Genomic DNA, 57,671 nt, shown 5'->3' with positions numbered 1-57,671 from the left:
TCCGTTGAAATACTCTGCACACCGCCAATCGTCATGAATGCGACCGGAAACCAAACCGCAAATGCAATCAAAAAGATTTCGGCTAAATAGCTGGTTGGAAAGATCACCATGGTTAACGGCATCCAGGCAGCCGCCGGAATAATACCAATTACCTTTAAAAATGGAAACGACCAGTAATTAAACTGACGGTATCGTCCCATAAAGAGTCCTAAGATAACACCGATCAATGTTCCAATGACAAAACTAATCAACCAAAGTCCTAATGACGACCATGTTGATGCAATTAATAGTTTCTGATCAGTTTTAATCTGGTCTAGGATTTGTGCAAAGCTGACGAAAAACGGCAGCTTAATAATCGCAAACTTTTCGGTTATCAAATCCTGAACAACCAGCAAAAGTCCCAAAATGGTATTTAACTGAGCAAAATGACCGCTGTAAACCCGAATTCTTCCATGAATCACCGAGCCAACCGCGTAAACAACAACCAGGTAAATAAAGTACGCAATCAGAAACCATTTATAGGCCCCGTTATTTACTAATTCCTGAGCCGGAACAAATTGATTTTCAGCATACGCAGCCATAAGTGCTACCAAGCTCAAAATATTCCAAGTGGTCCGCCATGGTTTCCAGTATTTAGTTTCTGCTTTATCCTGCTTAACAGCTTTAATACGTTGCTTTTTCGATAACGTCACTGTTTCCAACATTAGTTATCCTCCCGTTTAGTTATCCAACTTTGGATTCCAATAAGCCTGCTTCAGTAACTCGGCATTCTTAGTATCCTTCTTGAGGTATCCTGCTTGTTTCAATTGGCTGATATAGTAGCTCAAATCCGACTTACCTTTTGACAGGTTCAAATTGAAGTGCTCGTCTTTGATAATTTGTGATACGTTTGCGACATTAATAAATTTCGTTTTTGAAACATATCCCTTGGCCAGCTCAATCTTGGCTGTTTCTTCAGGGTGTTTGTTAATCCACGAAGCAGCTTCCTGATAGGATTTCACAATTGCCTTTGCTTTCTTACTGTTTGATTGAATCAATTTATTGGAAATATACAGGTAACAGCAGGAACCCTTTTTCTTCATGCCCATCTTGGCCATTTCTTTATTTCCAGAATAGTTATTGTTATCAATAATTGTCTTAAAACCATTTTGTTTTTGTGCTTGATAAGCATATGGGTCAACGGTTCCAATTGCGTCAACTTCACCTTTTTGAGCAGCTTTAGCCAACAAGTCCGTGCTGAAGACCTTCCATGAAACATCCTTTTTAGGATCAAGACCGGCATGCTGTAAGGCGATTGACGTCACATACTGAGGGGTAGATCCTTGAGCAGGAATCCCGATTGTCTTACCCTTTAAGTCTTTGACGTTTTTAATACTTGAATTCTTTGGAACCAGTAGCTTAATGCAGCCCTGGTGGATGCCACCGGCAGCTTTAATCTGGGCACCATTTTGAATTGCCGGCAGATATTGAAAATCACCGTTCTGCGCGTCATACTTGCCACTGGCAAAGCCGGCTTCCAAGTCACTAATATCACGTGGATTGGCAACTAAATTAGCTTTCAAGCCATTCTTCTTAAAGAACCCCTTTTCATAAGCGATGTAGTTGGGCGCGTTGCAGACCGACCCATCCTTGGCCGGAATCGTAATAGACCCATACTTATAATCCTTACTTACCTGCTGTTTGGCAGAATTACTCCCGCACCCCGCCAAAGTTAATGTAACTGCCAATACCCCAACAATACTTCCCAATACTTTCTTACAGTTCATGTTTAACAATCTCCCTAGTCAAAAATTCAAATAAAAAAACGCCCAGCTGCCATATCGGCAAAAGGACGTTTTTTACGTGTTACCACCTTTATTCGGATTACTTTTCACAAAATAATCCCTTAACGAGAAGAATACTTCTCGAACCGGATAACGGCGGCAGCCGACCATACCTGATTATTTAATATGGTTTGCGTAATCACGAACCATCTTCAACCATTTTCGGATACCGTTTTCCACCATCGCGGCTCTCTTTAATCTTCCAATCAGCTTACTCATTCGCTCAAAGCATAAAAATATGACACTCGTTTAATTACTTATTAACCGACTCAACCTCTGTGGGTTCGGTTTCTGATAGTTGGTCAAGACTCTGTGCCAAATCAGCAATCAAGTCTTTTGGATCCTCAATACCAACCGACAGCCGAACCAACTGATGCGTAATGCCAGCTGCCAACTGCTCTTCTGGCGAAAGTTCCGCGTGAGTCATCTTATAAGGCAGCTCAATCAGACTTTCGACCGCCCCAAGACTGACAGCTAGTTGAATTAACTTCAGATTTTCCACAAATTCGGTCGTCTTGAATCCCTTCTTCAGTTCAAACGAGACGATACCACCATAGCCGTTCGTTTCCGCAGTGGCAATTTCATAGTCCTTGGTGCCTTTAATTCCTGGATAGTAAATTTTGGCAACCTCGGGTCGATGCTGAAGAAAATCAACGATTTTGGCAGCATTACTTAAATGACGATCCAGACGAACAGCCAAGGTTTGAATGCCTCGACGAATCAAGTTGGAATCTTCCGGAGAAAGCACGGAGCCAACCCCATTTTGATTAAAGTACAGCCGATCAGCAATCGCCTTATCTTTAACAACCGCAACCCCGGCGACTACGTCCGAATGCCCGCCCAAATATTTGGTAGCTGAATGAACCACAATGTCAGCTCCCAAATCCAATGGTCGTTGTAAATACGGCGTTAAAAACGTGTTATCCACAATTGTTAATAATTTATGTGCCTTGGCAATTTTTGAAATTGCCTTAACACTGGTAACTTTTAACAGTGGATTTGTAAACGTCTCAAAGTAAATCGCCTTGGTGTTTGGCTGAATGGCATTTTCAACCGCTTTTAAATCCTGAGTATCAACTTCTGTAAATTCCAAATGCCAACGTTTGAAAAACTGATTAATCAGTCTGAACGTGCCACCGTAAATTGTATCGCCAATTACGATATGATCACCCGGCGAAAAGATTGATAAAACAGCATGAATAGCAGCCAAACCGGATGAAAACGCAAACCCGCGATTACCGTTTTCAAGTGCCGCCAGCTGATCTTCCAAATAATTTCTGGTCGGATTTCCCGAGCGTGAATAGTCCCAAGTAACTTTTGAATCAACTTTTGGAAAAATGTAAGTTGATGAATTATAAATTGGGACATTAACTGCACCCGTTTGATTATCGTGCTGAGACTTTCCATGAACCAACTTTGTATCAAATTCAGACATATGCATTTCCTCGCTTTCCATAAAAAAAGTCGTCCCCGCGCAGACTGATCTGCACAGGGACGACTTTTAATCGTGTTACCACCCGTTAGTTTATACCGGCGTTACCACCGATACCTCTAAGGCACAAACATGCCCGGAATTTTATCGTGTTTCCCACGTATCGCAAGCTTTCACTTTTGATAATTGCTCAGAGCTCATCTTCAGGAAACGTTCCTGCCCACCCTTTCACCACCGATGGTCGCTGTTTTACGCTACTGATTTCCCTACTCTTCTCTTCACCGCAAAAATATTAGAATTCAATTAAATTTCTTGCCATGAATATTACCGCGCTTGGAAACCTGTGTCAAGTTAATCTCGAAAAAAACTTTAAATCCAGTCAACTATTGTTCTCCGAGGAGCCGTTTTAATCTGGCAATCCGCTCATCCAACGGTGGATGTGTATCAAACATTTTAACCAGAAACGGCGTATGACCGTGTTGATTAACCGGTTCATTGATATATAGTGCTGCCCCTTTGGCCTCCGGATTACTCATCGGCGTTTCATCTTCCTTCAACGCTTCTAAAGCATTAATTAATCCTTGAGGGTCCCGAGTCAGGTTGACGCCCGAAACGTCAGCCAGTGATTCTCGTTGTCGAGAAACCGCAAATTGCATAATTTGGGCAATGGGAACCCCAATAATTTTAATAATCCAGCCACCCAGCCACACAATAAAGCCAAATGCCAAGATTGCCAGCCAAAAGTAATTGGAATCTTTTGAATCCCGGTCACGATCACCAAAAAAGCCCAACCAGTTACCGCCCCGCATCATACTGACACCGGCAATAATCATCACGGCACCGGCACCAGCGATAAAAGTAGTCAAGGCAACCGTAATCGACGACACCCGGATATCATAATTTTTAATATGCGAAATTTCGTGGGCCAAAACACCTTCAAGTTCCTCACGATTCATCATTTCTCGCAGGCCGCTGGTTACCGCGACAGCCGCGTGCTGCGGATCACGTCCGGTCGCAAACGCATTCGGTGCTGCTTCATCCATCATGTAAATATCGGGCATCGGAATATGGGCAGCCATCGATAAATCACTGACAATGTTAAACAATGTTGGGTCATCAGCCTCTTGAAGCTGATGGGCTTTGCTCGATTTCATCAAAATATTCGTCACACTCAAATATACAAAGAAAGTATAAATAGCAGCACCAGCCAAAAAGCCCAGTGTCGTGTACAGCGGAATCATCATATCCGGCTGATCATTTTGATAAGCAAACACCAGCCCCAATAAAAAACCAATGACCGCAATCAGAAAAACAAAACCGACCAATACCAGCCAGGTCCGCCTTCTATTTTGGGTTATCTGCTGATTAATTGTTTCCATGTCTCGTGAAACTCCCTTTATTTAGAATTTCATCTTTGGAACTTCTTTAGCGCCTTCCGGAGCTTCCAAATACTCACGAACCGGAAAGTTACCGAATTTGGCAATTAAATTGCTGGGAAAGGTTTGCAGCTTATTATTATACGCCATCACATTACTGTTATAGTTTTGCCGAGAAAAAGCGACTTTATTCTCGGTATTCGTCAATTCTTCCTGTAACGATAGAAAGTTTTGGTTAGCTTTTAAGTCCGGATAGTTTTCAGAAACGGCAAATAGATGGCTCAAAGCGCCACTTAATTGATTATCCGCTTTCACCTTATCCGCCAAACTTGCATTGGGATCAGAAATTGCCGCCCGCATTTGAGTAACCGTTGCTAACGTTTCTCTTTCGTGTTTGGCATATCCCTTAACCGTTTCAAGCAGGTTGGGCAATAAGTCCGCCCGTCGTTGTAATTGAACATCAATTTGGCTGGCTGCTTCGTCCACCAAGTTTCGCTGGGAAACAATGCCGTTATATAAAACAACGGCCAATATGATAACAACCAAAATAATGCCCAGTATGATCCATATCATTAGAATTCCTCCTCGTATTCTTTTGGTATTAAACATACCATACCCGACTAAGAATGCAACTTTCCGTAAATAATCTTTCCAATTGACATTTTGGTGATTACTTGGGACAATATGCTGAAGTTGTTTTCTAATCTAATTTTAAGAATTAATCATTTTACCTCAACTATCACATACTTTCCCACAATAAATATTGGAGTCGATGCCTCGTGAAAGAAACCGATAAAATTAAGCTTGTTTGCGACTTGATTAATATTCGAACAGTTAATAGTAACGAAAAAGAAGCGGCCGATTACCTGGTAAAGCTGTTTCAAAAACACGGAATTCAAGCAACGGCTATTGCTCAATTCCCTGGTCGCAGCAATGTGATTGCCGAAATTGGCGATGGTCAACATCCCAAACTTGGGCTTAGCGGTCATTTAGATACAGTCCACGAAGGTGAAGCAGCAAATTGGAAAACCCCACCGTTTTCCGCTACAGTCAGCAACAACCGCATTTACGGCCGCGGCGCGTCAGACATGAAAGCCGGCTTAGCCCAGTTCGTCATTACAATGATCGAGCTTCACGAGCAGCACCTGCCAAAACATGGCACCCTGCGACTGCTGGCTACTATCTCCGAAGAATTAACCGAGCAGGGGGCGGCCTTTTTATCTGATAAAGGCTATGGTGATGACTTAGACGGAATGCTTTTTTCGGAGCCGACTGGTGTGCCGCTCGACCAATTGGATACTTATTTTGCCAGTGGTGCCGCCACCATTTCACCTGAGAAGCTAACCGCTCTTTATGATGCGTTAAACACTTCAAAAGCGCCCGAACAACACTTTATCATTAATTCCCACAAAGGCTGGATGAGCTATACTGTCACGTCACACGGCAAGGCCGCTCATAGTGCCATGCCTAAATTGGGAATCAACGCAATCGATCACTTGGTTCAATATTATGTTGCGGAAAAAGCCCTTTACCAATCCTTAAAGGAGCAAAATCCAACCTTGGGCAAAACCGTTTACGCGCCCGATGTTTTTGTTGGTGGTAAACAGGTTAACAGCATTCCGGACTTGGCGTATGAAAAAGTAAAAGTCCGAACAATTCCAGAGCTGCCCAATCAAAAACTGGTTCGTAAACTTCGAGAACTGGTTTACGAACTTAACAAGCGTCCCGGATTTGATTTGAAGCTAGTAGTGGATCAAAGTGAAAAACCTGTTGCAAACGAGAGTACAAACCGGTTAGCGACTCTATTACAAGACAGTGCCGCCAATTATCTAAAAGAAGCATTGCCGCTGCCAACCATTGGATCATCTATGGGAACCGACGCCTCCGAGTTTCGCCGCCATAACCCATCGGGCGAGTTTTTAATTGTCGGACCCGGCAATACAACCGCTCACCAAGCCAATGAATATGTTGAAATCTCAGCCTTTCTGAACATGCAACAGCTATTTGAGCACATCGCCATTTCCTATTTAAATTAACGTGCTAAAAAAACAGTGGTGACTGGTACACATGCCAGCTGCCACTGTCTTTTTCAAATCTGATAATTATCCGTTGAACCGAATCGGGTTAAACAAGTCCTTGGGCCATCATTGCTTCTGCCACTTTTTCAAAGCCCGCAATATTAGCACCTGCTTGATAATCCTGCTTTAAATCGTATTTCTTATCCGCTGCCTCGGACATTTCAAAGATACTGTCCATAATATCGTGAAGCCGGTTATCAACCGTTTCAAAGCTCCAAGAAAGTCGTTCACTGTTTTGACTCATTTCCAAAGCCGAAACAGCAACGCCACCAGCATTGGCTGCTTTTGCCGGACCATAATAAATATGGTTGTCACGGTATGTAGCAATTGCATCGGGAACACTCGGCATATTAGCACCTTCACAGACGTACTTAACACCATCTTTGGCAATTAATTCCGCCTGATCCTTACTGATTTCATTTTGGGTCGCGCACGGTAATGCAATATCATAATTTGTATCAAAATCCCAAACAGAGCCTTCATGATATTCCGCCGTCTCAACCGTTGGGCGTATTCTTTGATTCGGCCTCTTTCAACTTCTTTGATCTGCTTAACAACTTGATAGTCAATACCGTTTGGATCATAAACGTAGCCATCAAAATCCGAACAGGTAATGACGGTCGCGCCATATTCCGTTGCCTTTTGAATGGCATAAGTTGCAACGTTACCGGCACCAGAAATCTTAATTTTCTTATTGGTCAATGTGTCGCCCAAAGCTTTTAGCATGGCATGTGTGTAATAGAGAAGCCCGAATCCGGTTGCTTCAGTCCGGGCAAGACTGCCGCCAAAAGTTAATCCCTTACCGGTCAGGACGCCGTTTTGATAACCATTCAACCGCTTATAAGCACCAAACAGAAAACCGATTTCACGGCCACCAACACCAATATCGCCAGCCGGAACATCCAGGTCCGGACCAATATGTCGCTGCAATTCCGTCATAAAGCTTTGACAGAAACGCATTACTTCTGAGTCCGACTTACCTTTGGGATCAAAGTCACTGCCACCTTTGGCGCCACCAATGGGTAAACCGGTCAGACTATTTTTCAAAATTTGTTCAAACCCCAAAAATTTTACAACATCCAAGTTAACACTGGGATGTAATCTTAGACCGCCCTTATAAGGACCGATTGCAGAGTTGAACTGAACCCGAAAGCCACGGTTAACATGAAACTGACCGTCATCCGACTGCCATGGAACCCGGAATTGAATTGCACGCTCCGGCTCAACCAGCCTTGCCAATAAATTAGCTTTAACGTATTCCGGATGGGCATCCAAAACCGGTTCCAAGGTATCTAAAACTGTAAATACAGCTTCTTGGAATTCTGTTTGATTTGGATCACGACGTTGAATAGTATCTTTTACCGATTCAATATAAGACTTCGCATTACTCAAGAGAACAACCTACTTTCTGTCGACATATTTTGGATGTAATTTCAAAGGGGGTGAATGATACTTGTTTCGAATTACATCACTATGATATATTCTAACAGAATTTTAATTAAAAATCGTCACATTTTATGAAATTATTATAAAAAATATTATTACATTTGTGTATATCCCTGATCAAGACTGATTTCCTGCTTGCTTTTTTAATGAGAATTATTCCGAACTTACTTGAAAATATCAATATTTATAAACTCAGTGCTCTTTTTTCTGGGCAAGAATAATTACGACTTTTTTAAAAATAAAACTTACGAGAATTTTTTATTTATGCTAATATGATCAAATGCCTGAAAAGGTAACCAAATCAATTATAGAGAATTAGAATTAGGAGCGTCATTTAATTATGGAAAAATCTTTAGAAAATCAACGGACTTTACCGCAAGAACATCAGCGTCAAGCGGCCAAGCCCGTTACCCATCCCTTTATTGCCATGCTCGGCATGTTAATCGGTGGCTTTGTTGGCATGCTAAGTGAAACTTCACTAAACATTGCCCTACCGAGCTTAATGTCAGCTTTGCACGTCAATATCGGCACCATTCAGTGGCTGGTAACCGGCTATATGCTTGTCATCGGAATTGTTCTGCCATTATCAAGTCTGCTATCACGATTATTCTCAACTCGTCAAATTATTATTTTTGCTATTACAGCCTTTATTGTCGGCGCCGCTATTTCTGCCCTGGCAAGTAGTTTTCCGGTATTGTTAATCGGCCGGATGATCCAAGGAATCGGTACCGGCTTGATTTTACCTCTAATGTTCACGGTCGCCACCCTAATCTTTCCACCGTATAAGCTGGGGGCCGCAATGGGCCTGATTGGATTGGTCATCATGTTCGCCCCGGCCATTGGGCCAACTTTATCCGGCTTAATCCTGGGGGTCTTATCCTGGCAATGGATCTTTTGGATGTTTGTGCCATTTCTGCTGATTGCGTTGCTGCTCGCAATAAAATACCTGCCAAATGTCGGCAATATCACCAAACCTAAAATCGATAGTTTCTCAATTCTTCTTTCAACTCTCGGGTTTGGCGGTTTAGTTACCGGCGTTAGCCTGGCCAGCGATCAAGGCTGGGGATCGCCTTTTGTCATCATTACACTGATTGTTGCGTTGCTGCTGCTTGCTTGGTATATCAAGCGCCAGCTCAGCGTGTCCGAGCCAATTTTGAATTTTCATATTTTTGCTAATCGCCAATATCGTACTGGTGCCATTTTAGTGATGATGGATTTTGGGATTATTTTATCATCCATGTACCTTTTGCCGATGTTTTGGCAAAATGGATTGGCAATCCCCGTCGCTTTAACCGGTATTGTGATGCTGCCGGGCGGCATCGTTAACGCGGCTGTTTCTGCTATTGCCGGCCGCTATTCCGACCTCATCAGTAAACGGCTGTTAAGTACGACCGGATTTGCTATAACCATTATTGGTATCATCCTGTTTCTGTTCGCAAAATCGACATCGCCCGTCTGGTACGTGATTTTGGCTCATATCATTATGATGATTGGCGTCCCGCTTTCTATGTCACCAGCACAAACATTCGGCTTAAGCGCCCTTGACCAGCAAACTTCCAGCGACGGTAGTACCATCATGAATACTTTCCAGCAGATTATCGGCGCGATCGCCACGGCAATTGCAACGGCACTACTCGGTTTTGGCCAACAGCTTTCGGCACCAACCAGGCAGGTCGCATTCACAAACGGTGTTCATTTGGCTTTATTTTTACGTTAATAATCGCCATTGCCGCGTTACTTTTGTCGTTTACCATGAAAGAAAAGAAACCGCTGCATTAATCTAAAAAGCCGATTCTTCCTCAACCGAAGAATCAGCTTTTTTACTTACGCTTATTGAATGTGCGGCTTCTTTACGGGGCCCTGGTCTTTCACATAATCCGCCTCTTCAGCCTGCCATTTTGCTTTATCCCGATTAGAAATCGGCCTGATAACATGGCAGGGATTTCCCGCTGCAACGACGTTTTCCGGAATATCCTTTGTAACAACGGCGCCAGAACCGATAACAACGTTACTGCCAATTGTAATACCGGGATTTACGGTAACGTTTCCGCCGAGCCAAACATCATTACCAATCGTAATCGGTTTGGCAAATCCCAGCCACTCATCACGAACACCGGCATCAATTGGGTGACCGGCCGCAAATAAGTTTACCCGCGGGCCGATCAAAACCCGATCACCAATTGTTATTTTCCCCGAATCCAGAAAAATACAGTTGGTATTACAATAAACATCGTCGCCAAACGTAATATTATCGCCAAAATCGCAGAAAAACGGCGGCTCAACGTAGCAATTATGACCCATTTTTCCGATTAACGCCGTCAATTTTGCTTGTGGATCAACGCCCGGACAAGGAAAATTAATTTGTTGAAGCAATTCGGCCTTCCGTTTATATTTTTCAGCAAAGCCCGGATCATAGATGTTATATAGTTTCCCTGAGGCCAACCGTTCCTGTTCTGATGCCATCTGACACGCCACCTTTCTCAATCACGATAAAACACCGTTAAAGTTATTGCAAGTGAGCCTAACTTTAACGGTGTCTTTTTTTCGAATCTAAAAAACCCGGCTTGGATGACTTAATCTCTTATTTATCACTGACAATGCTTTTATCAGCAACCAGTTGCTTAACAGCATCCATGGCAGCCTTCAAAGCTTCATCGCTGGCAGCGTAACTGATTCGAATCGAAGCATCGTCGCCAAACGAAGCCCCCGGGAATAACCCGATGTGATAGTCTTTAGCCAGCGTCCGAACGCAGGTCCAGCTGTCCATATGCAGACTCTTTGGAATCTTGGCATAAACATAGAAGGCGCCGCCGGGATGAACAACGTCAAAGCCGGCTTCACTTAAGTTTTTAACAACAAAATCCCGCCGTTTTTCATACTGCTTACGCATAACTTCCGCGTCATTTTGACCATGCTTCATAGCCTCGATTGCCGCATACTGAACAATCGAGGTTGGCGTCGTAACGGTAAATTGATGAACTTTGGCAATTTCATCAATGAAGCCCTTGGGCCCGAAAACATACCCCAATCGCCAGCCGGTCATCGCATGAGACTTGGACAGCCCGTTGACAATCACCGTCTGATCAGGCAGCCAGGTAGACAACGTATAATGCTTTTGGCCGTAAGTTAATTCACCATAAATTTCATCACTGATAACCCAAATTTGATTTTCTTTCAAAACCGGTACCAACGCCTTTAACTGATCTTCTGTGTACGCCACACCGGTTGGATTATTCGGATCAGTAATAATCAACCCCCGAATATTCAAACCAGGGTTGGCATCAATTGCCTGTTGAACCGCCTCCGGTGTCAAAATGTAGTCAGTCTTGCTGGTATCAATCCGAACCTGCTTTAATCCATGCATGGCAATTGAAGCGTCATATAACGGGTAAGCCGGTGACGGTAGAATAATAGCATCACCGGGCTTAAACAGAGTAGCTACCGCATCAGCTACTGCTTCAGTCGCACCGACAGTCACAACAATTTGGTCTGCCGTGTAGTGATAACCAAACTTCTCCTGATAATATTTCGCCGCGGCTTCTCGGAGTTCCGCATAGCCCCAAAAGTATGGGTAGTGCGAATAATTATCATCGATCGCATTGATAGCGGCCTGCTTAATGTGAGCAGGAACATCAAAGTTTGGCTCACCCAACGTCAACTTGACAATTTGCGGGTCAGCACTAATTTCATGGTCAAACTCTCGCATTGAAGAGGGCTTGACGTTTAACACGTTTGGATTAATATCGTTTAATTCCATGATGGTACACCTCCGAGAAGTTTAAAAGCATGTGTGTTTATCAAATACGGACACACGTTGCAAATCAACATTCACTCAAGCAAATGTTATTGTTAATAGTATAACAAATTTATGAGAAGTCAATTAATAATATTTGGCAGCCTGAATAAATATTGTTTAATTTTAACAAAATCATGATTAAATCAACCACAACGGCACTCTATAATTAATATATTATTAGAAAATTTTAACTTTTTACTTGCATTTTATTTAATTATGGCATGACTTATAACAAAGTATAGTTGTAAAATTTCAGTTTTTAAATAAACGTTATCGTTAAATTTTGACACTGGTTTGTCAATTTGACGAAAAATAGCCATCAAGCTGTCACTAACCTGTTTCCTCTCGGCTTGAGGCTTTAAAGTTTCAGGGAATTCATTTTAAAAAAAGGAGAATCTTATGAAAGAAACAACTACCGGCCGAACAAATGCTGATGGCACCAAACGGCAATTATCCAACCGACACGTTCAAATGATCGCACTGGGCGGCACTATTGGAACCGGTCTGTTCCTCGGAGCTGGTACATCTATTACCAAAACCGGTCCGTCCATCATTTTTATTTATGCCGTTATCGGCTTCTTTTTCTTCTTAATGATGCGGGCAATTGGTGAAATGCTCTACAAAACCCCCTCAGAACATACTTTTATCGCTTTTATCAGCCGTTATCTGGGACCAAAAATGGGCTATTTTGCCGGTTGGTCATATTGGCTGGAACTTATTTTTATTGGAATGGCGGAATTAACCGCGATTTCAACCTATGTTCGCTTTTGGTTTCCAAATATTGATGCCTGGATCATTCAAATTGCCATCTTGGCTATCTTGGCATCTGTTAATCTAATCGCCGTTAAATTGTTCGGTGAAGCCGAGTTCTGGTTTGCGATGATAAAAATTGTCGCGATTATTGCCATGATCGTTACCGGTATCATAATGGCAACCACGAGTTTTAAAACACCGGTTGGTCATGCCGGCTTCAGTAATATTTTTGATGGTTTCAAGTTCTTCCCAAATGGCTTAACAAATTTTATCGGCGCCCTACCGATGGTCTTTTTTGCCTTTCAAGGAATGGAATTTGTCGGAATTACCACTGCTGAAACTAAGAACCCACATAAAGTTCTCCCCAAAGCAATCAACGAAACCATTTATCGAATCCTACTATTCTATATTGGTGCAATTATCGTTATCATGGCAATCTACCCCTGGCGAAGTCTAAATGCCGATCAAAGCCCCTTCGTCCAAGTATTTGCACTGGCTGGTCTAAAAGCGGCCGCCGGCGTGATTAACTTCGTGGTTCTAACGTCTGCTTCATCTTCATTGAATAGTTTTCTCTATTCAGCCGGTCGACACTTCTACCAACTGGCGTCAGAATCCAACGGTACGATAATGCCGAAATTCAAATCCGTTTCAAAAACCGGCGTTCCGGCAAGGGCCATTGCCTTCTCAGCCTTTTAATCATGCTGGCACCACTAATCAGTAGTATTCCAGGAATCGACAACGCTTTTACACTGATTTGTTCTACAACCAGTGACTTGGCATTGGTAGTTTATCTGTTAACTATCGTTGCCCATTATAAATACCGGCAATCCGCCGACTTTGATCCCGACGGCTTCGTTCTAAAGGGCTACAAATGGATTGATCCGGCATTAATCGGCTTTTTCGTTGTTATTTATTTCAGTCTGTTCTTTAACGGCGATGGTACCATTCCGGCAATCGGCGGGCTGATCTGGTGCATCGGTTTTGGCCTTTGGTCAGCAAGGGAAAAATCGACGATTACCATCCCTGCTTCTGATAATGAAAACAATCAACTTTAGCTAACCAATTTTTAAAACCAACCGGTTCTCAACGGATACTCGCTATCCGCTGGGAACCGGTTTTTAGTTTACAAACCAGTTTGCGTTTTTTAAAACGCAATCAAAAATCCAAAATTACATACTAACTATTTAAAGCTTATGCTCCCTTGGCGTTACTGTCATGTAAAGTCGGTGTCAACAAATCCAGACTCCTCAAATACACCAAAGTCTGCTAGATTAAAACCGACATTACCATGCTATTCCAAATAGTGCATCTGGTGTTGCATTAACCAACTATCATTAATAAAAAAAGGAACGGTAAAATACCATGATCGAAGTAAATCAATTATCACTAGTCACAAGGGTTCCTATCCTTAATGACTTCAGCTACCAATTTAAGACGGGCAATATCTGTTTAATCTCTGCCGTCAACGGTTCGGGAAAAACAACATTTTTCCGGGCACTTACAAATCTTATTAAACATAAACATGGCACCATTCGTTTTGATGGCCAACCATTTAAAAAAGAAAAACAGGCAGTTTTCTTCTACGAAACTCCGGATTGGCTGGACGGTAACTTGTCCGGGTTGGACTATCTTAAATTTGTTCAAAGGCAGTGGCGATCACCTCGTAACCTAAATGAAGAGATCAATTTTTGGAAAATGGCCGATTACATTAGACTACCCATTAAAAAATACTCGCTCGGCATGAAACAGCATCTGGTCATTGCGATGTACTTTTGCAGTAACGCCACTTACCTAATCATGGACGAAATTAGCAACGGGTTGGATGAAGAAAGCCGAAAACGACTATATGATCGCATTAAAGATGCCGCTGTCAATGAACAAAAATGCGTTATTATATCGTCCCACTACAAGTCAGATGTCGCGGTTATTGCAACCCGTATTCTTCATTTGGAAAACCAAAAAATAATAGCGGAGTCTTAAACGACTGTTTAGACAATGCTTTAAAGGAGGCGATTATTTTGAATTATCCAACTTTCCTATTGAAAAAAGGATTAAAGTCAATATTAGTCTTATTATCCGTTGCTTTAACAATCATCGTTGTTCTAACATGCCTGTTTTTTAATTTGCATAATCAACACAAACAAACTTTTGAAAGTCATGCGCAGGCACAAATATCTTATGATATTAACCAAAAGAGCCACTACACAGCTGGAGATATTAAAAGAAATGCCCACCATGAAATCTCAACAATTAATGACGATATGCAAATGAACAAAGGAATCAAAGAATTGTTACACCAACGGAACTGGCGAAAAGCTTACAAAAAACAAATTGCTTATAATAATTGGGTGCTTAGTATGTCGCCAAACAATGGCGCTGAAGTTACCAAATATTTTAGGGAATCACTTATTAGTCAGATTTTTCTCTGTAAAGCATTGATCAAGCTCAACATCGCTGATCAATCAACAGATTCCCCTACTACAGGAACCAGTTTCTTTTTGTATATTGATGATCTGGTTTCGTCAGTATTAATTATCCTGCTAGTCATCTTTATTTGCTCACAACTCTACACCAAGCGGTTTGTCCACTTTTTGGATAAAGACACTTTACTACCGATCAGCCTGGGTAAACGTACCTTGGCAAATCTTTTTAGCGGTTACACGCTAGCTGTCACGCTGGCGCTATTAGTAATCGGCTTTAGCTTTTTAAGTGCGACCAGTATTTCTGGTGTTGGCAACTGGCATTATCCATTTCCTTACTACACACCCCAGTTTCCCTTCAACATCTATCAACCTCAAAGTGAATTCGTAATTCCAACAATTATTTTACGAATATTAAGTTCGTGCTTTGCTGTAACCTGTGTTTATTTCTTTGCAATTTTGACAAAGAAGGCGCTCATAACGCTTCTACTGAATCTGCTAATCCTAATCGGCACCAATCAATTAACCGATTCTATTAAATTGCTTTCAAAAATTGGTCAATATTTACCTACCAGTTACTTTAACGGCGTCAGTGTTTCTTCCGGTAGACTGGCCTTTCTTGCCAAGAACCCGCAAATAAATATGATCCATGGTATTGCAGCCTTAATTAGTTGGACGATCCTGCTTGGCTTGGCCGCTTTTGGCATTCAATATGTCCGTCAGCGTCAACGAACCTAACCATAAGTTCCAATAAACAGACTAAGGAAAGAAGCGCTATTATGATTTACTTTCTATCCAAAAAAGTTTACAAAGCAAAACTGTCTTGGATCGCTATTTGTATTTCTCTGTTAATTGTCTTTATCTGTTTGGGTTTTAATATTAAAAACCAACATTCTGACACACTTAAGGGCATGGCGGAGAGCCAAATTTCAACGGATATGAAACAAGCTAGAACATTTCGAAAACGCAATCACAAAGTGGTCCCCGAGATAAAGCATGACCTTACTGTAAATAGGAAAATTTTAAAAGCTATTCACAATAAGCAGTGGCGAAAAGCATATCAAACCCAGATCACCATTAATAATCAAATTATGAAAAGCGAAAAGAAGATGGGTGGCAATGATCCTGAAATGGCCAATGCCTTTAATTCAGAGACCAATCTTTACAAAGCTTTATCTCGCTTAAATATCCCCCAGCAATCTGAAGAATCTCCCGCAACAGGTATTTCATTTCTGCTCTACGTTGAGCAATGGATTGCACCCGTTTTGATTGTTCTCATTTGTTCACAAATATATACAAGAAGATTTATCGGGCAACTTGATAAGGATTCTCTACTTCCTGTAACATCAGCTGCAAATGTCAGTTGCAACATTATGACCGGTTGGTTCATTTCGTTAGCCTTACTCTTGATAATATTGGGGCTGGGTTTTCTCACAGCTTCGATAATTTCTGGAATTGGAGACACTCGATACCCAGTTGCGCTATTTTCAAAAAAACTCTCTTACAAAATTTACATCCCTCAAAGCCAAATTATTTTACCAACAATTGTTCTTCGAATTTTAAGTTCCTTTTTCGTCGCAACATCTGTCTTCTTTTTCGCGATTTTAACCAAAAAAACCTTAACAACGTTATTTCTCAATATGCTATTGCTGATTGGTACAAATCTTTTAACGCCATTCGTGGAACCAATCTCAAAAATTGCCCAGTATCTGCCAACCAGTTATTTCAATGGCGTAAGCGTCCTATCAAACAGGCTGGCACACGACGCCGCAAACTACCAAATCAATTACGTCAATGGTATCAAAGCCTTAATTATTGGGACGGTTTTATTTGGTGCAGCCAGCTATGTTCTTCAATATCTGCGTCAATCCCGAGCCGCTTAAACAATCAGCCATTCCCAAATCATTCATGAACGCCGCCTGCCGGATTAAGAATCACGACAGACGGCGTTTATTTTAGGAAAAAATAAAAATAATTGACGACAAAGCCGTATATATATTATGTACCAGTCAAAACAACACAATGAGGAGATGCTTTTTTGGATAAACTACCGACGCAACTCAAAAAAGCCCGTTTAAAAAAGGGCCTTTCCCAGCAGGAAGCTGCCGATAAGCTGCAAGTTACCCGCCAGTCAATTTCCAGTTGGGAGAATGGGCATTCACGACCCGATCTCTATAACTTAAAACTTTTAAGTCATACTTATGAGGTACCTCTGGATAAATTGGTAAAAGACAACCACTACCTGGACCTCCAAATCGAATCAGATCGCGAAGAATTTTTGCGAATATTTGACCTACTTCAACAACGGGAATTGGAACGAGTCCAAAAAATCGAAACCTATTTGCTGATTCTGATAGTGGTAATCGGTTTAATCCCTATTTTGGGACTTATAACGTCTACTTACGCTGTCTGCCAGCAATCCTATAAATTAACCCACCACAAGTACCACTGGCTGCCAGCCGCTGTTTTAACCGGCTCCCTTTTGATTAATGGTTTACTCGCCTATTCAGCAGTTGTCCATCATTGGCTCAATCTTACCTGGTACTGAGTTAGTAAAATGGATTCCAAGAACCTTTGGGGCCAAATTTCTTATACGCGTAGGGCATATATTGATCCGGCCAACCAATAATCGATCGAATCAGTTTGGGAATGTCCGATCGAGCGATTAGCCTGGCCCGCTTAACATATGATCCTTTATGCAAAACGAGCGCGTAATTCATCCCTTTCTTAGGAATTTGGCCTACTTGAAATTTTAACCACTCACCACTACCAAAAGGATCCGAAACTACGAAAGCTTCAACCGACTGTGGTTGCTTTAATAGCTTCAATTCAAAAAGGGAACAATCCGTTTCATTCCTTAAACAGACGATTCCCCTAAATACAACTTTTTATTTAAATGTTTCATGTGAAACGATTTTTCAAAAACAACTCACCGTTACACTTTACTCATCCTTTTGATCATAAGTAACAACTTCCAATTTGCTGTTTCGGAAAGTCGCCATATACACATCCCTGATATTTTTTATCCCGTGCTGTTTCAATTCTTCATCCAGCCAAGTCTGATCCTTGCTCATGATATCGAGGACATCCGGATCAACTTGACCGTCAACAATGACCGGGTAGCGAATACTGCCGGCGCCGAATTTTAAAACCGTTACCGACCCGTTTTGTTCAACAATTGCCCGCTTGACTTCCGAAATATCGTAAACCCCGGCCGTTCTTAATTTGAAGTCGACTTCTTTGGCAGACAGGTTTGCCCGCAAACAATTTTCAACCAATAGTTTCCCGTTGCGAACAATTGTAATTGGGTCGCCCTCAATAAACTTACCAAACCAGTGAATGTGGGTTTTCAAATAACGAGTAACCATAATTAACAACGACCAGAGCAGTAAAATAACAACAAACTGCGCCATCGTGATCGCTGGATTGTAAATCACACCACCGACAATACCACCTAATACATAGTTTTGCAGTTGATCAATCGCTGAAGTTGGTGCTAAATTCCCCTTACCGGTTAAATTAATCAACAATGTAATAAAAACAAAACCCACGATTAATTTCAACATTACATCAGAGTATGTAAACATTATTTTTCCCCCTCAACTTTTACATTACTTGAATCGTAAAGATCGACTCGTTCCAAAACAAATTGTGAACCATCCGTGTTATAGTCCACTCTAAAAAAACCTTTAGAAGACTTTATCAGCACATTATCGTTGGGCGTAGTTGCATTAACACTGATTGATTCCTTGGAAACGTCCAACTGCTTGGCTGCCTCCCGGACAACCGTTGTCATTTGGCCGGATTGTTTAATCGAATTCTGAATATTACTGAAATCATTATACTGCATCCCCAAAATCAGCAATAACAACGTCCCAAAAATAATACTCAAATCCTTATACTTCATATCAAAGCGATGCCGCAGATAATGTATTGAAAATAAAATGAAGCCCAAAACCACCACGCAAATAATAATAATTCGCGCGTACTGCCATGTATTTTGCGATGCGTGTAAATAGTTATAAGTATAAAAAGTCATCTTGGAATTCCCCCTAAACCACATTGTTTAATTAACAAAAGTTGCGATCTTTCTGCCCATAAACTGAGGGGACTCGGTTGCCCCCTGCTTAAGCCAACTGATCGACAAATTAATAACCGCTCCGGAAAAGTAGTCTCCCCAATAAGGATCAGTTGTCCGCTCAGACAAGGGAATCAACTTATTTCTAAGTAAATAAACTAAAACTGTGTGAAATGTCTTGATTAAAATCTGTTCTTTTCCGGTTGAAATTAAAACCAGCTGATCATCACGATCTACCAAAACCAGTTGAAAATAGTGGGTCATTAGTGTCTCTAATGTAAAGCCGGCAGCATCTGGTAATTGGCGGAGGTAAGTAATGATCCGCAGCATCTCGTACTTGTTGACAATATCTTCAAACGTTGAGAAATTTTTGTAATAGTACGCTCTTGAGACGCCTGCCCGTTTTGCCAACATTGTCACTGAAATTTCCTCGAATGAACGCTCTTTTAATAAACCCATCAAAGCCTTAAAAATATCAGTCAACTTTTGGTCCTTTAGTTCTTTTGGTGACATTGTTTACAAATTCCCTCCCTTTGTCAACAGAATATTCTTAATTAAGATACCGCATGATAATCTACAAAGCAAGCGAATCAAAACCGCGGGAAATAATTGATCATCGCTTAATTTAAAAATCATTAAGGGAGTTTTATCATGCATATCAAACAAAAACTAATTATCTTTTCCATGATGATCGGCATCTTTCTCTGTATGCTGGACACGACTGTCATGAACATTGCCTTGCCGGCTATTCAAAGTGGCTTAAATGTCAGTTTGGGTAATTTATCCTGGGCGCTTAATATCTACACGATTACCTTTGCCGTATTTACCATTCCATTCGGTAGAATCGCTGATATTATCGGCCGAAATAAACTGTATCTGGTCGGCCTAATTCTCTTTGCACTTGGGTCGTTTCTATCCGGATCCGCCGGCAATATCTCCCTACTCATTATTGGCCGGGGTATCCAAAGTTTAGGCGCAGCCATTATCTTTCCGGCAAGCATGACCATCGGCATTTCCATGACAAACGTTCAACATCGAACCGGTGTTTTAGCCGCCTTAGGGGTCACTCAAGGATTTGCTTCCGCATTTGGGCCTACCATTGGTGGAATTGTTACCCAGTACCTTGGATGGCGATATGTATTCTTTATTAACCTGCCTTTAATCCTAATTGTATTAACATTGTGCTTCTTCCTATTACCACTAAAAAACGAATCCCGTTTTCAAGCCAAAATTGATCTTTGGGGCATGCTGTTCTCAATGCTCTTACTGTTCAGTCTGACCCTGGCGCTTGTTAAGGGAAACGAATGGGGGTGGTCAAGTCACGTTATTGTCGGGCTGTTAAGCACTACGACTATCTCACTAATTGGATTTATTGTTGTTGAAAAACACAGCTCAGATCCAATGGTCCCACTAACGCTGTTTAAAAATCGCCAATTCACCGGCGCTTCGTTGGTTACCATACTGACAGAAATCTTTTTAGTCGCGATCTTGGTCATCATGCCGACTTTTTTCACCAACGTTCTTAACAAAACCGAACTAGTAGCCGCATTTATGATTACGCCAGCCTCTTTAATGATCTTCATTTTCTCACCAATTGGTGGGCTGTTAAACGATAAAATCGGGCCAAGGTTGTTAATTACAATTGGCTTTCTCCAAATAATTACGGGTTACGTTGTTTTAGCCGTTATCAATCCGGCACACTATGGTCAAACTATTATCAGCCTTCTTTTAATCGGCGGTGGTTTTGGGATTATCGCTGGCCCCCTGGTTGTTCTGGGGGCTTCAAGATTTACCGGTAAGTTGCTTTCCGCCTCGCAAAGTGTTCTTGGCGTCTTTCGCCAAATTGGTGTTTTATTAGCAGTCGCCATCTTTGTTTCTGCACTAACTACCAACTTGACCACTGCCCGGCATCAATCAATTATCCAGGCAAATACCAGAATTGAAGTCACCAAGCTATCAACCAGAGCCAAGACGGATATCGCCACTAACGTCAAAAAAGCTATTTCAGGTAATGGCAAAACGGCTCATACCAGTAAAACCGGCATTGACGCTGCTAAAACCAAGCAGCTTATTCAAACCAGTTATCAAAAAACACTTGCGAAAATTCCGGCTACAACAAAGTTGTCAAAAAGGCAACAACACCTGATTCACAATCAAGTAGCCGTCCTGGTAAAAAGAAAGGTCGCCAGTCAAAATAAGCAGATTAAAACTGTTGTCAGCGCCATAAAAACAAATACTAAACGAAATATGACAGCTGCTTTTATGAAACTTTACAAGGCCGCTTTACCTTTCACCATCATCGCGGCTGCCTCTCTCTTCCTGTTTGAACGGCGACGGGACTATTTAAAATGAACTTTGACAGCAGCAAAAATAAGGCTCTTTTAACGTGGTCAAATGAGGTACACCTCACACCTCAAAGTTAAAAAAGCCTTATTTATTTCGACACTCTATTTAACCAGCTTATCCCAAATAACCACTTTACCCGTCGCCAGTGATTTTGGGACGCTGATAATGCGTTGGTTGGCACTGCCGCGAAATTGAAGCGATAAATCCTTTTGCGCCAATAGGAAACGCCCATCAACTAAAATATCCAAATAATGCAATAAAGCCAGCTTATCTTCAGACTCCACCATCAACTCATCCCACGTGTAACCGGTCCATGACCAAATATCTTTGGTGTGACCAAATTCGGATCGAATCCGCTTAGCCAGTCTAATACAAACCTGGGTATTTAAAAAAGGTTCGCCGCCTAATAACGTTAGGCCCTGGACATAACTTTGGGACATATCTTTAATAATTTGATCTTCCAATTCTTGGGTATAGGGATGGCCGTAATGGAAGTTCTGGGCAACTTTATTGTAGCAGCCCGGACAGTTGAATAAGCAGCCGGAAACATACAGGCTGCAGCGAACCCCTTCGCCATCCACCATGTTAAACGGCTTATAACTGGCAATGTATCGCTGACTGCGGTCCCTGGCCAACCATTGTTTTGGTTTTGGGTTATTTGGCAGTCTGGTCTTTTGCGTTTCCGTCATCGTTAATATCACCCAACCTCATATTTTTAACCCGTGATGCAATTTCTTCATGTCGGCCGTGAACCATCGGTCGAATCTGTGGATTCCCAAGGTAACCGCACGTGCGCTTTACCACATCGCAGGTCTTGGGATCCCGATTGCCACATTCCGGGCACTCGAATCCTTTGGCAGTCGGCTTAAAATCACCGTCGAAACCACACTTGTAACAGTGATCAATCGATGTATTGGTTCCCAAATAACCGACATGGTCATAAGCCCAATCCCAAACAGCCTCCAGAGCCGCCGGATTCTGCTTCAAATTGGGGTATTCACAGTAATGAATAAACCCACCAGCTGCGTATTTGGGATAAGCCTCTTCAAATGCCAATTTTTCAAACGGTGTCGGATTTTTCCGGACATCGTAATGAAAACTGTTGGTATAGTATTCCTTTGCCGTAATATCCTTAATTTTGCCAAACTTTTCAGTATCCAATTCGCAAAAAGTATCAGTTAATGATTCGGCTGGTGTTGAATAAACACTGAAATGGTAATCGTACTGATTTTCCCATTTTACACAGTGGTCGTGCAGACATTTAACAATTGATACGGTAAAATCATGTGCTTCTTGGTTATGCTCCCAATTAGGGCCGTAGAAGGCCGTCCCCACTTCATACAGGCCGATATACCCTAGTGAAACCGTTGCTCGACGATGGGTAAACAATTCATCTACGGAATCGGTATCCTTCAATCGTTTCCCAAAAGCACCATACTGATACAAAATGGGCGCGTTCTTAGGTTTAGCCTGTTTACAGCGGGCCACCTTATTCAGCAGGCCCTTTTTGGCAACTTCCAATCGATCCTGTAAGATTTCCCAGAAAACGGCTTTATCACCATGAGCTTCGATGGCAATTCTTGGAAGATTAATGGTGACAACCCCCAAGTTCATCCGCCCGCTGTTAACTTCCCGACCATTCTCGTCACGCCATCCTTGTAAAAAGCTGCGACAACCCATCGGCGCCTTAAAGCTGCCGGTTAGTTCAATAATCTTATCGTACATGAGGATATCCGGGTACATTCGCTTGGTGGCACATTCAATCGCCAGTTGCTTAATATCATAATTGGGGTCTGATGGTTTAAGGTTCAAACCACGCTTTAGCGTGTAGATCAATTTGGGAAAAATAGCCGTCCGGTGCTGTTTGCCCAATCCTTTAATCCGAACCTTTAAAATGGCTTTTTGAATTTCCCGCTCGATCCAGGAAGTTCCAAGCCCAAAACCAATTGTCGTGAACGGTGTTTGCCCATTAGAAGAAAACAACGTGTTGATTTCGTACTCCAACGCCTGCATCGCGTCATAAATGTCTTTTTTAGTTTTGGCCTTGGCAAATGCCGTCCGTTTATCCGGTGCAATCCAGTGTTTCGCATCAGCCAAATGCTTCTCAAAGTTCAGCTTGGCAAATGGCGCCAACAATTCATCTGCCCGATCCGCTGAACAACCGCCATATTGGCTGGAAGCTACATTGGCAATAATCTGGGACATCTGGGCCGTCGCGGTTTGAATCGATTTGGGCGGTTCAACGTCGGCATTCCCGATCTTAAATCCATTGTTTAGCATGCCCTTAAAGTCGATTAAGCAGCAGTTAGTCATTTCTGTCATTGGTGAATAATCCAAGTCATGATAGTGAATATCACCGCGTAAATGAGCTTTGCCAACCGTTTCCGGCATCATTGTCAGGCCAAGGGACTTGCCAACCATCCCAGCCGTCAGATCACGTCTGGTACTGAAAACGTTGCTGTCTTTATTAGCATTCTCGTGAACGACCGTGTCACTTTTATCAAATAATTGATTCAGCTTGGTGGATGGGTTAACGGCAGCCCGCCATTTAGCTTCATCTTTTTGCCGATAGCTGTCGTAACTGGCAACCAAATCACCACGGTCAAGCTCTGAGAGAACTGCCTTAAAAATCGTTCGGATTTCTTTGGTATCAACTTCCTGTTCAAATCCGGACAACCGCTCAAAGACGCGTTGTCTTAATTCAGCTTGAACAGCCTTTTCATCAGTTAATGCCGCGATGGCCAAATTAATCTTATAAGGGTAAAAACGACTTCTTTCACCGTCAGCCTTGATCACAGTCAGACGACGAAGGTCGATATTATCCTGAATTGATTTTTCCGTCTTAACGTAATCCATAGAATCCCTTCCTTTGATAAACTCGAAAATTTAGTTAACATTGTTTAGTATAGCGAAAAAATTTTTGAAAAACAGCCTTTAAAACACAATATATATGTGTTATAGGAACACGAAGCACTATATGTTGTGCTATTGAATTGTTAACAACTTCATAACAAAAAATCGCCAGGCACCGTTTCAGTGGCTGACGATTTTGAACTTATTTGAATTTAAAGACGATCGCGTCTATACGCTTCGTCGTTTGAAAACAACATAGCTGATTCCCAAGAAGATAGCCATATAAACCAAACTACCGATCAATAATTCATTTGTCGACAAAAGGGTGATATGCTTTAAGCTTGGACTGGCTACTTGGTTAGGGTAATTCATCATATTTAACGGATTCCACTTCAACCAAGTCCATTTTTTAATTACAATAGCCAACAGCGATGAAATAATACTAATCGCAAAATAGCCGATAATACCAACGGAAATGGCCGCTGCCGAACTCTTAAAGAGATTGGCCAGCAACAACACCAGGCTTAGAATCAGCCAGAGAGAAACAAATTGTGCCAATGACGTATAAATGGTCGTCGTTAGAATGCTGTGCTTGTAACCATAGTTTTCACTCAACTGGAAATTACTGTTCAGCACCGTAACTTTCAGGATAAGAGCGTAAACAAAAGCCAACAGCATGAAGTAAACCGAATACAAAAACATGGTAATCCATTTACTTACCAAAATTTCGCCGCGGTAATACTTCCGATAGAGTAGTTCCTTGATTGTCCCATACTGAAACTCCATCGAGATAATGGAGCTGGAAGCGGCAATCATGAAGAAAACCACCCACGTCATCCCGGTAAACAAGCCAATATAAATTGCCTTGGGGTCAAACGTATTTGCGTTATTTCGAGCAATAAAAGCATAGATCGTCATAATTACCAACATCAGTACCGACGTTATCCAAGTGCTCTTCTTGTGGACTAATTTAAACAGTTCCTGTTTTACTAACGTTACCATAATCCCTTTAGCCCTCCTTTACCTTGTCGTTCTGCAACAGATTAAGCAATGAGGTCTCAAGATCACTGTGAACGTGCTTAACATCCTCAATTTCAATATCGTTGGTCGAAAGCAGTTTGATAATATCAGCCATCTTGGTTTTTTCATCCTCGACGATACTGATATGCCCCTCATCGGAATCAATTAACTGATACCCGTTTTGCGTTAAAATATCTTTGGCTTTATCGTTATCAGAAGTCTGAAGAACCATCGAGCGGGTACTGTCACTTTCTAACGTAGCCATATCACCACGATAAACAATTTGTCCCTTATCAATTACGACCAAATCATCAATTAATTTTTCCAACTCACTCAAAATATGACTGGAAATCAAGAAAGTAGTCCCCTGTTTGGCCAAGTCCATAATAATTGTCCGCAAATCTTTATTGGCTTGCGGATCCAAACCATTCATCGGCTCATCAAGAATGACAAATTCGGGGTGGTTAACCAATGCCAACGCGATCCCCAATTTTTGTTTCATTCCAAGAGAATAGGTCTTTGCCTTTCTCTTTATGTATGAGCCCATCTTCATCTTATCGACAATCTCCATGACCTGTTGCTTGGAAACGCCGTCGTTTGAGAAAAGTTCCAAATGCTGTAAGCCGCTTAAAAACGGATAGATGCCGGGATACTCAATCAATGCCCCGACTTTCTCCAAGGCTTGATGGCTGGTTTGAGAAACCGGTTGACCATCAATTGTAATTTTGCCGCTTGGATAATTAAACAAACCCAGAATTGCTTTCATGATTGTTGATTTCCCGGCTCCGTTGGGACCAACCAAGCCGACAATATGTCCCTTTTCAACAGAAAAAGAGACGTTTTTTTAAGACCTTTTTAGAACCAAAGTTCTTATTCAGCCCCTCAACATCTAAAATTGTATCTGCCATGTTTTCCTCCATTCAAAATCCTGTTTACACACCTAGTCAGATAGTTTATCCGAGCTCGTGATAATTGATTATTAGTTAACTTTCTATAAACAATTATAATGAGCTGTGTTGATAGTAACATATCTTCGCCATAATCGCCAATGCCCTTTCGCATTTTAATTGTGGGCAAACTATCCTTGCGCTATTACTCAAAAGATCTAAAATACATATGTGATATGTTCAGTTCGCTTATTACCATTCCGAAGTGAGGTAATTCAATTTATGACAAAAGCTTTAATTGTGGCAACAAATATTCCCAAATTCGATAACGTCAACCGGGCAACTGGTCTATGGCTGCGTGAAGCAACCCATTTTGACCAAGTGATGCAGGATAACGAAATCCAGGTTGACTACGCAAGCCCAACCGGTGGTTATATTCCTTTGGATCCGCTATGCCTTTCCGGTGATAATATGGACGAAATTGATTGGCATTTTTATCTGGATAATTTTTTTCGAAATCAACATTTAGCCGCTTCACTAAGCCCGGCAGAAATTAATCCCGATGATTATCAGGTCATTTATTTTGCCGGCGGCCATGGGGCCATGTGGGACTTTCCCGAAAATAAACCATTAGCCAAGACAGCCCAACAAATTATTGCCAATGGTGGCATTGTGGCAGCAAACTGCGTTGGAACAACCGCCCTTTTGGCAATGCGGACAAAAGATGGCAAGCATTTTACGACCAATCGAAAGCTAACCAGTTTTACCAACGACGAGGAAGCCCTTAACGGATTAACCAGTGAAATCAAATTCTTGCCGGAAGACGAATTAAAAAAAGCCGGCGCGGACTTCGTCAAGGGGGAGCCGTTCAAAGCCAACGTCGTCGTTGACAGTCATTTGATTACCGGTCAAAACCCTAATTCAGCGACAGCGGTTGGCGAAGCCGTTATCAAAAATCTGCTTAAATAAGTTGTTTAAGGAGTTGTTCTCGTGACTATCTGGCACGATCCAAATTTCTACCTATTGTTGGGAATTATTTTCAGCGGGTTGATCATTTGGTATGCACTTCAAAAATTCAGCTATCTTACGCACCAATGTTTATTTGCTGCACTCTCAGTTTACTTGGTGTTGGCTGGTTTGTTTTCAAACGGTATCGGCGTTTATTTTCTGATCCAGCCCTTCTATGATCTCGTTTCGACAATTATTATCAGTGTTTCGGCTATCATTTTTGGTATTTTTTTCCTAATAATGGTTTTTATTCAATTTGGCAGCAAAAAATAAAGTTGGCTGAATCAAACGTGAAGTTTGAAATCAGCCAACTTTTTAATCTTAACGAGGTGGTGAAATGTCAGAAACCCCCGAGTTTTTGCAATTATAAATCAAATGAATCTTGAGGTACGTTAAGAACGTTTTTATTTATTAGTTCCCTGCTCCTCAATTTCTTCCAGCGTCCGGCCCTTAGTTTCAGGAACGGCTTTCAGGATGAATAGAACCCCCAGTAGACAGATGACACCGAAAATTGCGAAGACGGCATCCTGCGGCATATGAGCGGTCATAATCGGGAACAATAGGCCCACGGCGAATGAACCGATCCAGTTAGCTGACGAAGCAGCACCGGAAGCCCGGCCCCGAATTGCCAATGGAAAGACTTCTCCGACCAGAACCCAGGTTAATGGTGCCCAAGTGAATGAATAAGCAGCAACGTAGATACTTAGGAAGACCACAATCATCATTGGACTGGCATTTGGAATCAATACATTCAAAATTGCCGGCAACAAGAATGACAGGCCCATTACGGAACCACCCATGATCAATAAGGTTCTTCTGTTGAATTTCTCGGCGATCGCAATGTAAACCAGTGAACCAATAACCAGAATGGCCCCTTGGATAATTGGCCACATCAAAGCGGAGCTGGCAGCTTTACCGGTTGCTTTTTCAACAATCAGTGGGATGTAATAGAAGATTGCATTGGCCCCTTGAAATTGTTGGAAAGCCGCAACACCGATACCGGCGATGGCCAAATAACGATACTTGCCACTAAAAACAGTTGCCCAGGAAGTTGTTTGGGCGGCCATTTTTTCTTCATTTGCGGTCTGTTTGATTTGCTTTAATTCATCATTGATTTCATCATCATTAGTCCGAATGTAAGTTAAAACCCGCCGCGCATCAGCTTCACGACCTGATTTAACGAGGAAACGCGGTGATTCAGGCAGTTTATAAACACCGAAGAATAAAATAATAGCAGGAACGGCAGCCAAGCCCAACATTAATCGCCATGCCCAGTTTTCAGGCAGGTCTTTGAGCAGAAAATCAACCACGTAGGATAAAAGCATGCCGCTCACAATCATTGTCTGGTTAAGTCCGGATAAACTCCCACGTGCTTTGGCCGGCGCCATTTCAGACATATAGGCTGGTACCAGCGCGGAAGCAGCTCCAACAGCCAGCCCCAGGAATACCCGAACGGCAATTAAATAATATTCACCCTGATTATTTGGTGAAATCCCTGAAAGAAGGGAACCGATGGTGAAAACAATCGCAGATAGTAAAATCATTTTTCGACGACCGAGTTTATCTGATAACTGGCCGGCAATTGCGCCACCAAAAATAGCACCCAGCATCACAGAGGAAGTAATCCAGCCGACAATTCCGGCTTCGTTTTGGAGTCCCCAGTCGATTTGCAGAAAAGGTAGCGCTCCCGTCATCACACCAATATCATATCCAAACAAGATGCCACCAAATGAACCAAAGAAATAGATGAACTTGCTTGAAATTTTCTTTTCTGTAGCAGTCGCATTTTCCATTTTCAATTCTCCTATACATAATAAATTTCTTAATTAATCCCAATTACCTGATCCAGATATTGAAAGGGGTTACATAATAAATCAAACAAATCTCCAACTACTTTTATAATAAGACTTTTCAATCATCGCTTATTATAACAACGCTTACAAATTTAGTCATTCTTTAACACTTATACATTTCATAAACTTGTATCGTTTGTATGATAGCATATTATAACATTTGTACGGATAAATCAACCGTAAGATATTATTATCTGACAAATATTTTTTCTCGCCACGAAAAAAAGCCTTCGCTTCAGTATTTGAAGCGAAAACTATTTTTTAGTAATATCATTATAATTTTTAGTGTATTTTAGTACCCATAATCTTAAGATATTACTGGCAGAATAGCTATCAGCTTATTTATTCAGCCGTATGGATGCTTTCTGTAATATCATCAGACGAAAAGTCATGCTGCATATATCGTTTATCATTAACCGGCAAATGTTGTTCAAAAGTATCGAACAGCTGATATGAAACCTCACCCTTATCCAGATGAAAGTCTAAGACGTGGCCACCAAACTTTCGATCATCAGCCAAAAAATGATGATGAAAGCCGGCCACCGCAGCACCATCAAACAATTCCGGCGAGTAATAGCCGATTAAAGTGCCATCAACTTTATCCCTGGTAAAGATACTCTGGTTTCGGGCCGTTTGGGCAAGCGTATGAAACGGCGGCTCTGACTTTCTAACAGCCCGAGTTTTAACGTCCGAAAACGTTCCCGTAATTTTAACCGAAAAAAAGGTATTTCCGGCTTTACTTAAAGAAACAATCTGCTCGTTAAGATCATCCTGGGAAACATTTTCCAACTCGGCTAAAGGCAAATAACGGGCATAGTGAATATTGGCAAATGGCATTGTAAACGAATCCGGCACAACATTAACCTTCCCGTCGGCGGCAACTTGGTAAGGCTTACCGTTTAAAATGATCAGCTCACCGTCAAGGCCCTCACCCGTTCCAATTCCGGTATCACCGTGTTTCAGCAGATCTCCCATTGTCATAGTCCCCTTCAAAAGACCGGGAACCAGTAATGCCAGCGTTCCATGCTGGTATAAAGTTGTATGTTTCGCCATATTATAACTTCCTATTCCTAGTTTAAGATATCTTTTAATAACGCAGACTTCAACTTAATGTTATCACTATAATCCACTGGAATGTCAACAATTACCGGACCGTCTGCCTTAAAGGCCTGATTAAGTACGTCGCCAAGCTTAGTTGGATCGGAAACCCGCAATCCTGTCGCACCGAAACTTTCCGCATACTTAACATAATCGACCGGTCCAAATTCGACACCGGCATCGCGACCATATTTAGCTTCTTCCTGAAATTTAACCATATCATAGTAACCATCATTCCAAATCAACTGGACAATGTTCAGATTCAAGCGAACCGCCGTTTCAAGCTCTTGACCGGAAAATAGGAAACCACCATCACCGGAAACGGAAACCACTTTTTCGTTTGGCCGAACCAGTTTAGCTGCAATCGCCCAGGGCAGTGAGACACCCAGTGTCTGCATGCCGTTACTGAATAGCAGATGACGGGGGCGATAGCTTCGGAAATGACGCGCCATCCAAATGTAATGGCTGCCCACATCAACTGTAACGGTTGTCTCATCATCGACTTGCTTTTGAAGTTCATTTACGATCGTCAACGGGTGAATCGTCCCCGGTTTTGCCTTGGTTTCAGTCAACCCTTCAGCCTCAAACTCAGCCCTCAGTTTCTCCAGGTGGGTAACGGCATCATCAGCAAGTCGGTAATCAGCTGGCAGTCTGTCCGTCAATGCTGAAAGCGTAGCTGCAATATCTGCTTCCACGATCACATTGGGTTGATAGTCATTACTTAACTCCGGCGCAACACTATCCAAATTAATAACGGTATCGTTGTGTTCAACATTCCAATTTCGGGCTTCGTACTCAACGGGATCGTACCCAATTGCCAAAACCAAATCGCTTTGTTTTAAAAGTGTGTCACCAATTTGATTTCTAAACAAGCCAACTCGACCGAAGAAATCGTTTTCGAATTCATGAGAAATAATGCCGGCACCCTGATATGTTTCCACAACCGGAAGCGATACTTTTCCCAGTAACCGGTGTAATGCTGTTGTCACTTCCTCAGAAGATGCCCGCATGCCGGCTAAAATAACTGGTAACTTGGCTTTCTTCAATAAACCAATAATTGTATCCAACGTCTCGTCGGAAGCCCGGCTTGGGGCTGACTTTGTGAGTGGCTTAATCACCGGTCGGGTCGTTTCATCACCCAAAACGTCGGCCGGCAACGAAATAAACGCGGCACCGGCTTTTGGTGAAACAGCCGCAGTGTAAGCATTCATAAACGCTTCTGAAAGGTTGTTTGCGTCTTGAACCTCAGTGCTGCTCTTAGCTGCGAAGTTCATCAATTCTTTGCTTGGAATGCTTTGATGAGTCAGCCTTGAAAGATCGTCTCGTGGTACTTGGCCACCAAGTGCGATAACCGGATCACCTTCAGCAGTTGCTGTCATCAACCGGTAGTCAGGTTGGAAACTCCCGGGCCGGAAGTTGTCGCAACGACTCCGGGTTTGCCGGTTAAACGGCCAATCCCAGCTGCAATAAAAGCCGCGTTTTGTTCATGACGGGCAACAATTAGCTTGGGTACCTTGGATCATCGCTATACTGCAAATCTTCAAATAATTGATCGACCTTTGCGCCGGGAATGCCAAAAACATATTTAATTCCTTGATTAATCATTGACTGAATTAAAGCTTGAGAACCACGTTTATTAGTCGCCATTGGTTTGCACCTCTTCATTTTTCTATGTTGACAATTCAACTTACTTTCAAAGGTTAATGTCCTTATGTTGAATTGTCAACTAAAAAATGCTAAAGTTTGAATTTGAACAGATTAATTTGAATTTGAAGGGATAAACACATTGAAAGATATCGGTTACCTCGCACAGGATATTTCCATTCTCCATCGCCAATATTATAAAGACACCGGCGAGTTATTTAAAAAGCATCACTTGAACCCGACCGCTGCCTGTATTTTACTGACTATTGACGACAATCAATATATCAATCAAAATCAGGTTGCTAAATCACTGGTGATCGATAAAGGTCTGGCTACTCGGGAAATAAAGAAAATGCAGGATCTGGCTATCTAACCAAAACAGCCGGCGTTGGCAAGTCAATCATTTTAAACCTGACGACATCCGGCCAAAAAATTGTCCCCGTAATCAAAAATATTCGTAAACAGTGGTGGGAGAGTCGATTCAGCGAAACCGGCATTAAACCAGACAGCCCATTAATTCCGGCAATTGAAAAGGTTGTTTCATCAATCATTAATGAAAGTTTGGAGTGAGCCACATTGTCTTACGCTACCCTATTGTTTGACATCGACGATACAATTTTGGATTTTCAATCATCTGAAAAGCGAGCTTTAAAAAAGCTGTTTCAACATCTCAATAAGCCGTTAACCCCAGCTATCGCCAACTATTACCATCAATTAAACACCATTCTCTGGCAGCGATACGAAAAGGGCAATCTTACCAGAAGTGACCTGCTAAACAGCCGATTTACGCTCCTGTTTCGCCACTTTGGCGAGGACATTAACGGCGCGGCCATTGAAAAAACCTACCGGCAATATTTAGCTGAGGGTCATGATCCAATTCCCGGTGCAAAACAATTGTTAATGGCCCTCAGTCAAAATCATGAACTGTATATCGTAACAAACGGGATTGCCAAGACCCAGGAAAAGCGGGTTCACGAAGCCGGCATCGCTAAATATTTCAACCAGATGTTCATCTCGGAAAATATCGGTTATCAAAAACCTCAGCGCGCATTTTTTGACTTTGTCGCCCACCAAATTAAACACTTTGACCGAAGGAAAGCGCTGGTTATCGGTGATTCACTGACTTCCGACATTCTCGGTGCGGCCAACTACGGTTTAGACTCGGTTTGGTTTAACCCGCATCACGCTTTAAATCAAACGAAAACTCAGCCAACTTATCAGATTGACAAACTAAACGCATTAACGGCAATTTGTAATTAGTCGAAGGCTATCTGCTTGCACCAGCCAACTTTAATTTAAGAATTTCAAAACAATTCAACTAACCAATTCAAAATGAGATTAGGCGTCTGCTCAAAATCGAGAGCGCTTAATCTCATTTTTATAACGATTCTTCATATTTATACCTAATCAGGATCATTTCAATATCAACTTCCCAAAAATAATTATCAATAATGTTTGCACCCAAAGGTCTATTAAATTATAATATGAAAACAATGAGAATTTCACAAATGATATACTGATTTTGATTTTTAATTCAATTGAGTTGTAAGGGGAATCTTATTATAACCACTATTAATACAGGGTTAAAGTTACATTACCATGTAAGGAGGTTGGTTTTTATGCAAACTTTAAGTCAAAAACGAATCACAAGCAATATTATTAAGGGTTCGCTTGGTAACATGGTCGAATGGTTTGACTGGTACATCTACGCGTCTTTCGCCATTTATTTTGCTGCCTCATTCTTCCCTGATGGTAATCAGACCGTCGAATTATTGAGTACTGCCGCGGTCTTTGCGGTCGGCTTTCTGATGCGGCCATTCGGTAGTTTTATTATGGGTAAATATGCCGATCAACACGGTCGCCGGGCTGCCCTGACACTTTCCGTCAGTATTATGGCTGGTGGATCCCTACTGATCGCGCTTATTCCAACCTATACGACAATCGGTATTTTTTCACCGATATTATTAGTAGTCATCCGAATGGTTCAAGGACTGTCACTTGGTGGTGAATATGGTATCTCTGCCACCTACCTATCAGAAATGGCCACGTCCAATCGGCGGGGTTACTACGCCTCCTTTCAATACGTCACCTTGATTAGCGGTCAATTATTGGCCCTAATCATTCAAATCGGGCTTCAAGCCGTGCTTACAGACGCACAGATTAGAAGTTTTGGCTGGCGAATCCCGTTTGGAATTGGCGCTATAGGAGCTGTGATCGTGCTTTATCTGCGATTATCCATGGACGAAACTAACCAGTTCAAACACGCTGAAAAGGCCAACACCGGTCGGGGAACGCTGCATCAGCTAGCTAAGTATCCCGGCCAGGTTTTAACGGTTATGGGCCTGACCTTTGGCGGTACCATCGCCTTTTACACCTACACCACTTATATGCAGAAATACATGATTAATACGTTGGGCTTACCCGCTAAATCCGTTACTTTGATTAACTTTTTGGCACTTTTAATCTTCATGGGTCTCCAACCACTTTTTGGTCATATTTCTGATAAAATCGGTCGCAAACCGCTTCTTTATTGGTTTGGTATCGGCGGCACCCTGCTGACCATCCCGATTTTCTTGGGACTGCAATATTTTGATAGTGAATTCAGTGCCTTTCTACTAATGATGGCCGGACTATTAATCGTTAGCGGTTATACCTCCATCAACGCCGTTGTGAAGGCTGAACTCTTCCCAACAGAAATTCGGGCACTTGGCGTTGGTTTTCCTTACGGCCTGACGGTTGCCATCTTTGGTGGTACCGTGGAATACGTCGCCCTATGGTTGAAAAACATCGGCCATGAAAGCTGGTTCTTCTATTATGTTTCAGCGGCCGCATTTGTCAGTTTACTGGTCTATGTCCGCATGCTGGAAACTTCCAAGCATTCCGCTTTGAACGAACCTACCGGGCAGCCAACCGAAGACCAAGATCCGGAACACGCTGCGCAATAATAAACACGGTTAATCTCTCCAGCACTCAAAATCGACAATCATTTTGCTTGCAAACCGGCCAATATTATAGATAAACTATGGCTGTAAGCAAGTTAATGATTGATTTGATTATAGGAGGGATTATCTTATGGCAGATAAGTACGATTTTCCAAAGACCCGTGAACAGCTCAATCAGTTGGTCGCAGACTCAGTCAACTCCAAACAAATATCCAACAAACCCATTGGTATATGCGCGGCGAAAACTTCTTTAGACTGCACCCGCTAATGGATGATTATCATGACCAATTAGCCGATCAGCTGGACAACGTTGCCGAACGATTAATTGCCATTAACGGTTCGCCTTACGCCACCACCCATGAGTTTATCGATCATACCGGCCTACCGGACGAAAAAATCACTTGGGACCAACTCACAATGCGTGATTTTATGCAGCGGCTGGTCGATCAATTCAAATACCTGCGTAATCAATACCAAAAAGGAATTGAAATTACGGACGATGAAAAGGATTTTCCAACCCAGGATATGTTAAATGGTTTTAAAGAAGCTATTGATAAAAATATTTGGATGATAAACGCATATTTGGGAAAGGGCCCTATGATGATTAATAACGTCAATCGTTAGTTAATAACTTTGGCCATTATGTTAAAATTGAATTACAATTTAGGAGACTGGCAGTAAAACTGCCAAGTCTCCTTATTTTTCACGATTCAAAGTAAATAGGAGGAACCAACATGGCTCAAAAAATCAAAATAGGTAAAAGTAACGTTACGACTACCCCACTCGGCTTGGGAACCAATAAAGTCGGCGGCCATAATCTATTCGACGGTTTAAAAGATGAAGATGGCGTCGCGGTTATTAAAGCCGCTTTAAACGACGGTATTTCACTTTTGGACACTGCTTTTATGTATGGTTTGGGGAAATCAGAAGAAATTATTGGCAACGTCACTCAAGATTACGATCGTTCAAAATTTGTTATTGCAACCAAAGCTGCGCAAGATCCAAATAATAATTTAAAACCCAATAACGATCCCAAGTTTTTGAAAAGGGCAGTTGATGATGCCCTTGAACGCCTTCAAACTGACTATATCGATATCTTCTATATTCACTTTCCAGACGATCAAACACCCAAAGCTGAAGCTGTTCAAGCTTTAGCTGATGAAAAAAAGGCCGGCAAAATCAAGGCAATTGGCGTTTCCAACTTCTCATTAGACCAAATCAAAGAAGCCAACGCGGCTGAGCAAGTCGATATTGTTGAGGATAATTACAGCCTGGTTCATCGAGAAGCCGAAAAGGCCGAATTTCCATATCTTAAAGAACACCAGATTTCATTTGTGCCTTACTTCCCATTAGCATCCGGCCTGTTAACCGGTAAGTATACACCGGCTGATGGTAATAAATTCCAGCAATTCTCTGCCAAACAATACGCAACCATTATGAATGCCTTGGAACAGGTTAAAGAAATTGCAGTTGCGCATCAGGCAACCATTGCCCAGACAATCTTGGCTTGGTATATTAAAGACCCAGACATTAGTGTCGTAATTCCTGGAGCCCGTTTAGCAGACCAGGTTCACAGCAACGCCAAAGCATTGACTGTGCAGCTGAGCGATGCCGAATTCAATCAAATTGATCAACTGTTTAAGAGTTTTTAAGTATAAATTTAAAAAGAGTCGGTTTTTTCAATCCGACCCTTCGTCTACATAGTTAAGTAGCACCAATCAATATCATTCAATGAGGTGATCACATGATTCTTGAACGCAGTAATTTTATGAACGTCAAACAAATCGAAGAGCAACTAACACAATCTAATCTTCAAAACCGAATACCAGATATTAAAGAGCTGATTAATATTTACCAGCTCTCCCACTCTGCCGCCAACGAAATCGGCACTAAACTGGAAAATCTGGATGATGAGTACTCAACGGATTATGATCATAATCCAATTCACCATATGGAGGAACGGTTAAAATCAGCCAATAGTTTATTCGGAAAGTTAAAGCGAAAAGGGCTCGCACTCACAACCGAAAATGTGCGCGACCACATTTTCGATATCGCCGGCATCCGAGTTGTCACCAACTACATCGATGATATTTATACCGTTGAAAAGGCCCTCTCCGAGCAGTCGGATGTAACGGTTTTGAAACGAAAAGACTATATCGAGAATCCCAAGGAAAGTGGTTACCGAAGTTTGCACTTAGTGGTTTCCGTTCCTGTTTTTCAGTCAAAGGGTGTCTTTGACGTCCCCGTGGAAATTCAATTTCGGACTATCGGCATGGATATGTGGGCCAGCTTGGAACATCAACTCAGCTACAAGACCGACGCCGACCCGAAAAAGGTTCAGCAGCATTCTGCCAATTTAAAACATTATGCTAAAGAACTCAATGACATTGAAATCCGCATGCAGGCCATTTTTAGAGACCTGCAAGCCAAATAATCCACTTACGATTGTGCCCGCCGTGGTTTCAACCCATTGAGACCATGCAGGCGGGCTTCGGCCAATACCGACCGCCAAGCATTGCGATAGATTTTCGGCGGTTTTCCTTCAGCGAGCCGGTGAACCTGCTCCTCACAATAACTGGTCATAATCAGAGTCTTTAACTTATCGTCCAACTTAGAACTCCCCGTTGACAATGGCAGCTTTACGGGACGGTAAGTCGAATTTAAAATACGGTTTGGCATATCCGGCATGACAGCCATCGGCGTGCAAATTCCGATCAGGTCTGCATCCTGCCTACCCAAAGCTTCTTCCATTGCAGAAATGTGCCGAAAACCACCGCTCAGAGCAATCGGAACGTCAACCAGCCGATTAATCAGGTGGGCATGACCGGAAAAACCGATTTGCGAATTTTCGTAATCATCTCCAGCAATTTCAATCATATCAATCCCCAGATCGGCCATCCGTTTGGCAACCCTCGTTAATGTCTTTTCGGTGAATCCCGCCAGATCAATATCAGTCAAGCTCAGTTTTAAACTAATCGGAAATGCTTTACCACACGCTTCGCGAATCCCTTGATAAACTTCAATCAAAAACCGCATCCGATTCTCAAGAGAACCACCATATTCATCAGTCCGCCGGTTGGTTTTTTCGATAAAAATTGATTAATCAAATAACCAAATGCCCCATGCAGCTGAACACCGGTAAAGCCTGCTTTTTGTGCAATAACGGCACTTCTAACAAACTTCGTGACTAATTCTTTTATCTCGTCAATCGTTAATGCCCGTGGCGGATTAAACGCCCGGTGATTGACACCGGTAATCGGCACAGCGCTGGGGCCAACCGGCCGAGCCGAAAACTGTTTGGGTGATTGTCGGCCGGGATGATTCAATTGCAGCCATAACTGTGTTTGATTTAGAGTACCATTTTGCGCCCATCGCTGAAGCTCCGGCAATTCACGTTCATCATCAACCACAACGTTGCCCGGCTCGGCGATGGCCGCTCGATCAACCATAACATTTCCCGTAATAACGATTCCGGCGCCACCCATTGCCCACTGACGGTATAATTTTTCATATCGCGCGTCTGAACGGTGTTGGTCAGTTGCCATCGTTTCACTTAACGCCGTTTTAACAAACCTATTTTTAACGGTAACACCACATGGCAGTGTCAATGACTTTGAAACCTGCAAATAACTCATCGCAATCACACTTCCTGTGTTAATAAGGCATCAAGTTTATCAAAGAACTTTGGCGCCTTTACAGCTGTAACCAACTCAATCGGCCGGCCGGTTGCCGTCTCATAAGTTTTGCCGGCACTGGGACCATTAACCACAACATCGCCCTTGGTGTCCTTAGTCGTAACCACTTCCGGATATTGACTGGCAACAGTCGTCAAAACATCCCACAGATAATAAGTAGAGTTGGCTTCATACGAAGAGACCAATGCATAACCCTGGCCAATCAAATCCATCATCGGGTAACGACGCAGGTCGGCCCAGTGCTGTTGGATATCAGCATTTAACGGCACCTGATTGGTACTCTCCAAGCCAACCATTTGAATTTTAATATCGGAATCCCAGACGGTCTTAACAGCGAATGGGTCCCAGTAGGCGTTCCATTCAGCGCTGCCATCGTGTTTGGGCTCCAAAACATTCCCCCGGGTTCGCATTGTGCCGCCCATCCAATAGAGCTGATCAATCTTGTCCGTAATGTCGGGGTCAACCGCCAAGGCCCGAGCCAAATCTGTTAACGGCCCGGTCATCACCAACGTTGTTTTCCCGGTTTCCCGATTAATTTTATCAACCATGTCCAAGTGGGCCGGCTGTTTGGCAATCGGTGCCAACTCAGGTTGATGTTCATTTAGAATTGGAAACGCATCAAACGAAAACGAACTCAACCGCCATTCCTTTGGAAACTGATGAACAGCTCGTGAATTTGACGCGGCTACCCGAACCGGATTACCGTGGCCGAACTTGGCAATTATTTTTCGGGAAGCATCGACAGCCGGTTCAATATAGCCATCCGCATCAATAACGCCGACACCCGTCAAGCGTACATCGGGCATTTGAAGCAGTAACAGTAACGACACCAGGTCATCCACGTTACCATCATGATCAAAATAAACATTTTTCAAGGGAACCCCTCCTCGTCATTTAACGCTAATTACCTATCGTTATCAGCATCATACCTTATTTTAAGCCGACTTCCCATATATAAGCCGCTTACTTCACCTTACAAGGCACCGAACTGCATCGATTGAAAATCAGATTTAAATAATCATAAATTCTGGTCTATCGACGTCGATGTTTAACCACCGTGAAAAAGTGCAGAATTGATGCCAACAAAACATAAAAAATTAAGACAAAAGAGCCGTAACTCAGCCAAAATCCACCCCGGGGAACCAAATGAAAGCCGAATTGAATCCCCATCGTAAGCAATGCCATTAGTGCGATCATAAAAAATAATTCAATATATCTTTTCACGGTACTATCATCTCGTTTCTTAACTATATTTAAGCGCTTGCCCCATTTAAGACAAAGCTGTTTTTTAGCTGCCGGCAGTTCTGTCATGCCATAAGTATTTGTCAGTACTAATTCGTGTACTTTAATAACGCCGGCTGCCGACATCACTTTGTCAATTGCACGAAAGCTCTGATCCGTAACCCCGGTTACCCAATTTTCAAACGTACCGGTGTAACAATCCGTTATGCTTAAATAATGCTTATCCTTGAACCGGTCAGGGTGTGTGCCACCCAAGTGATCAATTCGAACCAGGCGTTCACGCATGCAGTCAAAAAAATCCTTCATTTTACCGGCCAAGCCACCCCAATAAGTTGGGGCTGCCAATACCCAAACATCACTTTTCAGCAGCTTTTGTTCCAACTCGTCCAAGACCGGATCTTTTTGATCGATTTGATCAGGTTTAAATGAATAGTCTTCCAAATAAATCAATTCTGTTTGATTAGGCGCCTCAACTCCAGCCAAAACTGTTGCCAGCATTTTTGCAGTAATTCCGTCTCGACGGTGGGCACCTAAAATACCCAAGATTTTCAAAAACAGTTTCCCCCATTACATCAAAATTTTTACTTCATTAAATATTAATCATGAACACAACGTTCAAAATAGTAATGATAGTCGTTAAACCATATCCCAAGATCATCGTCCCGGTTGAATTAACATGGCGGCCCATTAATTTTCGACTGCTGGTCAAAGCAACCATTGGATACAGCGTAAACGGCAGTGCAATTGATAAAGCAATTTGCGCAAACACAATCATTGCTTCAAACGTTTGCTCATTAAACCCAACGATAAATCCGATTATTAAAATCGGAATCAGTGTTACAAACCGGGTTAACAGTCGACGTTCCCAAAGTGGCAGCCGAATATTTAAATAACCTTCCATCACAATTTGGCCCGCCAAGGTACTGGTAATCGATGAAATCAACCCTGTAATAAGTAATGCAAACGCAAACAGGGTACTCATCAGCGGACTGGCCAACGTCCCGACAATCGCCGAATTCTTAAGGCCTTCATAGACATCTCGAAAGGCGGTTAATTGATTACCCTTATTAAAAAACAGCGACCCGCCCAGAATCAGCAGCAACGCATTAATTAAAAAAGCAGCTCCCAAATGAACGTTGGAATCCCATTTGGCAAATCTTAGCGCTTCGTTAACCTGTTTGGGATTATGATAATCGTAACGGCGGCTTTGCGCCAACGACGAATGCAGATAAACGTTATGGGGCATAATTGTCGCACCAACAATTCCAAGGCTTAAGACCAGCTCGCGATGATTCATTAAAAGTTGTGAATTTGGGATAAGGCCATTTAAAATACTGGCAAATACCGGGTGTGCCCGAAAAACTTCAATCCCAAAAATAACCCCAACTGTCATAATCGCCGCCAATACAATAAACTCAATCCGCCGAATGCCAAATCGCAAAAACAGCAAGACCATTAGGACATCCAAGATTGTCAGTAAAATACCATAAATCAATGGCAGTCCAAATAACAGTTTCAAGGCAATCGCTGTTCCGACAACCCCTGTCATATCTGTGGCCATCATCGCAACTTCGTTAATCAGCCACAAACTATAACGAACTATTTTCGGCACCTTTACCGCAATTGCCTGGGCTAAATCTTGTCTAGTCACAACTCCCAGCTTAATTGCCAGTGTCTGCATAAACACCGCGACTAAAATTGATAACAATAATACCGATAGCAGTTTATAACGGTACTGGCCGCCACCGGATAACGACGTCAGCCAGTTACCCGGATCCATATAACCAACCGCAACCAGGGCTCCGGGACCACTATAGGCTAAAAACTTTTGCAAGAAAGAGGTTTCATAAACGCTGGGAACTTCAACGCTTTGATTGATTTCATCAAGGCTTTTCTTACCCGGTTCATTCATCAAACCGCTTCCCTTCTTTTAACTGGTCAACACTGATAGTCGCCAGAAAATCACAAAATCGGTCACTCGCGTTCATTGGCGGTACGGAATCAAAAATTCGGCCACCGCTAGCTCGAAATGTTTGATAGTTTTGAACGTCATTTTCTTCGATCGTTTCCAAACAATCTTCGACAAACGAAGGCGTCACAATCAAAACGTTTCGTTTTCCCATTGCCGCCAATTGCATCAATGTATTTTTCAGATACGGTTTCAGCCAGGGCATTGGACCGAACTTGGATTGAAAAGCCATTTTTACCTTTTCATGCGGCAACTGCAAATACTTAATGACGCCGGCAGTAGTTTCATGGCACTCTTTTAAATAAGGGTCCCCGTGTTTGACCATGGCAGTTGGAATGCCGTGATAACTGAAAATCACCGCGTCATAATCTTTTTGTCGGTAACAACGATCCACCTGTTGGGCCAACATTTTCTGATATTGTGGATATTGGTAAAAATGGTGAATCACCGTTGTCTTAACACCCGAGTCTTGAACCTGTTGAATAATCCCCCCATGGGTACTCTTGGTATATTGAGGAAATAACGGTAAAACAATAATTGACTGATCGCCCGCAGCTTTCATCCTGTGTAATTGTTCGCTTATATCCGGTTGACCATAAGTCATTGCGTAGCGGACATCCCAATTCGCCAATCGTTTTTGAACCTTTTCACACATCAGCTTTGTGTAAATAACCAGCGGTGATCCATCCGGCCGCCACATATGCTGATAAAAGGTAGCTGACCGCCAAGTCCGGGCTGGTAAAATAATTCCCCGAAGTAGTGGCTGCCAGAACCATTTTGGCAGTTCAACGACGTGCTGGTCACTCAGAAACTCCTGTAGATACGCTTTGACATCTTTGTTTAATGGCGAAGCCGGTGACCCCAAATTAACCAGCAACAGGCCCTTTCTATGTCGTTCCATCATCACCCGCCCCCTATCATAAAAGTAAGTTAATGAGCATACTTAAATTTTAAACTTAATTAAAAGCGATAACAATTTAATTTTAGTCAAGGAAAAGACTTTTTAAAAGGAATTTCACCCAAAAAAGAATGCAAATTAAAGAATCCCGGCCTATCCATCGCATTCAATTGAATTGTTGAGTACAATGGTAGGTATAGAGGAGGGACGTGATCAATCGTGAATAAATCCGAACAGTTCCTGGACTTTTTTAACAAAGCATATAGCGATCCCAGCAAGCACAGTGATTACAGCACCAACAGCGAACTGCGTTTTGACAGTCGATCAGACGCATTAACCGTTAAACACCTGATTGAAGATCAAAGCCCATATGCCAAATATTACCATTTAAGCGCCGAGTATATTAATCCCAATCAATCGATGCAGGTTGGCTGGTACCTGACCGTCAGAAAAACAGCTACCCCACCTAAGAATAATCAAGTAAAAGACAAACCGGATAAATCAAATGATCCGCACCAAAACAATTAGGAGGCATTTACTTTATGATTAAGATTCCAGACGTAACGTTAAACGATGGCTACAAATTACCCGCCCTTGGATTAGGAACTTATCAAATCCGGGGTGGTGAAGGCGTCCAACAAATCCTGGCAGCTATTAAAGACGGTTACCGGGCTTTGGATACCGCTACTAACTACGATAACGAAGGCGTTGTCGGCGAAGCCATTCGAAAATCGGGAATCCCCCGTTCGCAATTTATCGTGACTTCCAAACTTCCCGGCAAATATCATCAATATGATGAAGCAACTAAAGCTATCCAAGAGTCGATTTACCGTTTAGGTGTCGACTACCTTGACCTTTACGTCATTCATTGGCCATTGCCGAAACGTGATCATTACGTCGAAGCCTTTCAAGCCATGATTGATGCTAAAAAGCGCGGCTTAATCCGCTCAATCGGTGTTTCCAATTTTGAACCCGAGCATTTGGATCGCGTTATTAAAGAAACCGGGGTTACCCCAGCGGTCAATCAAATCGAAGTTCACCCTACTGGGTTCAGGAACGCATGCTTGAAGAGGACCGCAAACGCGGCATTGTAACCGAGGCATGGAGTCCCCTGGGTCGGGGCAGCGCTGCGCTTAAAGAGCCAATCATTCAGAAATTGGCCGAAAAATATCATAAAAATGTCGGTCAGATTATTTTACGATGGCATATTCAACGTGGCATTGTTCCAATTCCAAAGTCAACCAACTTAAACCATCAACGAGCTAATCTAGACGTTTTTGATTTTGAATTAACAACCGATGAAATTCATGAAATTAACGGTCTCAACAAACAAGACGGTCGAATTGACGGTCAGGATCCAAACGTCTACGAAGAATTCGAATAGCAGGCAATTTGTCCCCTGATAACGCCAAAAGCCGATATAATATTGGCAAAAAGGGGACGATGAAATGACTCAAGAATTAGGTACAAACGATCTTGGCACCTACGCTTATGTTTCCCGGGTCTATAATGAGAATATGCGGCTCGGTGATTATAAGCTTCCAACCAGTACTAATGACGGTGAGATCAATTTCTTTGATACCAATGAAATCAACCTAACGATGATCATTCAAAACCAACGCGTTCAAAAAATCACGATTGTAACACCGGCTCCTCAATCTTCAACCTACATGCAGGTCTTTGAGGGCTTCGAATTTGGACTTGACGCACTTGGAACTTGGATTAACACGTATCATCGGTCAACTGCCACCCATGGACCGGCAGCCGATGTCGTTAATGGAATTTTGGCAAGTTACAATACTACTAAAGATAATGTCTTAACTGTGAGTTTAACACGGGCCAATTAGTTATAATTAATTTCAAAACCCCCAAAGAGGTGATGAAGTTGAGGTATACCCTAACCTCACCACCTCTTTGGGGGTTATTGATTATCAAAATAATGGGGCAAGACGTCTTTTCCTAACAAATTTCATAAGAAAATAACCGCATGTCCCTTTTAGACAAAAGCGTATAATTAATGTAACCAAATATTCAAGGAAAAGATGATCGTATGACCCAACTCACCAAAAAGACGTTTAAAGAAGCCTACTTTTACAAAGCCGAACTCATTGAACTCTGTCGAGAACACGGGCTACCAACCCAAGGAACCAAAGCTGAGTTGAATCATTATCTGGATTGCTTTTTATCCGGTATTCCCGTTAATCAAATTAAACCGGTACGTAAATCAGCCAAAAGAAAAGCACTTAAAGCGGCAGATATTCACTTGAACACACCGTTGGTTGACTCAGGCTTCTCTTTTAACAATGAGGCCAGAATATTTTTTAAAACCTACTTCAACGTGGGAAAATTTTCGTTTACTAAAAATATGGCTATTACTAAACGCCGAGCTGAAGCCAAGCACGATTTAACTGTGACAATCGGTGATCTCGTTCGATTAATAACCAACCCAACACCGGATCAACTAGCTTCAAAAACGCCTGAAGAACAAACTTACCAGTGGAACCATTTTGTTCATGATTTTTGTCAAAGTCCAAAAAGTAAGGAATTCTCAAAGAAGTTAAAAGTAGCGGCAATCCTCTGGCAACATGTTAAACACTCATCAGGTCCCAAACAGTACCGAAACGCACTGCTAAAACAATTCGCTAAAGATATTAAACCCTATCACATCAAAAACAACTAACTCTTCAACCCTTAACAGCCGCTAGTTTTTCAATCCAATTATCCTGTTTACTCAACTGCCAATTCCGCAAATCATACGCCGTGATTGCCAATACAACGACATTAAAGATGATTGTCCCAAAAATCGAACTCGGGGCTAAAAATATGCCATCTAATTCAATCACGTTGAAATCCCAAAGACTGTGGAAAATAATTGGCAATAAAAGTGACCCTGATCGAATGTAAAGGGCACAGAACAAACAACCAAGTGAGAAGGCATTGATCATTTGAATAACGGTTGCTGTTAAATCCTGGTTGGACAAATTTAAAACATGGATACAGGCAAACAGCAAACTGGAGACGCTGATCGCCGCGTAAAGATCCTTATGCGTCCAAGTACCAATTGCCTTCAGTACTTGGGGAAATATAAGACCTCTGAAAAGATATTCTTCGGAAATACCAATTAACGTTGTACTAATCAGTGTCATTATCAACTCTCCCCAAAGTTTGGAAGACAGGTTGGAAATAAGCTCCATTGATAAAATATCGATGAAGAGCACAATTAAAACGGGACTGGCAACAAAAATAAGACTTCTTATTGAAGCGGAAAATCGGTAAAAAACGGGTTGTCTAACATAGTATTTATTAACTAAGAAGGCAATTCCAACGGTCAAAATTTCCTGTACACAGATTAGCCAAACCCCATTCGCTGATTGAAGCATGTGCTTAAATGGCAATACCAGCAATGGTAAACCAATCACTATTAACGAAGCTATTCCAAATATAATCACAATATTGAACCAATTTCTCTTTCTCATAACTTCTCACACCCTTGAATGTTTTCTTCATAAAAAATACGTGACAGGGTTACTTCCTGAATACACCCATCACGTACATCAAAAATATATCTCACTTACTGCCAATCACTTTCGTGTCCATAATCCAAACTGGCGGACAGCTGCTGCCATGTTTCAAAATCATGCTTTTGATTGGCAATTTCAGTCAATGCCCGTGTTACCGACTTTTCGCCGGCCAAGAAATGAAGTGGTGGATTTTCCGTTCGGCTTAATTTAACAATTCCTTTTGCCAACAGTTCAGGTGAACCGATTTGTTTCCCGGACTTTGCCTCAATCTGCGCATCGTTTGCGTGAGCCGTTTGATCATAGTCCTTGATATTGCGGGCAGCTGCTTTGTGAGAACGGCCGGCCCAGTCAGTTCTAAAGGGCCCCGGTTCAACATTGGTTACCTTAATTCCCAGGGGTGCTACTTCCTGACTTAATGTTTTCATCAGCCCTTCAACCGCGTGCTTGGTAGCACAGTAATAGCCAAAACCCGGAACACCGGTTATTCCAGCCATTGAAGTAATATTAAAAATATAACCACTGCGGCGACTCCGCATTAATGGTAAAACCGCGTTTGTAACGGCAGCAGTTCCCCAGAAATTGGTTTCCATCATTTGTCGCACGTCGGCTTCTTTAGATTCCTCAACAGAACCAAAATATCCCCAGCCGGCATTATTTACCAGATTATCAATGCGCCCCCATTTTGATACAGTTTCAGCCACTGCCTTTTGAATAGAGGCTTCCTTAGTTACATCCAGCTGGGCAACCAAAACATTGGGATCATTTTCCCATTGAGCAATCTTTTGGGTATCCCGGGCAGTCGCAACTACCAGCTCATTTTGATCAATCAACTCTTCAACCAAACTTTTACCAAAACCGCTTGAAGTCCCGGTAATAAACCAGACTTTTTGTGCCAAATAAATCAACTCCCTCTATATCTATTACTAGAAGTTTACTGCAGATTGGCCAGCTTGCCCATAGACGCAAGTAAAATCAAAAAATTTACGGGGGATCCCTTATTTGGAATTGCGTTTCGTTCGTAAATTTGGTTTACTATGTTTTAAAAGCACAATCTTAATTCTTCAATCAGGAAGGTGACCACCATGCCCCAAAATAAAATTGAGATTCGGCCCCTTAAGCGAACCGAATTAGCTGAATTCTGGCAGCTGGCTTTTAGCAATCCAAACGCAGAATGGACAAAATGGAATGGTCCTTATTTTCACGATCAATTGCCTTCAAGAAAAGCCTTTCTAACAACTGTGGGCCCCAACGAGTGGCTTAATAATCCTTACCGCTGGGTAATTATATTTAATCATCAAATTGTTGGCGCGCTTTCTGCTTATTTTGATGATGGTCAGATTAAACGTTGGTTGGAAGTGGGCATTACTATCTACACTTCGGCACTTTGGGGCAACCATATTGGGACGACTGCTCTCAAACTTTGGTTAAGCCATTTATTCAACGATGTAACCGATTTACCACACATCGGTTTCACGACATGGTCGGGAAATAAACGTATGATGGCATTGGGCGAACACATCGGTATGAAATTGGAAGGCCGCATTCGTCAAGTCCGATATTGGCAAGGACACTATTATGATTCGGTAAAATACGGTATCTTGCGAGATGAATGGCTCCTTACCACGTACGCTCACTAATATTACTATTTGATCCATGTCGAATGGTAAGAGTCCATCTCAATTATTAATGAAAATCAGGCTGACTCAACTTTCAATGCCCACCATCGTTTTGCTTACAGATATGTCTGTAATCCAATAAAACGGGTTATTAAGTTAATTGTAACTAATTAATTATTCGTATATAATTTAGTTATAGAGTGTTGACCGGCAAGCATTAAAGACAAGGAGAGAAAATTATGCTTTCGTGGAATATGCTGTGGGCAATTTTGCCGTTTGTATTAGGTTTCATATTTAGGCAAGGTCATTTACTGTTCTTAATAGCAGGAAACAATACGGCAAGAAAACCTTATACCAAAGAATCTCTATTAGCAGGAAAATATGTCGGTTTAATTGCGTATATCACTGCCGTTTTTGTCATTTTAATTGTCATCCCTATGCCCGATGTTTATATTTATATCCTTACGGGATTATTTCTTATCATAACACTTGCCATCACCATTCGTTTAAACCAGCGGATTAGTAAAATGCAAAAGTGATGCTGTTTCTTCTTGCAACATCAAAAAAGAAATTGAGGAGCCCCCAAAAGTAAAAAACTTTTTGGAAGCTCCTCAATTATTTTGAATATTTCTGATTTTACCAACAAACGTAACGAAAGGTTAGAATAGTATAAGCCCATTCCATACCAAAAATATTTTTTATGATTGTATTTAACATCAAATGTTTAAAAGGGGGACCTTTATCGAGATTAAATTTTCATCTTTAAAACACTATTTTTAAAAAAAATAATGCTCAAACCAGTAGATTATCCAATAAACGAAAAAGTAAATAAATAGCTATAAAAAAGCTGCCTATGCAAATAAGATAACTAACCGTCCAGAAAGTCTCCAGATATCCAGGAAGCTTTACAGATTGAAATGAAAATAAAATAAACGTAAACAAGGCATCACAAATCAATGCTATTTGCTTTCCAAGTCTCGAATCTGCTTGCCTTTTTCGATCTCTGATAAATAAATACGCCATAAAGTGTATCGAAATCAGTAAAGATCCTCCAGCTAATATAAAAATTACTAACCTTTTTTCTAACGAATTATCCAAAAAGATAGAAAAAAAATATGCAATTAAAATACTCAAAATATCCAAGGCATACAACCACTTATGTTGCTTTATTGTCTTTCCCAATTTTTGTAATCAAATCCTTTAAAATGCAAAATTCGTCCATCGCTAAAATGATTTTCATGAACAACCTATCCAGACAGTAACTGCTTAACAGCAAAAACTGCAGCGGTAGCTTCAGCTCCAGGAATGGCAGCTAAAGGAGCCAATAATCCAGTTAACGCAAGATTAATGCCAACTTTCTTAGCAAAATTAAGCACACCGGCACTTAAATAAATATCAAAGTTTCCATGCCAAACTATTTTTGAAACTTCTTTTGTACCATTAGCAACAGAGCCCATCGAAACCTGAAGTTGATTAGCAAGACTAGGATCAACTTGATTAACAGCATCTAGCATATCAGAGTCACTGATGGACCTCACCGTATCTCCATCACTGTTAGTTGTCGTTGTCATACGTTTGGCAATTTCCTGTTACAATTTTTGTTTCTGTAAGGTGGACAATTGTGAATTATCCAGTGCACCATTATTTACTTCTGCAGACGCCGGTTTCGCACTATCATTTTCCTGAGAAATTGAATTATTAGTAATCGAATCCGCAGAAACTAAAGTTGTGGGCACAATTGTTGACGCTCCAAATGTTAAAGTAACCGCTAAGAGAGCAACCGATTTTTTAACATATAGATTTCCTTCGTGTTTATAGATTCTGATGTACATCAGTTATGTGTCGACTGATTTAATCTATCATGCGATCCCATACTCGTCAACGTTTCAAAATTTGCCTAACCTTCTATAAAGCCTTGCAGTACATGGAATATAATCAATAATTGAAGATTCTGTGAATATTCAATGAATTTTTTATGAAAACCATTATTTTGAATAAGATCTGAGCCAGATTATCTTGTGATTAAATCAATTTATTTAAATTTATGTCTCTATAAATCGCAAAAAAATTTATTAAAAATAGGGAAAATTCCCAATTTCCCTATTTCTACTTATCCACATGTAAAAATGTATACAAATATACATGTGGACATGTATACATTTTACATAATATCTAATTTTCAGAAATTCCAGCTATGCCATTATCATAGTAGCGTTGCCGGATTCTTTGGATAACGTAAGAGATAACCATCAAGACAACTATCCAGATAAACAGCGTCACAACTCCATGAATATAACTAAACTGAATATTCCTGGTTTCGTAAGCCAGCTGCCCAGAAGTAACATTAACACCATTAAAATAACTCGTTGGTAAATACTGCCCTACCTTGGCCAGCAGCTTTAGATCCGGTGTGACCAAACTCGTTCCAATTAACATCAACGTACTGATTAAAACAGTTGATAATACCTGTTTAGTTAACGTAGCAATACAATAAACACACGTCACGATAAAACAAGCACTCAAGATTCGAAGTATAAGTGTTGGCAACACCAAAGAACCTTGGGAAACGTAGATGTTAAACGGAAGCTTTGGCGTGTAGAATGCAATCGGGTAACGCCAATTTCCAAAACCGGAAATAAGCGATGCAGCCAGTAAACTCGTTACCACTGCAATCAATACAAACAGGCCCGCAACTGTATAGCCAACTGATAAGTTATGCCACTCACTCTGTTTAATGCTCATTGGCAAAAGTCGATCTTTATCTACGTTATGACCAAAGCGCCTTGTGTACAGTAAGCCAAAATTAAAAATGATGAGTAATGGAATTAATACCGACGAAATCATTTGATCGACAAACATGGCAAATGAAATACCGGTCGTCGGACTGCTTCTTGATTGTTCCGGCAAATTTAACTTATAAAGGTAGTGGCACCGATAAATTTCACTCATCCAAAGATTAACAAGTGAACGATCAACAACTCTACTATTATTTTCGGATTGAAGCTGCCAATTATTGTAAGCAATTTGTGAACGATAGGCCGAACGCCACTTCTTTATTTTTGTCATTTTTTGAATACGGCGATTCATTTGACGATCTTTTTGAGTCAGCTTTATATTGTCCCGATTAGCTTTTGTCTTATCAAACGCACTCCGCTTTATCTGTCGAGTGTCAAATGTTATTTGATCTTTCGAATTGGAAGCCAACGTTTGATCATCTTTGTTTCGAAGGTTAAGTGCTAAACACGCCACTATGATAACTATGATAATGGACACTGAGACAATAAAAAGTTTGGACTTGATCACTTTTCGTAGAAGAAAGGAAGCGTAATTCATTTAACTCACCTCTCTCATAACTCGATCTTTCAACTCAAGGACATGATCCACAATTGGTGTCATATCCGAACGATAATGAGAAGAAACAAGAATACACTTCTTCTCCTGCTTGGTAACCGCTCGTAACTTTTCATAGAGAAGTTTCCGACTGTCCTCATCAAGTCCATTACTTATTTCGTCCATGATGAAATAAGCTGCATCACTAATAAAATACATCGCAATCAGCACCCGCTGCTTCATGCCCAATGAATACTTTTTAATCGGAACCTTAATATAATCACCCATACCCCAATATGTAATAACATCATTGATATTCTGCGTAGAACGCCACTGATGCTTAACAAATTTAAGATAATCTAACCCAGACAAATTACCATCGAGCCAATCCGGCGACTCATAAAAGAAAACCTGGTGTTTATTTTGATCAAAAGGTTGGTTATCAAAACTAATCTCACCTCGTTCTTTTTTCACCAAGTTAACAAGCGTCCTGAAAAATGTTGTTTTCCCCGTCCCGTTAGTAGCAACGATCAAATAACTTTGCCCACGCTTAAATCGGTAACTAAAATCATTAAGAATTGGATGACGCATTTTTATTGATAGATTATCGACTCGTAAAATTTTATCAGCCTCCTATAAAAGATGATTTGTTTACTTTTACTTACTAAATTGTACTAGTTATGAACGAACATTAAAAGTAACCCTCCAAATTTCGACATGTATTTTTCAATAAATACCAGTTTCCCCCTTACTGCACCTACGCATGGTCACTGACACGCTAACTAAATTTAATAACTTTCAAATATTATCATAAAACTAAACAAAAAAGTGTTAGATCGTATGTATAACTATTCGAAGTTATATCTACCTGGCACGGATGACATCTTTCATAAATCATACAAGTCGAATGGTGCTCTGGTAAGCAATAAACCATTTACGGCACATTTACCTTGGAATTCAAACCAAGGGCTTGAATTTAGTAACGGAAATATGGTTTATATTACTGGCGGCGGATACAATCAACAAGAGGCACCACACATCTTAAAGACCGATTAGTCATTTAAGGATCGAATAACGGTTTCACTATCTCTTTCTAAAGAAGAGCAGGCGAACGTTTAAACTGAAGCACCACAGTTGGGTGAAGGCAGTATTAGTCACCCAGATGGTGGAACTTCTGCTGATTATATTTATGCAACATTAGTCTTTCATACCAGTCCTGACTATACGCAATGCATTTATTCTGTGAAGAAATCGGCTTTCTAACGGAATTAAAAGTACTTTAATCAAGGCCTTGTTGGAGATTTAAAGTATTGGGATCCAGATTAACAAGCCCTATGTAATTAGTTTTGATACGCTAATTACATAGGGCTTGTTATTTTTTATTATATTCAGAAGTTCAATTACGAGATCCGTTTCAACTAAGCGTCTTAATAAAGACTCAGATCAATCGGTAGCTATTGAATCAACATTATTTTTCTTTAGCTAACAGGACTTGATAGCTCAAAGCACCAGCGTCATCGGTTGTTTTTTCAATTGGGAGTTGAGTTGACGGCTGACCGATACCAACGCCGTCACGAATAAAGAGTCCTAGTTGATAATCACTCATCGAATCCCGTTTAGCCTGGTCATAACCAATTGAATTTAAATATTTTTCAAAAATTGCAATTCGCTGAGTAGCCGTCTTCTTGGTTTGCCAAGCTTCTAAAACACTAAAAGCGTTTCGATAAAGAGTGGTTTGAACATCGGTATAGTCGGCGTTTACTAAGGTTTCGTTTCCCGAGTCATACTGATCTGAAGCAATCTGTGAAAGCTTTAGACTAACGTGACTATTGGGAAACAAACGCATCACACCGCGCGCTAACTTTTGTGAGGGGGCTGTTTTCAGATAGTGCAGGTATTGATCATCTGTTTGGAAAGTTTTGGGCTCTTCAGCGTAATATTTGGTGAGGTACTTGTTGTAAACGACCCCGGTGATATTAGTGCCGTTAGAAATTTTATAATAAATGGGTCCTTTGTTACTTTTGGTTCGGGTAAAGGCCATCATCGTATACCAAGTCGTATTTTTATAGTTATTTAAATTATGAATCCGTTTGGTATGGCTTAAATTCCAAATATAGGCATTGTGAGCTTTAACCGTTTTTTGATTGATACCGTAGTCCATCCATGAATCACGAAAATTAGTCCAGTCACCAAATAAAACATTGGCGTGAACTGTGTTTGCTTGAATGGTGATCCCAATGCCAATTGTTAGGATGCAACTGACGACAAACTTAATTAATTTGTTAGACATTATTATTTTTCCTCCCCAAAGTTACATTCGCCTCAATTTAGATATTGTATCGAACGCTTTACTGGCATTCTTGAATAATTGCCGGTGGCATTCTTTGCGTCAGCGTGGTCACTTGCTAAAAGGGTTAAATCGCTAACCAAAAAAATATTTTGTTTAAATTCAGTAAGATAACGTTTTGACATTATGAGACAACCCTTTCTTATATAGGAAATAATTCTACACGCTCTCAAAAGTTGTCTCAAGTTTTATACTAACCCCATTATTTAATCACCCGAATTGCTTACCTTGCTGGTGCCTCAAAATAATTAGTGCCACCTATGGTGTAGAAACTGGCTACCATATCGTACGATTTCCCGATATATTGGTATGGCGTGTGCTGATTATTAATTGATAAGCGATAATGATATTTACCATTGTTTAGACGAGTTGCTTTAATACCTGAAATCTTTTTTTGAAAATATAAATACTTTTTTGATCCTTTATTAAGCGTATGACTAATTTTAGCGTAGCTTGATGGTTTTTGCGTATAATTCCATTCAAGTGCGCCACCACCCAAGGGCTTCTTGTTATATTTATAAAACTCCAAATAGCCATCTGACGTGATTCTCAAGGCATTGCTGGTAAACGACAAATTGTAATAATATTTGACTGCTCGCTCTTTAAAAGCGCTTATGCCCCCAGAATAAAGCACATTACGGCCAAAGGGTAAAGTATAAGCTGGCCGCTTTACCCGAGTATACCTACTTGGCGAATATAGAAGGTAAACATTAAAAGTCTTTGTCGGCTCCTTAACACCTATTCTTTTTTTTAATGCATAGCTGATATCAACCAATCCAGACATTAAAACTTTACCAGTTTTGCCTATACCTGTACTGCTCTCAGCAATTGTACCGCTAACAATCGTCCCTTTAGGCAAAGTAACTTTCTTACCTGCATATTTGACCCTGGTATTTTGATTTAAACGATAATACTGATTGCGTTCCCCAATCTTGTTTATATAACTACTGCTGACTTTATGAAGCCCTATTTCTCTAGCCATAGCTAACTTATTCGATGAAAAAGTTAAGGCCATAAATAAGACAAAACTAAATACCGTAATTAAACATGCTGTCCTTTTCAAAACAATTTTCTTCCTTTCTCGATACTCTTTGCATTTTTAAAGTTTAATGTTTAAGCCTGCATACCAGTTTCGTTAAAGCTCTAAAGGATAATTTAACTTCAATATGATAATTAATAAAGACACGATAGTACTTTGGAAATTTGTAAATCATTTTCTTTGAGATATACATATCTATTTAGCAGTGGCCAAGTATATCAAGGTACTATTATTTTGACTGTCATCTAACCAAGTGGATGGATAAGGTGTGGTGAAGTACGATTGGGGACTATCCTGAGCGCCGTCAAAAGAAGCAATTCCGATATAATAATTATCCATACTCTTCCGCTTTTCGTCTGTGTAGCCATTCTCATTTAAAATACGCTTCACATAGTTAACTCTTTGGGTGATAGGTTTTCCGGCAGTTTTACTTAAATACCACATAATGTCGCTGCCGACTTGGGTTGATCCGGTAGGTTTTAAATCATTCACGTTGATATAGTTGATATAATTTGGATCTAAAGTGGGTTTCCAATTTGCACTTGTGACTGCGGCTTTGGACAAATCAAGTTTAAGTTGTGTATTAGGGAATAATTTTAGAATTGCTCTGGCTAATCTTTGTGATCGATCCGTTTTAACATAGTTGATAAATGTTGATTCTGTTTTAAAATCTGCAGGTGACTTAGCTAGTAAACGGGTAAGATAGCCACTCCAAATCCAACCTTTAATTTTGAAATTAGCACTGGCACCAACATAATAGTAAACTACCCGCTTGTTATTATATTTTTTGACTTTTGCGTAAAAAACATACCAATTTGAATTGGGATAATTTTTAATATTGTGAAGCCGTTTAGTGTGACGATAGTTCCATAAGTAGGCCGACTGTGAGGCGGATTTGGCTTTATAAGGTACTGCCCCAGCTTTTTGATAGTCGAATGAATAATTAGATGGGATTGAAGTAGCTTTAACGTTACCGACTGCGAGAAAGGCAAAACTGCCGATTGTTGTAAGCAGAATTAGTATTAATTTAAGTTTTTTCATATAAGATTTCCTTTCTAAAAATAATGCATTTCCTATACCCAGTTCCAAGATCTATTGTAGCAAAATTATGGTTTGTAAAATTCAAAAATTATTGATTATTTTATAGCTTTAATATCAAGGTTAATGGTCCGCTAAAATTGCAAAAAGTCTGTCGATAATTTGCCAAATAATTCGGGTTGATAGAGCAAAGATTTAACATAAAAGCAGGTAAATTCGGGTTTAACCTTAATTTACCTACTTTTGTAGTAGCTATTTTGGCTTTGCAACTACAAATGCCATGTTATTTTGAACTGACGATTTAAAACTAATAGTGCTGGGATATCCAGATTTGCCAACTGAAGTTGCAGCACCGTCATTGACGTAAATACCAACTTGATAGCCTTGGTTCATCAGTGAAGCTAATTTATCACTTGTGTAGCCCTTTGCCGCCAGCATTTTCCCAGTAGTTTTTGCTTTAGCAGTATTAGTTGTATTGGAAGCCATCAAGAAATCATGAATAATTGTTTTGTGAGTGATTGCGCCCTCAGTCACAGTACCACTCACAGTCCCCAAATTAATTACATTTTGATAATCTGTAATTTTGTTCATGGCAGCCTGCTTAGATAAATTAAGACTCACATTTGCGTTAGGAATTAATTTTAACAAGGCCCGCGAAAGCTTTTGAGATTTGTCAGTATTTAAGTAGCTAAGATAATCACTATTGCTATTAAAACTATTAAGATTTTTAACAACAGCTGGCGTTACATAACCGTGCCAAACAACTCCTCTAACTTTATTGCCATTACTAATTGAGTAGTAGACTTTATTATTATGGACAAATGAACGACTGACATACCAAGTAGTATATGGATAATTTTTTAGATTATGCAGTTTTTTGTTGAAGCGGGAGTTCCAAATATATGCATTCTTATTTGTGTTAGTATAATAAATTGCAGCATCAGCCTTTCCAGAAGTCCAAGTATACTTATTTATAGCTGTCCAAGCATGAGAAATTATCGGCTGGAACGTGCTGATTCCCAACGTTAATAAGCCAATAGATAAGAATTGTACGATTCTTTTGTTCATCCAATGGTTCTCCTTTTAATAATCTTATTATTTATATTGTGTAAACTACTCGGCCATAAATGATCGCGCTTCTGGAAACACGTAGTGGTATTTAGGCTGTTACATCGGTATGCCGAAACCCTAACTTACAGAACGTCACTCTTTTACCATGGCTAGTTCCTAACCAGTAGCTTTTAATCCGCGCTTAAGGATATTAACTGCCGCATTAATATCCCGATTATGATGGGTTTGGCACTTATGACACGTCCATTCTCGAATTGTTAAGGGCTTAGACCCATCATGATTTCCACAAGCTGAACAGATTTGGGAAGTGTTTTTGGCACTGATCACCACTAATAGTCCGGAATTGATACTAACTAGCATTAGCGATTATGGGATTTTTTCATAAACAAAAAGCAGACAACTATTAGGGTTTAATCAGCACCATAATTATTTGATTGTGCAGGGGCTTCGAAATACTTAGCACCTCCAACCGTATAAAAACTGGCGACCATATCATATAATTTACCAGTGTATTTGTATGGGGTATGCAGATTGTTGATTGTTAAACGATAACGATATCTACCGCCACTTAAACGAGTTGCCTTAACTCCTGAAAGTTTTCGTTGAAAATATAAGTATTTTTTTGCCCCCCTATTAAGCACATAATTAATTTTGACATAACTTGTTGGCTTTTGTACGTAATTCCACTCAAGTCCTCCGTCGCCCAAAGGGGTATGATCATATTTATAAAACTCCAGATATCCATCTGACGTAATTCTTAAAGCATTACTAGTAAACGATGAGTCATGATAATATTTAACGGCTCTATCCTTAAAGGTGCTCACACCACCGGAATAAAGGATGTTGTTGCCATACGGTAAAGTATAGGCAGGCCGCTTAACCGGTGTATACTTCTTCGGCGAATATGAAAGATAAACACCAAACTCTTTGGTTGGTTCTTTAAGCTTTAATTTCTTCTTTAAAGCATAGCTGACTCCAACCCAACCAGACATTAAGACTTTCTTTGTACTCCCCAAAACGACTTCCCCATTAACAATCGTTCCTTTGGGCAT

48 protein-coding genes and 10 pseudogenes (1 of these 58 running past the window's edge) are annotated in these 57,671 nt (G+C 41.1%); 23 read left to right on the top strand and 35 right to left on the bottom strand.

The features are described 5' to 3' along the window. From JCM14108_RS05225 to JCM14108_RS05205, 5 genes are all read right to left on the bottom strand, one after another. Positions 1-704, bottom strand: partial view of an ABC transporter permease gene (locus JCM14108_RS05225; RefSeq protein ID WP_035178964.1) — the 5' portion only. 316 nt of this gene lie to the left of the window's left edge; only the first 704 of its 1,020 coding nucleotides appear in the window; its start codon is at positions 702-704; the stop codon falls past the left edge of the window. Positions 705-719: 15 nt separating this feature from the next. After that, positions 720-1,766, bottom strand: coding sequence for an ABC transporter substrate-binding protein (locus JCM14108_RS05220; RefSeq protein ID WP_035178962.1), 1,047 nt, complete (start codon positions 1,764-1,766; stop codon positions 720-722). A 310-nt stretch (positions 1,767-2,076) separates the two neighbouring features. Further along, positions 2,077-3,258 carry a trans-sulfuration enzyme family protein gene (locus tag JCM14108_RS05215; RefSeq protein ID WP_035178961.1) on the bottom strand — a complete coding sequence of 394 codons (1,182 nt, stop codon included), beginning with the start codon at positions 3,256-3,258 and terminating at the stop codon, positions 2,077-2,079. A 380-nt stretch (positions 3,259-3,638) separates the two neighbouring features. Next, a complete protein-coding gene (locus JCM14108_RS05210; protein WP_035178960.1) occupies positions 3,639-4,634 on the bottom strand; it encodes a M48 family metalloprotease in 996 nt (331 codons plus the stop codon). A gap of 21 nt (positions 4,635-4,655) precedes the next feature. Continuing rightward, on the bottom strand, positions 4,656-5,204 hold the full coding sequence (locus tag JCM14108_RS05205; RefSeq protein WP_035178959.1) for a LemA family protein: 549 nt from the start codon (positions 5,202-5,204) through the stop codon (positions 4,656-4,658). A gap of 206 nt (positions 5,205-5,410) precedes the next feature. Here JCM14108_RS05205 and JCM14108_RS05200 point away from each other — a divergent pair, with 206 nt between their 5' ends. After that, a complete protein-coding gene (locus tag JCM14108_RS05200) occupies positions 5,411-6,667 on the top strand; it encodes a M20/M25/M40 family metallo-hydrolase (RefSeq protein ID WP_035178957.1) in 1,257 nt (418 codons plus the stop codon). A gap of 88 nt (positions 6,668-6,755) precedes the next feature. Here the strand turns inward: JCM14108_RS05200 and gdhA are convergent. Further along, positions 6,756-8,101, bottom strand: a pseudogene (gene gdhA, locus JCM14108_RS05195) (NADP-specific glutamate dehydrogenase). 394 nt (positions 8,102-8,495) lie between these two features. On the opposite strand from gdhA, the pseudogene JCM14108_RS05190 reads away from it, so the two are divergent. Continuing rightward, positions 8,496-9,934 (top strand): annotated as a pseudogene (locus JCM14108_RS05190) (DHA2 family efflux MFS transporter permease subunit). Positions 9,935-9,985: 51 nt separating this feature from the next. On the opposite strand, the gene JCM14108_RS05185 reads toward JCM14108_RS05190, so the two are convergent. Both JCM14108_RS05185 and JCM14108_RS05180 read right to left on the bottom strand, forming a co-directional pair. Next, the gene (locus JCM14108_RS05185; RefSeq protein ID WP_035178955.1) at positions 9,986-10,618 is read right to left on the bottom strand and encodes a sugar O-acetyltransferase; all 633 of its coding nucleotides are present in this window, start codon (positions 10,616-10,618) and stop codon (positions 9,986-9,988) included. Between the two features lie 118 nt (positions 10,619-10,736). After that, positions 10,737-11,912, bottom strand: coding sequence for an aminotransferase class I/II-fold pyridoxal phosphate-dependent enzyme (locus JCM14108_RS05180; RefSeq protein ID WP_035178954.1), 1,176 nt, complete (start codon positions 11,910-11,912; stop codon positions 10,737-10,739). 438 nt (positions 11,913-12,350) lie between these two features. Between JCM14108_RS05180 and JCM14108_RS05175 the strand changes: the two are divergent. From JCM14108_RS05175 to JCM14108_RS05155, 5 genes and pseudogenes are all read left to right on the top strand, one after another. Beyond that, positions 12,351-13,759 (top strand): annotated as a pseudogene (locus JCM14108_RS05175) (amino acid permease). Positions 13,760-14,066: 307 nt separating this feature from the next. After that, complete coding sequence (locus JCM14108_RS05170) at positions 14,067-14,684, top strand: ATP-binding cassette domain-containing protein (RefSeq protein WP_035178952.1); 618 nt, start codon at positions 14,067-14,069, stop codon at positions 14,682-14,684. 38 nt (positions 14,685-14,722) lie between these two features. Beyond that, on the top strand, positions 14,723-15,862 hold the full coding sequence (locus tag JCM14108_RS05165) for a hypothetical protein (protein WP_035178950.1): 1,140 nt from the start codon (positions 14,723-14,725) through the stop codon (positions 15,860-15,862). Between the two features lie 41 nt (positions 15,863-15,903). Then, entirely contained in the window at positions 15,904-17,007 is a 1,104-nt protein-coding gene (locus tag JCM14108_RS05160; protein ID WP_035178949.1) for a hypothetical protein, read from the top strand. A 155-nt stretch (positions 17,008-17,162) separates the two neighbouring features. Beyond that, positions 17,163-17,672, top strand: a complete 510-nt coding sequence (locus tag JCM14108_RS05155) for a helix-turn-helix transcriptional regulator (protein ID WP_035178948.1) — start codon at positions 17,163-17,165, stop codon at positions 17,670-17,672. Position 17,673: 1 nt separating this feature from the next. Here JCM14108_RS05155 and JCM14108_RS05150 read toward each other — a convergent pair whose 3' ends face one another. From JCM14108_RS05150 to JCM14108_RS05135, 4 genes are all read right to left on the bottom strand, one after another. Beyond that, positions 17,674-17,952, bottom strand: coding sequence for a hypothetical protein (locus JCM14108_RS05150; RefSeq protein ID WP_235807086.1), 279 nt, complete (start codon positions 17,950-17,952; stop codon positions 17,674-17,676). Between the two features lie 114 nt (positions 17,953-18,066). Next, positions 18,067-18,711, bottom strand: coding sequence for a DUF421 domain-containing protein (locus JCM14108_RS05145; protein ID WP_035178947.1), 645 nt, complete (start codon positions 18,709-18,711; stop codon positions 18,067-18,069). Further along, a complete protein-coding gene (locus tag JCM14108_RS05140) occupies positions 18,711-19,163 on the bottom strand; it encodes a DUF3290 domain-containing protein (protein WP_035178945.1) in 453 nt (150 codons plus the stop codon). The genes JCM14108_RS05145 and JCM14108_RS05140 overlap by 1 nt, the downstream gene beginning before the upstream one ends. Positions 19,164-19,190: 27 nt before the next feature. Further along, complete coding sequence (locus JCM14108_RS05135; RefSeq protein ID WP_035178944.1) at positions 19,191-19,715, bottom strand: TetR/AcrR family transcriptional regulator; 525 nt, start codon at positions 19,713-19,715, stop codon at positions 19,191-19,193. A gap of 138 nt (positions 19,716-19,853) precedes the next feature. Here JCM14108_RS05135 and JCM14108_RS05130 point away from each other — a divergent pair, with 138 nt between their 5' ends. Beyond that, entirely contained in the window at positions 19,854-21,554 is a 1,701-nt protein-coding gene (locus JCM14108_RS05130) for an MFS transporter (protein ID WP_035178943.1), read from the top strand. Between the two features lie 95 nt (positions 21,555-21,649). Here the strand turns inward: JCM14108_RS05130 and nrdG are convergent, their stop codons facing one another. The 4 genes and pseudogenes from nrdG to JCM14108_RS05110 form a co-directional block, all read right to left on the bottom strand. After that, complete coding sequence (nrdG, locus tag JCM14108_RS05125) at positions 21,650-22,237, bottom strand: anaerobic ribonucleoside-triphosphate reductase activating protein (protein ID WP_035178942.1); 588 nt, start codon at positions 22,235-22,237, stop codon at positions 21,650-21,652. After that, a complete protein-coding gene (nrdD, locus tag JCM14108_RS05120; RefSeq protein ID WP_035178941.1) occupies positions 22,203-24,404 on the bottom strand; it encodes an anaerobic ribonucleoside-triphosphate reductase in 2,202 nt (733 codons plus the stop codon). Before nrdD ends, nrdG begins: the two co-directional genes overlap by 35 nt. A 225-nt stretch (positions 24,405-24,629) precedes the next feature. Next, the gene (locus tag JCM14108_RS05115; RefSeq protein WP_035178939.1) at positions 24,630-25,403 is read right to left on the bottom strand and encodes an ABC transporter permease; all 774 of its coding nucleotides are present in this window, start codon (positions 25,401-25,403) and stop codon (positions 24,630-24,632) included. A gap of 7 nt (positions 25,404-25,410) precedes the next feature. Next, positions 25,411-26,329: pseudogene (locus tag JCM14108_RS05110) on the bottom strand (ABC transporter ATP-binding protein). A 261-nt stretch (positions 26,330-26,590) separates the two neighbouring features. On the opposite strand from JCM14108_RS05110, the gene JCM14108_RS05105 reads away from it, so the two are divergent. Both JCM14108_RS05105 and JCM14108_RS05100 read left to right on the top strand, forming a co-directional pair. After that, positions 26,591-27,277 carry a type 1 glutamine amidotransferase domain-containing protein gene (locus JCM14108_RS05105; RefSeq protein ID WP_035178938.1) on the top strand — a complete coding sequence of 229 codons (687 nt, stop codon included), beginning with the start codon at positions 26,591-26,593 and terminating at the stop codon, positions 27,275-27,277. 21 nt (positions 27,278-27,298) lie between these two features. Further along, positions 27,299-27,589, top strand: coding sequence for a hypothetical protein (locus JCM14108_RS05100; protein ID WP_035178936.1), 291 nt, complete (start codon positions 27,299-27,301; stop codon positions 27,587-27,589). 131 nt (positions 27,590-27,720) lie between these two features. Here JCM14108_RS05100 and JCM14108_RS05095 read toward each other — a convergent pair whose 3' ends face one another. The 3 genes and pseudogenes from JCM14108_RS05095 to alsS all read right to left on the bottom strand — a co-directional run bounded on the left by JCM14108_RS05095 (position 27,721) and on the right by alsS (position 31,914). Beyond that, entirely contained in the window at positions 27,721-29,109 is a 1,389-nt protein-coding gene (locus JCM14108_RS05095; RefSeq protein WP_035178934.1) for a sugar porter family MFS transporter, read from the bottom strand. 402 nt (positions 29,110-29,511) lie between these two features. Next, complete coding sequence (gene budA / locus JCM14108_RS05090) at positions 29,512-30,222, bottom strand: acetolactate decarboxylase (protein WP_035178931.1); 711 nt, start codon at positions 30,220-30,222, stop codon at positions 29,512-29,514. A 17-nt stretch (positions 30,223-30,239) separates the two neighbouring features. Then, positions 30,240-31,914 (bottom strand): annotated as a pseudogene (alsS, locus tag JCM14108_RS05085) (acetolactate synthase AlsS). A gap of 139 nt (positions 31,915-32,053) precedes the next feature. On the opposite strand from alsS, the pseudogene JCM14108_RS05080 reads away from it, so the two are divergent. The 6 genes and pseudogenes from JCM14108_RS05080 to JCM14108_RS05055 all read left to right on the top strand — a co-directional run bounded on the left by JCM14108_RS05080 (position 32,054) and on the right by JCM14108_RS05055 (position 37,287). Continuing rightward, positions 32,054-32,481, top strand: a pseudogene (locus JCM14108_RS05080) (MarR family winged helix-turn-helix transcriptional regulator). Between the two features lie 6 nt (positions 32,482-32,487). Continuing rightward, entirely contained in the window at positions 32,488-33,171 is a 684-nt protein-coding gene (locus tag JCM14108_RS05075) for a YjjG family noncanonical pyrimidine nucleotidase (protein WP_035178928.1), read from the top strand. A 359-nt stretch (positions 33,172-33,530) separates the two neighbouring features. After that, positions 33,531-34,856, top strand: a complete 1,326-nt coding sequence (locus JCM14108_RS05070) for an MFS transporter (RefSeq protein WP_035178925.1) — start codon at positions 33,531-33,533, stop codon at positions 34,854-34,856. A gap of 127 nt (positions 34,857-34,983) precedes the next feature. After that, positions 34,984-35,477, top strand: a pseudogene (locus JCM14108_RS05065) (Dps family protein). Positions 35,478-35,587: 110 nt separating this feature from the next. Beyond that, on the top strand, positions 35,588-36,505 hold the full coding sequence (locus JCM14108_RS05060; RefSeq protein ID WP_035178923.1) for an aldo/keto reductase: 918 nt from the start codon (positions 35,588-35,590) through the stop codon (positions 36,503-36,505). Positions 36,506-36,597: 92 nt separating this feature from the next. Continuing rightward, positions 36,598-37,287, top strand: a complete 690-nt coding sequence (locus JCM14108_RS05055; RefSeq protein ID WP_035178920.1) for a GTP pyrophosphokinase — start codon at positions 36,598-36,600, stop codon at positions 37,285-37,287. A 5-nt stretch (positions 37,288-37,292) separates the two neighbouring features. Here the strand turns inward: JCM14108_RS05055 and JCM14108_RS05050 are convergent. From JCM14108_RS05050 to hemH, 5 genes and pseudogenes are all read right to left on the bottom strand, one after another. Continuing rightward, positions 37,293-38,398, bottom strand: a pseudogene (locus JCM14108_RS05050) (oxidoreductase). A gap of 95 nt (positions 38,399-38,493) precedes the next feature. Further along, positions 38,494-39,423, bottom strand: coding sequence for a nucleoside hydrolase (locus tag JCM14108_RS05045; protein ID WP_035178919.1), 930 nt, complete (start codon positions 39,421-39,423; stop codon positions 38,494-38,496). A gap of 157 nt (positions 39,424-39,580) precedes the next feature. Continuing rightward, positions 39,581-40,342: a flavodoxin family protein gene (locus JCM14108_RS05040; protein ID WP_035178916.1), complete on the bottom strand. Its 762-nt coding sequence runs from the start codon at positions 40,340-40,342 to the stop codon at positions 39,581-39,583. A gap of 37 nt (positions 40,343-40,379) precedes the next feature. Then, complete coding sequence (locus JCM14108_RS05035) at positions 40,380-41,702, bottom strand: Nramp family divalent metal transporter (RefSeq protein ID WP_035178914.1); 1,323 nt, start codon at positions 41,700-41,702, stop codon at positions 40,380-40,382. Then, entirely contained in the window at positions 41,695-42,660 is a 966-nt protein-coding gene (hemH, locus tag JCM14108_RS05030) for a ferrochelatase (protein ID WP_035178912.1), read from the bottom strand. The genes JCM14108_RS05035 and hemH overlap by 8 nt, the downstream gene beginning before the upstream one ends. A 216-nt stretch (positions 42,661-42,876) precedes the next feature. Between hemH and JCM14108_RS05025 the strand changes: the two genes are divergently transcribed. From JCM14108_RS05025 to JCM14108_RS05010, 4 genes and pseudogenes are all read left to right on the top strand, one after another. After that, positions 42,877-43,185 (top strand): hypothetical protein, encoded by a 309-nt coding sequence (locus JCM14108_RS05025; RefSeq protein ID WP_035178910.1) that lies wholly within the window; start codon positions 42,877-42,879, stop codon positions 43,183-43,185. Between the two features lie 14 nt (positions 43,186-43,199). Then, positions 43,200-44,041: pseudogene (locus JCM14108_RS05020) on the top strand (aldo/keto reductase). A gap of 64 nt (positions 44,042-44,105) precedes the next feature. Then, the gene (locus tag JCM14108_RS05015) at positions 44,106-44,504 is read left to right on the top strand and encodes a hypothetical protein (RefSeq protein ID WP_035178908.1); all 399 of its coding nucleotides are present in this window, start codon (positions 44,106-44,108) and stop codon (positions 44,502-44,504) included. Positions 44,505-44,707: 203 nt separating this feature from the next. Continuing rightward, entirely contained in the window at positions 44,708-45,337 is a 630-nt protein-coding gene (locus JCM14108_RS05010; RefSeq protein ID WP_035178905.1) for an SAP domain-containing protein, read from the top strand. Positions 45,338-45,341: 4 nt separating this feature from the next. Here JCM14108_RS05010 and JCM14108_RS05005 read toward each other — a convergent pair whose 3' ends face one another. Next, entirely contained in the window at positions 45,342-46,133 is a 792-nt protein-coding gene (locus JCM14108_RS05005) for a CPBP family intramembrane glutamic endopeptidase (protein WP_051996034.1), read from the bottom strand. Between the two features lie 95 nt (positions 46,134-46,228). Continuing rightward, complete coding sequence (locus JCM14108_RS05000; protein WP_035178902.1) at positions 46,229-47,074, bottom strand: oxidoreductase; 846 nt, start codon at positions 47,072-47,074, stop codon at positions 46,229-46,231. Between the two features lie 186 nt (positions 47,075-47,260). Between JCM14108_RS05000 and JCM14108_RS04995 the strand changes: the two genes are divergently transcribed. Then, complete coding sequence (locus JCM14108_RS04995; RefSeq protein ID WP_035178900.1) at positions 47,261-47,815, top strand: GNAT family N-acetyltransferase; 555 nt, start codon at positions 47,261-47,263, stop codon at positions 47,813-47,815. A 218-nt stretch (positions 47,816-48,033) separates the two neighbouring features. Further along, positions 48,034-48,333, top strand: a complete 300-nt coding sequence (locus JCM14108_RS04990; RefSeq protein ID WP_235807085.1) for a hypothetical protein — start codon at positions 48,034-48,036, stop codon at positions 48,331-48,333. A 708-nt stretch (positions 48,334-49,041) separates the two neighbouring features. On the opposite strand, the gene JCM14108_RS04980 is transcribed toward JCM14108_RS04990, so the two are convergent. The 3 genes from JCM14108_RS04980 to JCM14108_RS04965 all read right to left on the bottom strand — a co-directional run bounded on the left by JCM14108_RS04980 (position 49,042) and on the right by JCM14108_RS04965 (position 51,715). Beyond that, complete coding sequence (locus JCM14108_RS04980; RefSeq protein ID WP_035178894.1) at positions 49,042-49,365, bottom strand: hypothetical protein; 324 nt, start codon at positions 49,363-49,365, stop codon at positions 49,042-49,044. A 601-nt stretch (positions 49,366-49,966) separates the two neighbouring features. Next, the gene (locus tag JCM14108_RS04970; RefSeq protein WP_152536910.1) at positions 49,967-50,998 is read right to left on the bottom strand and encodes a hypothetical protein; all 1,032 of its coding nucleotides are present in this window, start codon (positions 50,996-50,998) and stop codon (positions 49,967-49,969) included. Positions 50,999-51,127: 129 nt separating this feature from the next. Then, on the bottom strand, positions 51,128-51,715 hold the full coding sequence (locus tag JCM14108_RS04965) for an ATP-binding cassette domain-containing protein (RefSeq protein ID WP_235807084.1): 588 nt from the start codon (positions 51,713-51,715) through the stop codon (positions 51,128-51,130). 249 nt (positions 51,716-51,964) lie between these two features. On the opposite strand from JCM14108_RS04965, the gene JCM14108_RS04960 reads away from it, so the two are divergent. Further along, positions 51,965-52,180 (top strand): hypothetical protein, encoded by a 216-nt coding sequence (locus tag JCM14108_RS04960; protein ID WP_035178886.1) that lies wholly within the window; start codon positions 51,965-51,967, stop codon positions 52,178-52,180. A 412-nt stretch (positions 52,181-52,592) separates the two neighbouring features. Here the strand turns inward: JCM14108_RS04960 and JCM14108_RS04955 are convergent, their stop codons facing one another. The 6 genes and pseudogenes from JCM14108_RS04955 to JCM14108_RS04935 form a co-directional block, all read right to left on the bottom strand. Next, positions 52,593-53,414 (bottom strand): hypothetical protein, encoded by an 822-nt coding sequence (locus JCM14108_RS04955; RefSeq protein WP_035178885.1) that lies wholly within the window; start codon positions 53,412-53,414, stop codon positions 52,593-52,595. A gap of 280 nt (positions 53,415-53,694) precedes the next feature. Then, complete coding sequence (locus JCM14108_RS04950; RefSeq protein WP_035178882.1) at positions 53,695-54,534, bottom strand: hypothetical protein; 840 nt, start codon at positions 54,532-54,534, stop codon at positions 53,695-53,697. A gap of 171 nt (positions 54,535-54,705) precedes the next feature. Next, entirely contained in the window at positions 54,706-55,551 is an 846-nt protein-coding gene (locus JCM14108_RS04945; RefSeq protein ID WP_035178878.1) for a hypothetical protein, read from the bottom strand. A 249-nt stretch (positions 55,552-55,800) separates the two neighbouring features. Then, positions 55,801-56,616 (bottom strand): hypothetical protein, encoded by an 816-nt coding sequence (locus tag JCM14108_RS04940; RefSeq protein WP_035178875.1) that lies wholly within the window; start codon positions 56,614-56,616, stop codon positions 55,801-55,803. Between the two features lie 159 nt (positions 56,617-56,775). Then, positions 56,776-56,952, bottom strand: a pseudogene (locus JCM14108_RS14295) (zinc ribbon domain-containing protein); the annotation flags it as partial. A 77-nt stretch (positions 56,953-57,029) separates the two neighbouring features. Continuing rightward, positions 57,030-57,671: hypothetical protein (locus JCM14108_RS04935; RefSeq protein ID WP_035178873.1), on the bottom strand; the 642-nt coding region annotated here is incomplete at its 5' end.

This window comes from Lentilactobacillus farraginis DSM 18382 = JCM 14108, from assembly GCF_000583655.1.
Classification (GTDB): domain Bacteria; phylum Bacillota; class Bacilli; order Lactobacillales; family Lactobacillaceae; genus Lentilactobacillus; species Lentilactobacillus farraginis.
Note: the sequence above shows the minus strand (reverse complement) of the source record. Positions and strands in the feature narration are given on the sequence as shown.

Excerpts from the sequence above, each read along its gene's own strand:
- JCM14108_RS04990 (WP_235807085.1), top strand. The coding sequence starts at position 48,034 with ATGCTTTCGTGGAATATGCTGTGGGCAATTTTGCCGTTTGTATTAGGT.
- JCM14108_RS05145 (WP_035178947.1), bottom strand. The coding sequence starts at position 18,711 with ATGTTTACATACTCTGATGTAATGTTGAAATTAATCGTGGGTTTTGTT.
- JCM14108_RS05015 (WP_035178908.1), top strand. The coding sequence starts at position 44,106 with ATGACTCAAGAATTAGGTACAAACGATCTTGGCACCTACGCTTATGTT.
- JCM14108_RS04955 (WP_035178885.1), bottom strand. The coding sequence starts at position 53,414 with ATGTCTAACAAATTAATTAAGTTTGTCGTCAGTTGCATCCTAACAATT.
- JCM14108_RS05095 (WP_035178934.1), bottom strand. The coding sequence starts at position 29,109 with ATGGAAAATGCGACTGCTACAGAAAAGAAAATTTCAAGCAAGTTCATC.
- JCM14108_RS05140 (WP_035178945.1), bottom strand. The coding sequence starts at position 19,163 with ATGACTTTTTATACTTATAACTATTTACACGCATCGCAAAATACATGG.
- hemH (WP_035178912.1), bottom strand. The coding sequence starts at position 42,660 with ATGGAACGACATAGAAAGGGCCTGTTGCTGGTTAATTTGGGGTCACCG.
- JCM14108_RS05035 (WP_035178914.1), bottom strand. The coding sequence starts at position 41,702 with ATGAATGAACCGGGTAAGAAAAGCCTTGATGAAATCAATCAAAGCGTT.
- JCM14108_RS05105 (WP_035178938.1), top strand. The coding sequence starts at position 26,591 with ATGACAAAAGCTTTAATTGTGGCAACAAATATTCCCAAATTCGATAAC.
- JCM14108_RS04945 (WP_035178878.1), bottom strand. The coding sequence starts at position 55,551 with ATGAAAAAACTTAAATTAATACTAATTCTGCTTACAACAATCGGCAGT.
- JCM14108_RS05220 (WP_035178962.1), bottom strand. The coding sequence starts at position 1,766 with ATGAACTGTAAGAAAGTATTGGGAAGTATTGTTGGGGTATTGGCAGTT.
- JCM14108_RS05135 (WP_035178944.1), bottom strand. The coding sequence starts at position 19,715 with ATGTCACCAAAAGAACTAAAGGACCAAAAGTTGACTGATATTTTTAAG.
- JCM14108_RS05160 (WP_035178949.1), top strand. The coding sequence starts at position 15,904 with ATGATTTACTTTCTATCCAAAAAAGTTTACAAAGCAAAACTGTCTTGG.
- JCM14108_RS04960 (WP_035178886.1), top strand. The coding sequence starts at position 51,965 with ATGTATAACTATTCGAAGTTATATCTACCTGGCACGGATGACATCTTT.
- JCM14108_RS05185 (WP_035178955.1), bottom strand. The coding sequence starts at position 10,618 with ATGGCATCAGAACAGGAACGGTTGGCCTCAGGGAAACTATATAACATC.
- JCM14108_RS05215 (WP_035178961.1), bottom strand. The coding sequence starts at position 3,258 with ATGTCTGAATTTGATACAAAGTTGGTTCATGGAAAGTCTCAGCACGAT.
- JCM14108_RS05070 (WP_035178925.1), top strand. The coding sequence starts at position 33,531 with ATGCAAACTTTAAGTCAAAAACGAATCACAAGCAATATTATTAAGGGT.
- JCM14108_RS05060 (WP_035178923.1), top strand. The coding sequence starts at position 35,588 with ATGGCTCAAAAAATCAAAATAGGTAAAAGTAACGTTACGACTACCCCA.
- budA (WP_035178931.1), bottom strand. The coding sequence starts at position 30,222 with ATGGCGAAACATACAACTTTATACCAGCATGGAACGCTGGCATTACTG.
- JCM14108_RS04940 (WP_035178875.1), bottom strand. The coding sequence starts at position 56,616 with ATGAACAAAAGAATCGTACAATTCTTATCTATTGGCTTATTAACGTTG.
- nrdD (WP_035178941.1), bottom strand. The coding sequence starts at position 24,404 with ATGGATTACGTTAAGACGGAAAAATCAATTCAGGATAATATCGACCTT.
- JCM14108_RS05130 (WP_035178943.1), top strand. The coding sequence starts at position 19,854 with ATGCATATCAAACAAAAACTAATTATCTTTTCCATGATGATCGGCATC.
- JCM14108_RS05180 (WP_035178954.1), bottom strand. The coding sequence starts at position 11,912 with ATGGAATTAAACGATATTAATCCAAACGTGTTAAACGTCAAGCCCTCT.
- JCM14108_RS04980 (WP_035178894.1), bottom strand. The coding sequence starts at position 49,365 with ATGACAACGACAACTAACAGTGATGGAGATACGGTGAGGTCCATCAGT.
- JCM14108_RS05010 (WP_035178905.1), top strand. The coding sequence starts at position 44,708 with ATGACCCAACTCACCAAAAAGACGTTTAAAGAAGCCTACTTTTACAAA.
- JCM14108_RS05170 (WP_035178952.1), top strand. The coding sequence starts at position 14,067 with ATGATCGAAGTAAATCAATTATCACTAGTCACAAGGGTTCCTATCCTT.
- JCM14108_RS05005 (WP_051996034.1), bottom strand. The coding sequence starts at position 46,133 with ATGAGAAAGAGAAATTGGTTCAATATTGTGATTATATTTGGAATAGCT.
- nrdG (WP_035178942.1), bottom strand. The coding sequence starts at position 22,237 with ATGACGGAAACGCAAAAGACCAGACTGCCAAATAACCCAAAACCAAAA.
- JCM14108_RS04965 (WP_235807084.1), bottom strand. The coding sequence starts at position 51,715 with ATGCGTCATCCAATTCTTAATGATTTTAGTTACCGATTTAAGCGTGGG.
- JCM14108_RS04995 (WP_035178900.1), top strand. The coding sequence starts at position 47,261 with ATGCCCCAAAATAAAATTGAGATTCGGCCCCTTAAGCGAACCGAATTA.
- JCM14108_RS05210 (WP_035178960.1), bottom strand. The coding sequence starts at position 4,634 with ATGGAAACAATTAATCAGCAGATAACCCAAAATAGAAGGCGGACCTGG.
- JCM14108_RS05055 (WP_035178920.1), top strand. The coding sequence starts at position 36,598 with ATGATTCTTGAACGCAGTAATTTTATGAACGTCAAACAAATCGAAGAG.
- JCM14108_RS05205 (WP_035178959.1), bottom strand. The coding sequence starts at position 5,204 with ATGATATGGATCATACTGGGCATTATTTTGGTTGTTATCATATTGGCC.
- JCM14108_RS05115 (WP_035178939.1), bottom strand. The coding sequence starts at position 25,403 with ATGGTAACGTTAGTAAAACAGGAACTGTTTAAATTAGTCCACAAGAAG.